Origin of the sequence: Phaeobacter sp. QD34_24 (genome assembly GCF_028890115.1) — a bacterium.
In the GTDB taxonomy this organism is placed as follows: Bacteria; Pseudomonadota; Alphaproteobacteria; order Rhodobacterales; family Rhodobacteraceae; genus Phycobacter.
In genome coordinates this window covers 111,634-166,931 of the sequence record NZ_JARCJD010000005.1, presented here as the reverse complement: position 1 = coordinate 166,931, position 55,298 = coordinate 111,634, and the positions used below count along the sequence as shown (strand labels likewise).

The following is a 55,298-nucleotide window of genomic DNA, read 5'->3' as shown; positions in this document are numbered from 1 at the left end:
GCGTGTTGGGGCGGCCATGGGCAGTGCCATGGGTGTCGATCGCATCGCCGGGCAGGTAGCCGGTGTAGGGTTCGTTGATCCCGACACAAAGGTCACCCTCGGCCTGAAGTGTCTCGATCAGCGCCGGAGAGAACCGTTCTCCTTCAGGATAGAGAATGCCGATCTCCCAGGGGCGCGGCGGACGCCCGCGCAGCTGCCGGGTGAAGGAGTGCATGGATAGGATCACGGTGCCCGGCCGCGCCGCCAGCCCGGCCACCTGCCTGTGATAGGGGCGGTGGCAGGCGTCAAGCCGTGCCTCGCGTTCGGCCGCATCGGCATGGCGGTTGGCCGGGATGATGGTGCCATCGTATAGCTTCATCAACAGGGTCGGGTCATCCTCGCCGCGGTTGGGATCGATCACCAGGCGCGAGAAATTGGAGGCCACCACCGGCGCATTCAGCATCTCGCCCAGGTGGCGCGCGACAGCATAGGCGCCCACGTCGTAGGCGATGTGACGCTCCATATCCTCATGCGGCAGACCAAGGTCGCCGCCGTTCACGAAGGGGGGGATGTGATTGGTCGCATGATCGCAGGTGATCAGCCAGCGGGCCGGGCGATCGGCCCCATGCACGAAGAAGGGAGTGTATGTCATAAGTCCGTCATCTTTTGTTGACGATACCTTTAGGGCAGTTGCGGCAAAATAGGAATTGGGTCATAAGCACCCTCAACAGTGTTTGCGGTAACACCCGCCTGTCACAGACCAGATGTCGGAAGGACACAGCCCATGAAACGTTCACGCAGCGTGAAGATTGTTGCCACCCTGGGACCCGCCTCCGAAACCTATGACATGATCCGCGCCCTGCATGAGGCCGGCGCCGATGTGTTCCGGCTGAACATGTCCCACGGCACCCATGCAGAGATCGCGGAGAAGCACCAGATCATCCGTCAGGTCGAGAAGGACCTGGACAGCTCCATCGGCATTCTGGCCGACCTGCAGGGACCGAAACTGCGGGTTGGCGTCTTTGCAAATGGCGCCGAGGATCTGGCAGAAGGGGCCGCCTTCCGCCTGGATCTGGACCCCACCGATGGCGATGCGGCGCGGGTCTGCCTGCCGCACCCGGAGATTTTCCAGGCGTTGGAACCCGGCGCGCATCTGTTGGTCAATGACGGCAAGATCCGCCTGCGGGTGGAACGCTGCGGCAGCGATTTTGCCGATTGCGTCGTCGTGACCGGAGGGACCATCTCCAATCGCAAGGGGGTGAACGTGCCAGATGTGGTCCTGCCGCTGGCGGCGCTGTCGGAAAAGGATCGCGAGGATCTGGAATTCGCCTGCACCCTGGGGGTGGACTGGATTGCTCTCTCCTTTGTGCAGCGGGCCAGGGACGTGTTCGAAGCCAAGGGGCTGGTCGATGGCCGTGCTGCGGTTCTGTCGAAGATCGAAAAACCCTCTGCCGTGGAGCAATTCGAGGATATCCTGGATGCCTCGGATGGGATCATGGTGGCGCGGGGTGATCTGGGGGTGGAGCTGCCCGTTTCAGCGGTGCCGCCGATCCAGAAGCGGCTGGTGCGCAAATGCCGTGCAGCCGCCAAGCCGGTGATCGTCGCCACGCAGATGCTGGAAAGCATGATCGAAAGCCCGATGCCGACGCGCGCCGAGGTCTCGGACGTGGCCACCGCGATCTACGAGGGGACAGATGCCATCATGCTGAGCGCGGAATCCGCTGCCGGCCACTATCCGGTAGAGGCGGTGCGCACCATGGATAATGTCGCCACCGAGGTGGAGATGGACCCGACCTACGCGCAGATCATCGCCTCGTCGCGGTCTTCCAAGGGCAGCACCATTGCCGATGCCATCGTTTCGGCCGCGCGTGAGATTGCCGAGAAGACCGATATCAAGGCGATCTGCTGTTTCACCCAAAGCGGCACCACCGCGCTGTTGACCGCGCGCGAACGCCCCGGCGTGCCGATCATCGCGCTCACCCCGTTGGAGGGAACCGCGCGGCGCCTGGCGCTTAGCTGGGGCTGCCACTGCGTGGTGACCGGCGGCCAGGAACGCTTCAAGGGCGCGGTCGTCAATGCGGCCCGTGCGGCCCGTGCGGGCGGTTTTGCAACAGAGACCGATCAGATCGTGGTCACCGCCGGTGTGCCCTTCAACGTGCCCGGCACCACCAATATCCTGCGCGTGGCGCCTTGTGATGAGCGTTTGATTTACAGCACCGACCCGGAATAGGCTGTTCCCCGACCCATGGCGGGAAGGGGGACACATGGACAGTGATCTGGCGATCGTTCTGGGGTTTTTCCTGGGGTGTCTTGCAGTTCTCTCGCTCGTTTCGGCCTATAGCGATGGAAGATGGCCGCGCCTTGGGGCTTTGTTGCTGGTCATCAGCGCCGGTTTCATCCTCTATGCGGCGCGGATGCGGCCGGGCGGATACCGGCTGGAGGAACTGCCCGAGGTGTTTTTCAACGTTCTGGGGCGCTTTTCCTGAAGAAACCGCTTGCCCTTGTCACCCTGTTTTCGTAAACGGCGACCCTGTTCACGCGGCCGGCCGGAGTGGCATGCCGAGTCGCGTATCTACCGAACCTGCATTGAAGGAGACGGAAATGCCCAAAATGAAGACGAAATCGAGCGCCAAAAAGCGCTTCAAGGTGACCGCCACCGGTAAGGTGATGGCAGGTCAGGCCGGCAAGCGCCACGGCATGATCAAACGTCACAAGAAATTCATCCGTGATGCCCGCGGCACCACGACCCTGTCCGCCCCCGACGCCAAGATCGTCAAGGGCTTCATGCCCTACGACCGCTAAGAGGAGATTTGACACATGTCCCGCGTTAAAGGTGGTACCACAACTCACGCCCGTCACAAGAAGGTCATCAAGGCAGCCAAAGGTTACTACGGCCGCCGCAAGAATACCTTCAAGGTTGCCCGTCAGGCCGTCGACAAGGCCAACCAGTACGCAACCCGCGACCGTAAGGCGCGCAAGCGTAACTTCCGCGCCCTGTGGATCCAGCGCATCAACGCCGCTGTCCGCAGCCACGACGAATCGCTGACATACTCGCGCTTCATCAACGGCCTTAACCTGGCCGGTATCGAAGTCGACCGTAAGGTCCTGGCGGATCTCGCCGTGCACGAGCCCGAAGCCTTCGGTGCGATCGTTAAGCAGGCCCAGTCCGCTCTGGCTGCCTAAGCTGGCCGCCTAAGTCAGGCGTCAAAGACATTCTGTCGAAAGACAGCCGAACCCGTCGGAGTGATCCGGCGGGTTCTTTCGTTTCTGGTGATGTCCGGGGATCAGGCCTGTTCTTCGGGTTCTGCACCAGGCTCACCTCGCCCGCCCATGACCCGACCGCCCAACACCAGTGCCGCAACAGGGAAGATCGCCCAGGGGAAGGCTGTGGTCATCAAGTTGATGCAGATCAGGAACAAAGCCAGGATCCAGATCCGAACGGGAATGGACAGGAAGGGTTTGAACCCCAATGCCCCGTTGCCGTTGATCTGCCCGTAAACCAGGGCAAGGGCGAGGACCGGCCAGGCGGGCCAGAAACGGCCTCCGGTGACCAGGTTCAGCAGCACGGCGCCGCCAACGCCAAAGAGGTATAGGCGCTGGGTCGGTGTCTTCAGCCCGCCAAAAGCCTCTTTTGCGGCCTGCAGGGCCGACTGCGCGGCAGAGCGCCCTTCAGATGGGGCTGTCGGGGCAGGCTGGGCCCCTTGGTCTGTCCGGTCGCCATCCCAGACATGCGCGACCTTCTCGGGTCGTGCCGGGCGGTCTGGTTTGTTGGCTTGGGCCGGTCTGACCTGGGGTTTCACCTTCTCAAACCGGTCCGCAGTGGCAGCTGCCGTGGTGATCCGATAGACCGAGACCTCTTCGGGGAGGTTCTTGGCGGATTTTTCGCCTAAGTACTCGAACCCGATGGTCAGCTTGTTGTGAACCTGGTCGTAGACCTGGCGCGAGATCAGGATGCCGCCGGGTTCGGCCATGGTCTGCAGCCGCGACGCCAGGTTGACGCCATCGCCCAGCAGGTCATCCCCGTCGCAGATCACATCGCCTAGGTGGATGCCGATGCGGAACCTGAGCAGGCTATGCTCGGCGGCCAGTTCCTGCTGCACCTCGATGGCGCAATGGGTGGCTTCGACAACCGAAGGGAAATCGGCGATCAGCCCGTCGCCCGCTGTATTGGCAACCCGTCCACCGTGACGGTCGATCAGTTTGAAGAATACCGCTCGCGCCGCCTTGAGCGCGGCATAGGTTGCTACCTCATCGGCCTCCATCGCTGCGCTGTAGCGCTCGGCGTCGGCGGCCAGGATCGTGGTCAGCTTGCGGGTGACGGGATTACTCATACTATCAATCTCTGAAAAAATGATCTGGGATCTTGGCGCCAAGATGGGGCGTCTGGCTCACGCTTGCAAGCTATCGAGGGGCGGGACGGCAGGTTTTGTCGCAACGGATGCAGCCCTGCTATGGGGCAGGGGGCTCAGCCGCCCTTGCGTTTGGCGGCGCGTGTGGTAGCAGAAGGCAAGCAAAATTCAGGGGACCGTCATGGACGATCTTAAGGCAAAATATCTGGGGCAGATTGCCGATGCCCAGGACGAGGACGCGCTGGAGGCGATCCGCCTCGCCGCCGTCGGCAAGAAGGGCGAGGTGGCCCTGAAGATGCGCGAATTGGGCAAGATGACGCCCGAGGAACGCCAGACCGTGGGGCCGGCGCTCAATGCGCTGAAGGATGAGATCAACTCGGCCCTTGTCGCGAAGAAGGCGGCACTCGCCGATGCCGCGCTGGATGAGCGCCTGCGCACCGAGTGGCTGGATGTGACCCTGCCGACCCGGCCCCAGCGCCAGGGCAGCCTGCATCCGATCAGCCAGGCCAGCGAAGAGCTGACCGCGATCTTTGCCGAACTCGGCTTTTCGGTCGCCGAAGGATCGCGCATCGAGACCGACTGGTACAACTTCGACGCGCTGAATATCCCCGGCCACCACCCGGCCCGCGCCGAGATGGACACGTTTTATATGCACCGCGCGGAAGGCGATGATCGCCCGCCGCATGTGCTGCGCACCCACACCTCTCCTGTGCAGATCCAGTCGATGGAAAAGATGGGCGCGCCCCTGCGGGTGATCTGCCCCGGCGGTGTCTACCGTGCCGACTACGACCAGACCCATACGCCGATGTTCCACCAGGTCGAAGGCCTGGCGCTGGACAAAGACATCTCGATGGCGAACCTCAAGTGGGTGCTGGAGGAATTCGTCAAATCTTTCTTCGAGGTGGACGACGTGGAGCTGCGCTTCCGCGCCTCGCACTTCCCCTTCACCGAACCTTCGGCCGAGGTGGATATCCGCTGTTCCTGGGACAATGGCCAGCTGAAGATCGGCGAGGGTGACGACTGGATGGAGATCCTCGGCTCCGGCATGGTGCATCCCAAGGTGATCGCCGCCGGCGGGATCGACCCCGACGTATACCAGGGCTTTGCCTTCGGCATCGGGATCGACCGTCTGGCGATGCTGAAATACGGCATCCCCGATCTGCGCGCCTTCTTTGACAGCGACCTGCGCTGGCTGCGCCACTATGGCTTCAGCTGCCTTGACGTGCCGGCCCTGCATGGCGGCCTCAGCCGTTGACACACACATAACACGCGGAATTGATAAGGGGGTGCTCGCTAAGAGTGCCCTTTTTGCTTTTTGGGGAAGGTGCTATGGATTCTGATACACTCATTACGCTGCTTAACCTCTTTGTTCCCCCGCTTTTTGCCATTATTGGATCTTTGATTGTTTTCAAAACTTCAATCCGCAAAGAACTGATTTCCGAGAAGCGTGCACGCAATGTGGATTTCTTGATTGATGCCTATCGTCGATTGGAGGCGTGTGTTGAACGAAAACCGTCAGACGACGAGCAAGCGAAGCAACTACGCGAAAACATGGAAGGGGCATTGGCAGATATTCAGCTGTTTGGTTCAGAAGATGTTTGCCGGGCGGCGCATGAGAGCATTGGTGGCTTTGTGGCGAATGCTGGTCATGCCGATATTAAGCCGGTGCTGATTGCACTACGTAATGAGCTTCGGAACGAGCTTGGTCTCGAAACACATGACGTTGATTTGAGGTTCCTTCGGTTCGAATAGTTCGACCGGGCCGCTTGCGGCTCGGCACGCGCCCGCCCGCCCCCATGGCGGGCGCGTTGCGCCCACCCGGGCGGCCTCGTGCCTTTTGTCCGGCAGACCACAACCGTTGTAATACTTCTCCTGTAGGCAGGCACTGTTTATTGGAACGCGTTCCGGCCCTTGAAACACCGGGCAATCTTTGCCATTGCCTGTTCGAACCGCATTCATCTGCCAAAAGGGCGCTGAGACATGAAATTCACCCTCTCCTGGCTGAAAGACCACCTCGACATCGATGCCTCTGTCGCGGAGATCGCCGAAACCCTCACCGATCTCGGCCTCGAGGTCGAAGAGATCGTGAACCCGGCCGATGCGCTGAAAGGCTTTACCCTGGCCAAGGTCGTGGGCGCCGAGCAGCACCCCGATGCCGACCGCCTGCGTGTCTGCCGCGTGATGACCAACGAGGGCGAAAAGCAGATCGTCTGCGGCGCCCCCAATGCGCGCGAAGGCATCACCGTGGTTCTGTGCAAACCCGGCGACTATGTGCCCGGCCTTGATATCACCCTGTCGGTGGGCAAGATCCGCGGCGTCGAAAGCCACGGCATGATGGCCTCCTGGCGCGAGCTGGAGCTGGGCGAGGATCACGACGGCATCGTGGAACTGCCTTCGGGCGAGGTGGGCGACCGGCTGATCGACTGGCTGGCGGAAAACGACCCCTCCAAGGTCGATCCGATGATCGAGATTGCCATCACCCCGAACCGCCCCGATGCGCTGGGCGTCTACGGCATTGCCCGCGATCTGGCGGCCCGTGGTCTGGGCACGCTGAAAACCCGCGAATACGAGGCGATCCCCGGCGATTTCGAAAGCCCGATCAAGGTCACCATCGACGAAGACACGCTGGACGGCTGCCCGCTGTTCACCGGCCGCCTGATCAAGGGCGTCAAGAATGGCCCCAGCCCGCAGTGGCTGCAGGATCGGCTGACCGCCATCGGCTTGCGCCCGATTTCGGCGCTGGTGGATATCACCAACTTCTTCACCTTCGACCAGAACCGCCCGCTGCACGTCTTTGACGCAGCCAAGGTGACGGGCGATCTGCGGGTTCATCGCGCCAAGGGCGGCGAGACCCTGCTGGCGCTGGATGAGAAGGAATACACCCTTGGCGCGGGCCAGATGGTGATTTCGGACGCCAATGGCCCCGAAAGCATCGCCGGCATCATGGGCGGCGAGGAAACCGGCTGCACCGAGGAGACCGTCGATGTCTTCCTCGAAAGCGCCTTCTGGGATCACGTGCAGATCGCGACCACCGGCCGCGCGCTCAAGATCAACTCGGATGCGCGCTATCGGTTCGAACGCGGCGTGGATCCGGAATTCACCCTGGAAGGGCTGCATCGCGCCACCCAGATGATCCTCGACCTCTGTGGCGGTGAGCCGTCTGAAGTGGTGATCGCAGGCGACGTGCCGGATCATTCGCGCGCCTACAAGCTGGACGCAAGCCGAGTGCAGTCGCTGGTCGGCATGGATATCCCCGAAAGCGATCAGCGCCAGACCCTGACCCGCCTTGGCTTCCGGCTTGAGGGCAACATGGCCCATGTGCCCAGCTGGCGCCCCGATGTTCAGGGCGAGGCCGATCTGGTGGAAGAGGTCGCCCGTATCGCCTCGCTGACGAAACTGGAAGGCAAGCCGCTCAAGCGTCTGACGCCGGGCATTCCGAAACCGGTTATGACCCCGCAGCAGCGCCGCCAACAGATGGCCCGGCGCACCGCGGCCAGCCTCGGCTACAATGAAATCGTCAGCTACACCTTCATCGACAAGGCCTCGGCCACGCTGTTCGGTGGCGGTGACGATGCAACCATGCTGGCCAATCCGATCTCCTCCGAGATGTCCCATATGCGTCCCGCCCTGCTGCCGGGATTGTTGCAGGCCGCCGCCCGCAACCAGGCGCGCGGCTATATGGACCTGGCTCTGTTCGAAGTCGGCCCGGCCTTTCATGGCGGGGAGCCGGGGGAGCAGCACAACCTGATCTCTGGTCTCTTGGTCGGACGCACCGGTGCCAAGGATGTGCATGGCGCCTCGCGTCCCGTGGACACATTCGATGCCAAGGCCGATATCGAGGCGGTTCTGGCCGCCATCGCTGCCCCGGCCAAGGTTCAGATCCTGCGCGGCGCGCAGGGGTGGTGGCATCCGGGCCGCCACGGCAAGATCTGCCTGGGGCCGAAAAAGGTGCTGGGCGTCTTTGGCGAGCTGCATCCCAAGGTGCTGAGCGAAATGGGCGTCAAGGGTCCGGCGGTGGGCTTCACCATCTGGCCCGACGAGGTGCCGCTGCCGCGCAATGCGGGGGCCACCCGCGCCGCATTGGCGATCAGCGACCTGCAGGCGGTCGAGCGTGACTTTGCCTTTGTGGTGGATGAGGGCGTCGAGGCGCTGACCCTGGTCAATGCCGCAGCCGGTGCCGACAAGGCCCTGATCGAGGATGTGCGCGTCTTTGACGAATTCATCGGTGGCAGCCTGGGCGAGGGCAAGAAATCCCTGGCCATCACAGTGCGCCTGCAGCCCGTGGACAAGACGCTGAAGGAAAAGGACATCGAGGCGGTGAGCGAGAAGATCATTGCCAAGGTGACCAAGGCCACTGGCGGCAGCCTGCGCGGCTGAGGCCAAAGCTACCCTATGATGCAATTCAACCGCGTCCCCTTCGGGGCGCGGTTTCATTTTGCGGAAAACACCTCTGCCAGGAGATCGAAGACCAGCCGGATCTTGCGGCTGCTGTGCAGCTCTCGGTGGGTGGTGAGCCAGACCGGAAATCGGATCGGTGCCATCTCAGGGAAGAGACGCGTGACCTCGGGCGTCTTTCCCCCGACCCGGTCGGCCATCGGCGCAATCCCGAACCCCTGTTTCACCAACTCCCAGGCCACCAGGCCGCTTTGCGATCCGTAGCGGAAGTTGCGCTCGGTCAGCGTGATCCCCAGCGGGGCGAGATGATCGATCATGTCCCGGGCGCTGCCGAAGCTGACAAAATCGTGGTTGCCCAGATCATTGAGGTGCGCCGGTTCACCCGCATGATCGAGATAGCGCGGAGCGGCATAGAAATGCGCGGTGTCTTCCCGCAGCAGTCGGGTGATCAGCTCGGGTTGCTGGGGGCGGACATGGCGAATGGCGATATCCGCCTCACGCCGCATCAGATCGCGAATGTCGTTGGCGGCGATGATCTCCACCGTCAGCTCCGGCGCCATTTCTGAGAGACGGCGCAGCACCTGCGGCATGACATGGGCAGAATAGAGATCGCTGGCGGTGATCCGCACCGTGCCCGTGATGGATTGCGACTGGCCGATGGCCGCCAGGGCAATCCTGTCAGCTGCAAACCCCATGGGGCGGGTATGTTCCAGCAACTCGACCCCGGCTTGGGTCAGCTGCAGGGACTTCCCGATACGTTCAAACAGCATCAGTCCCAGGTCCTGCTCCAATGCGGCAACCTGACGGCTGAGTGTCGGCTGCGTGAGACGCAAACGGCGGGCCGCGGCCGAGAGCGAGCCCTCTTCTGCGGTGGCCAGAAAGGCACGGATATGGTTCCAGTCAAAGCTGTCGGGTGAGCGTGTCATGCATTTATGTATATATTGCCTACGTAATTGGGCAATTCCCGTATGCAAGCGGCGCTCCTATCTTATCGGCAAAGGAGACAGGTATCATGCAGTCATCAGCACAGTTCTGGGACGGGATCGCGGACAGATACGCACGCAGGCCGGTCGGGGACCAGGCGGCCTATGACTACACCCTGGAACGGGTGCGCAGCTATCTGCGACCTGATCAGAGGGTTCTTGAACTGGGCTGCGGTACCGGCACGACGGCGCTGCATCTGCGCGATGCGGTGTCCTGCTACACGGCCACGGATCTGGCGCCTTCGATGATCGCCATCGCGCGGCAGAAGAAAGAGCAGGCGGGCGCCAGCAACCTGCGCGTTAGCGTCTGTGATATCGCCGGGGCGCCCGCGGGACCGTATGACGTTGTCATGGCCTTCAACCTGTTTCATCTGGTCGGCGGTCTGGATGGGGCACTTGCCCGCATTCATGACAGCATCCGCCCCGGCGGGCTGTTCATCTCCAAGACGCCCTGCCTGAAGGACAGCAAGAGCGGCTTCCAGCGCCTGATGATGCGGGGCATGATCCCGGTGATGCAGCTGATTGGAAAGGCGCCAAAGGTGGTGCGCTTCCTGTCGATTGCGGAGTGGCAGGCGCGGGTCGAGGCAGCGGGTTTTGAGATTATCGAGACGGGCAACTACCCCGCCGATCCTCCGAGCCGGTTTCTGGTGGCCCGTCGCAGGTGATTCGAACCGGGGCAGGTGGCTGCTCTGGCCCATGGCCGCGATCCGGTCTAAGCAAGGGAAACCAGCGAACGGAGGACGCAATGACACTCAAGGTCTATCTCTCAGGGGAAATCCACACCGATTGGCGCGAACAGATTGTGGCCGGAGCGGCGGATCTGGATGTGGCCTTCGACAGCCCGGTCACCGATCACGCGGCCAGCGACGACTGCGGCGTGGCGATCCTGGGGGCGGAAGAGAACAAATACTGGCACGATCACAAGGGGGCCATGGTCAATGCGATCCGCACCCGCAAGGGGATCGAGGATGCCGATCTGGTGGTCGTGCGCTTTGGCGAGAAATACCGCCAGTGGAATGCAGCCTTTGATGCTGGCTATGCGGCGGCCTTGGGGAAATCCATCGTGGTGCTGAGCCTGCCGGAGCATCAACACGCCCTGAAAGAGGTTCATGCCGCAGCCCTTGCCGTGGCCGAGGAGCCGCGCCAGGTGGTTGAAATCCTGACCTATGTGCTGACGGGCAAGCTGCCCGCGTGAGCGATGTGATCCTCGAGACCGAGCGGCTGATCCTGCGCCCGCACCGGGTGGAGGATTTCCCCGATGTTGCCGCGCTCTGGGCAGATCCGGTGGTGGTCAGGCACATCAGTGGCGTGCCGTCCACGCCCGAGGCCTCCTGGTCGCGTCTTCTGCGCAACATGGGTCATTGGCAGGCCATGGGCTATGGGTATTGGGCGGTAACAGAGCGTTCGACCGGCGATTTTCTCGGCGAAGTTGGGTTTTCCGATTTCAAACGTGAAATAGACCCGCCGCTTGCGGTGATCCCCGAGGCGGGCTGGGTCCTTGCGACTCATGCCCATGGCCGCGGCATCGCGGGCGAGGCGGTGACCGCAATGCATGACTGGGCCGATGCAGCCAAGGATTGGGCTGAAACTGTCTGCCTGTTTGATCCGGCGCATGCCGTGTCGCAAAAGGTGGCCTTGAAATTGGGTTACAGGGTGCGGGAACAGGCTGCCATCTATCAGGGAAAGCAGACGCTTGTGATGAGCCGGGTCACGGAGTGCTCCCGCCCCTGAACCTGCGCCTTTGGCGACAGATTACAGCCTTGGGCCGGGCGCCGCGCGGGCGCTCGGCGCGGTTGCGCCATTTCTGAACGGTTGCCATGTCCACAAGGATGCAGTGGAATGCGACAGCGCCCCGCCAATGGCGGGGCGCTGGGCCCAACGGGATGAGGGGTATCAGCCCCGAAGACGGGCGGGAGCGCTACTCGTCCTTCTTGATCTCGACGCTGTGGGGATAGGGGATGGAGATGCCTTCGGCGTCAAAGGCTTCCTTTACCGCTTGAGTCATGGCGAATTTCAGCTCCCAATAGTCCGAGGCTTTGCACCAGATCCGTGCTGTCAGGTCCACCGAACTGTCGCCAAGATTGGTGACCCGCACCCAGGGTTCGGGATCTGTCATCACGCGTGCATCGGCTGCCGCCTGTTGCAGGATGATCCCCTTGGCCTTGTCCGCACTGTCGCTGTAGTCGATCCCAAACACCAGATCCACGCGGCGGGTGTCATGCGCCGAATAGTTGGTGATGATCGACCCCCAGGCTTTGCCGTTCGGGATGATGATCTGCACGTTGTCCGCCGTCGCCAGTTCGGTCACGAAGAGGTTCAGATCCTTCACCGTGCCCGAGGTGCCGCCGATATCGACAAACTGGCCAAGCTTGTAGGGGCGAAACAGGATCAGCATGAAGCCTGCCGCCAGATCGCTGAGCGTGCCCTGCAGCGCCAGGCCGATGGCGAGGGTCGCCGCACCCAGCATGGCGACAAGGCTGGTCGCCTCGATGCCGAAGATCCCCAGAACGGCGACCAGAACCACCGCGAGCAGCGCCCAACGGACGATGCTGGCCACGAAATTCCCCAAGGTGGGATCGATCTGAGGCGTCTTGTTGATGCGGCTTCGCACAGCGGTGCTGATCATGCCGGTGGCGATCCAGCCAAGCACCAGAACAACCAGCGCCTTTGCCGAGCTGATCACCAATGGCCAATAGGCACCCGCCTGTTCGATCAAGTCTTCCATGTCACATTGTCTTTCTGTGTAGGGCAGGGCCAAGGGAGCCGTGCCTATGCCATGGGCGGCCAGCAGGAGGCTGACGGCCCATGGGCAAAAATGTTGTCCGGTACCGGAAGCCGATCCCGGACCTGCGGTTACTGTTTCTTCAGTGCGTCGCGGATTTCCAGAAGAACATCCAGCTCGCTCGGACCGGCGGGGGCCTCTTCCGCAGGCGCGGCTTCCTCTGCCCGGATTGCAGCCTCTTTCGCCTTGTTCACAAAGCGCACCAGCATGAAGACGACGAAAGCGATGATCAGGAAGTTGATGACGGCCATGATGAAGGCGCCATGGGCAAAGACGGCTGCGCCAGCCTCCCGGGCGGCCTCAAGGCTGGCACCGGTTGGCACCTCGCCCGAAAGGACAAGATAGCTGTTGGTAAAATCGACACCGCCCAGGAACAGGCCGATGATCGGGTTGATCAGATCCCCGACCATGCTCTTGACGATGGCGGTGAAGGCGGCGCCAACGATGATCCCGACGGCCATGTCCATGACATTGCCCTTGGCAATGAAGTCCTTGAATTCTTTCAGCATGTCGAATGCCCCTTGTTTCGCGCGTTGCCCCATGAAGATATTTCATTGAGGTCTGGAGTTGTATTCTACTCCGAGATGTCGCGTCTTGTATTTGATTTTCATAAAAGTCAGGGGGAATTCTGTACTCCCTGACGCAACGCCGAATGGGCATGTGGCGGATTGGGGCCTGGACCCGAAATGAAAAGCGCCGCCCCAAGGGGAGGGAGGCGGCGCAAATCATGGCGGGTTGGCGGGGTCGCGGAGATCAGGACCTCAGCGCCAGAGCGGGAGAGACGACATCGATCCCCAGCGCCTTGCCGACGGCATAGTAGGTCAACTGGCCCGCGTGGACGTTCAACCCATCCAGAAGATGCGGGTCATCCTGGCAGGCCTGTTTCCAGCCCTTGTCGGCAAGCGCCAGCAGGAAGGGGAGCGTGGCATTGCCTAGGGCCTGGGTCGAAGTGCGGGCGACGGCGCCGGGCATATTGGCGACGCAGTAATGCATGACGCCATCGACCTCGTAGATCGGATCGGCATGGGTGGTGGCTTTGGAGGTTTCAAAACATCCCCCCTGGTCGATCGCCACATCAACCAGCGCCGCGCCGGGTTTCATTTCGTTCAGCTGCGCCCGCGAGATCAGCTTGGGTGCCGCAGCACCCGGCACCAGAACCGCGCCGACCACCAGATCGGCCTCGCGCACCAGTTCTGCGGTGGCGGCGGCTGTCGAATACTGGGTGCGGAAGGTGCTGCCGAAAACGTCATCCAGGTATTTCAGGCGATGCAGGGAGCGGTCCAGAACCGTGACGTCGCCGCCCATGCCTGCCGCAATGCGGGCTGCATGGGTGCCAACCACGCCGCCACCGATCACGACGACCTTGGCGGGAGCAACACCGGGAACGCCGCCCATCAGAACGCCGCGCCCGCCGTTGGCCTTTTGCAGGGTCCAGGCGCCGACCTGCGGCGCAAGACGGCCCGCAACCTCGGACATGGGGGCCAGGAGCGGCAGGCCGCCGCGGCTGTCGGTGACGGTTTCATAGGCGATTGCGGTGCAGCCCGAAGCCAGAAGATCGCGGGTCTGCTCCGGGTCGGGAGCAAGGTGCAGGTAGGTGAACAGAAGCTGGCCCTCGCGCAGCATCTTGCGCTCACCCGCCTGGGGTTCCTTGACCTTCACGATCATCTCGGCGGTGGCGAAAATCTCTTCGGCCGTATCGACCAGCTGGGCTCCGGCGGCGGCGTAATCGGCGTCGCTAAAGCCCGCGCCCGCACCGGCGCCGGTCTGGATCAGCACCTCGTGACCGTGGGCAATGGCTTCATGGGCGGCATCGGGTGTCATGCCGACGCGAAATTCCTGGGGTTTGATTTCAGTCGGGCATCCGATTTTCATGCTGTTTCCTCCCTGATGCAGAAAGAGCCTATGTCGATACCGGGACAATGTGCTTCTTTATTGGGCAGAATAAAAAGATGCAGTTCGAAGAATATTCGACTAATAGCACAGCAAACGCAAAGGGCTTCGCAAATATGTCACTTGATTCGACGGATCGTCGTATTCTGCAGGTCTTGCAACGGCAGGGCCGGATCTCGAACGCGGACCTCAGCGAGAGGGTAAACCTGTCGGCCTCCGCCTGCCATCGCCGGGTGCAGAGGCTGGAGGCAGAGGGCTACATCAAGGATTATGTCGCCCTGCTGGATGCGCGCAAGCTGAGCGTGCCGACCACGGTCTTTGTGGAGATCACCCTGCAGGGGCAGGCGGATGAACTGCTGGACGCTTTTGAAAAGGCCGTCGCGCGGATCCCGGATGTTCTGGAATGTCACCTGATGGCGGGAACGGCGGATTACATTCTGAAGGTGGTGGCAGAGAACACCGATGACTTCGCGCGCATTCATCGCCAGCATCTGACGCGATTGCCCGGCGTTGCCCAGATGCAATCCAGCTTTGCCCTGCGCACGGTGTTCAAGACCACGGCTCTGCCTGTCTGAATCGCTGTTCGCGCTTGCCCGGTGGTACTCCCGCCCGTCGGCGGCCTTTTTTTTTGTAAAGACCACCTCCCGTTGGGCGTGGCAGCGCGCGCTGCGCGCTGCCACGCCCAAGGCCGCCAAGAGGTGGCGACGCAGTCGGCGCATCTGCGGGCGCGGGAGGGCTTGGTGATCTGGTCGGGTGCGGCAGACTTTTATTTGTCTTACAATTCCGAGTCGTATCTGCTTCAAGAGAAGGGATATTGAACGACGGGGGCTGGACCATGGAATTTGATTACATCATCGTGGGCGCCGGGAGTGCGGGCTGTGTCCTGGCCAAGCGGCTCAGCGAGGGCGGGCAGCGCGTACTGCTGTTGGAGGCCGGGGGACGTGACAATTACCATTGGGTCCATATCCCGATGGGCTATCTCTACTGCATCAACAACCCGCGCACCGACTGGATGTATCGCACCGAGGCCGATCCGGGCCTGAATGGGCGCGCCTTGATCTATCCGCGGGGCAAGGTGCTGGGCGGCTGTTCCTCGATCAACGGAATGCTGTACCTGCGTGGGCAAGCCGCCGATTATGACGGTTGGCGGCAGCGCGGCCTTGCAGGCTGGGGCTGGGACGATGTTCTGCCCTATTTCAAGAAGTCCGAGGACTATGTCGAAGGCCCCTCTGATCTGCACGGGGCAGGTGGCGAATGGCGCGTCGAGAACCAGCGTCTGCACTGGGACGTGCTGGATGACTGGATGGAGGCGGCCTCTGCCTGGGGGCTGCCCAAGGTCACGGATTTCAACACTGGCAATAACGAGGGCGTCGGCTATTTCCGGGTCAATCAACGCTCTGGCTGGCGGATGAATACGGCCAAGGCCTTCCTGCGCACGGCGACCGGGCAGGGGCTGAAGGTCGAAACTCAGGCGCATACCCGCCGCATCCTGATCGAGGAGGGGCGCGCCGTCGGGGTCGAGTATCAAAAAGGGGAAGAGATCCGCACTGCCCGTGCCCGCGGTGAGGTCATCCTGTCGGCAGGCGCTGTCAACAGCCCGCAGATCCTGCAACTGTCGGGCCTGGGTCCCGGCGCGCTGTTGCAGGCGCACGGGATCGAGGTGCTGCGGGATATGCCGCAGGTCGGCGCCAATCTGCAGGATCACCTGCAACTGCGCTGTGCCTGGCGCCTGAGCGGGGCCCATACTCTCAACACGCTGGCCAATTCCCTGGTCGGCAAGGCGAAGATCGGCCTTGAATATGCGCTGAAACGGTCTGGCCCGATGTCCATGGCGCCAAGCCAGCTGGGCGCCTTTTCCCGCTCGCGGCCCGATCTGGAGACCCCGGATCTGGAATACCACGTGCAGCCCCTGACGCTGGAGGCCTTTGGTCAGCCCCTGCATGATTTTCCGGGGCTGACGGCCAGCGTCTGCAACCTGCGTCCCGAAAGTCGGGGGCGGGTGGAGATCACCTCTGCCGACCCATTGGCGGCGCCGAGCATTCAGCCGAACTACCTGTCGACCGAAGGAGACCGGCAGGTGGCCGTAGCCGCGATCCGTCAGGCACGGGCGATCATGGCGCAGGCGCCGATGCAGGGATACGCGCCGGAAGAGATGAAGCCGGGCCTTGTGTCCGACGATGAACAGGATCTGGTGCGTGCGGCGGGGGATATCGGCACGACGATCTTCCACCCCACCTGCACGGTGCATATGGGGGCGGAGGAGAGCGCGCCTCTGGATCCCGAGCTGCGTCTACGTGGCATCGCTGGCCTGCGTGTCGTGGATGCCAGCGTCATGCCGACGATCACCAGCGGCAACACCAATGCGCCGACGATCATGATCGCGGAAAAGGCATCAGACATGATTTTGGCAGCGGCGCGCGGCTGAGACAGGCATATGGCCGCCGAAGGGCTGTTTTGCCCTTGCAGGCGGTCCTGATTTTCGATTCCCTTCTGGTCAGGCGATTTGCCGCTTGTAGAGAGGACCGTGACCGCGTGGCGGCAAAATCCCTGCGGTCCGGCAACAGATGCAGATCTGACATCAAACAATCACATCCCTGCTCTAAAGCGGCCAGAACAGAGATATTTTGAGTGAAGGAGCTCCACCGTGACCAGCGATACCACCCCTGATTCATTCGATTGGCTGGATGCCGAGCTTCAGGACACGCTGGACGAGGATTTCGAGATCGAATTTGCCGAGCCCATGCTGTCGATGGAGCTGCGCAAGATCTACCGGTCGCAACACCCCGAGATGCTGGACCGCAAAGTCTATTTCCGCAACCTGCTGCGCCTGCAGGCAGAGCTGATCAAGCTGCAGGACTGGGTGCAGCACAGCGGCGCCAAGGTCTGCATCCTGTTCGAGGGGCGTGACAGTGCCGGCAAGGGGGGCGTGATCAAGCGGATCACTCAGCGCCTGAACCCGCGGGTGGCCCGCGTCGTGGCGCTGCCGGCTCCGTCGCGGCGTGAACAAAGCCAGTGGTATTTCCAGCGTTACGTGCCGCACCTGCCCGCGGCCGGTGAAATCGTGCTGTTTGACCGCTCCTGGTACAACCGCGCCGGGGTGGAGCGGGTCATGGGCTTTGCCAGCGACGATCAGGTCGAACAATTCTTCCAGGACGTTCCGGAATTCGAGCGTATGCTGGTGCGGTCGGGGATCATCCTGCTGAAATACTGGTTCTCGATCACCGACGAAGAGCAGCAGCTGCGATTCATGATGCGCATCCACGATCCGATGAAACAGTGGAAACTGTCGCCCATGGACCTGGAAAGCCGCATCCGCTGGGAACAGTACACCAAGGCCAAGGAGGATATGCTGGAACGCACCAATATCCCCGAGGCGCCCTGGTATATCGTCGAGGGCAACGACAAGAAGCGCGAGCGGCTCAACTGTATCGAGCACCTCTTGACCAAGGTCCCCTATGAGGATGTGCCCCAGGAGAAGGTGACCCTGCCGGATCGGGAGTATAATCCCGACTATGAGCGCCGGTTCCTGCCGGACGAGCTATACGTGCCAAAGATCTACTGAACGGCTGGGACGCGGCAGGGGGCGGCTCCCGCCCGATCTGGCACAGCCCATGGGCTGTGTCGCCTCCGTTGGGCCCGGCGCCGCGCGGGCGCGCGGCGGGCGCGTTTCGCCGATGTCAGCTATTTTCATCCGGGGGAGGGGTGTCTTCGTCCGCCATGTTCTCAAGGAACCGCTGCAGGTAGCCGGTGAAGGCTTTGAGATCCTCGGTGGAAAACCCTTTGAGCAGGTCGCGTTGCCGTTCCAGCGCGCGCGGCAATATGCGGGCATGGAGCGCATGACCAGCCTCTGTCAGAAACCAGGACTTGCGGCGTTCATCGCCGCCCAGAACCTCGGCTCGTGCCAGCCCAGCCTGTGACATGCGGTGAAGCGCCCGGCTGACGGCGGCCTTGTCGATGCCCGTCACGCGCGCGGCATGGCCGACCGAGCAGCCGGGATCGCGGGTCAGCATCACCAGCATGCGCCAATCCATCACCCCGATGCCGAATTCCTGCTGGTAGGCGCGGGTGGCATTGCGGGTCAGCCGGTTGCCCGCGAATGTCACGGTAACGACCGGGCTGCGATCATAGTCCAGCGTCGGGGCTGCGGGGCTATCCTTGCTGCCGTCGGGCAGCGACAGGAACATCTCGTCGGTCAGATCACTCATGCCCGCAGGCTATGTCAGATGAGTTGACAAGACAACAGGTGCCGCGCAGTCTTCTTTCAGAGAGGTCAGCGGGGGAGGGCAGCAATGGCACGACCGGTCTATGAAATCGATCTACAGGCGTTTTGGGAGGACCCATATCCCGACCTGGCCCGTCTGCGGGTAGAGGCGCCCGTGGCCTATGTGCCGCAGCTTGACGCGGTGTTGATCTCCCGGCGTGATGACATCTTCCGGGAGGAAAAGCGCACTGATGTCTTCTCTTCGGATCAGCCGGAGGGGCTGATGACCCGGTTGATGGGGCAGAACATGATGCGCAAAGACGGCGCGGACCATATGGCCGAGCGCAAGGCGATCTTTCCGGCGGTGTCGCCCAAGACGGTGAAACAGCACTGGCTGGCGCAGTTTCGCGCGGCAACCACGCAGGTGCTGCAGGATCTGGCGCCACGGGGGCGCTGCGATCTGGTGCGCGACTTTGCCATGCCGGTTTCGGCCGAGGCGCTGAAGGCAGTGACCGGGCTGACCCGGATGCGCGCCGACGAGATGGACGCGGTCAGCCAGGGCATGATCGATGGCTGTGCAAATTACGCGGGCGATGCGGCGGTGGAGGCGCGCTGCCACGACAGTACCCGCCTGATCGACGACCATATCAGCACCATGTGGGAGGCGGGATCCGGTGCCGGTGCGTTTTCCCTTCTGCGGGAGCAGCAGAAGGCGGGGCTGCCGGAAAGCCAGATCAGGGCCAATATCAAGCTGGCGATCTCTGGCGGGCAGAACGAGCCGCGCGATGCGATCGCCGGAACGGTCTGGGCCTTGCTGCAACATCCCGAGCAACTGCAGGATGTGAGGTCCGGACGGGCCACATGGATGCGGGCCTTCGAGGAATACGCGCGCTGGATGTCACCTATCGGCATGTCGCCGCGCCGGGTGGCACAGCCCTATGTGCTCAACGGTGTGGCGCTGCAGCCAGAGGACCGCGTCTTCCTAATGTTCGGCTCTGGCAATCGGGACGAGCGGGTATTTGCCCGGCCGGATCGCTATGATCTGCATCAGGATATCAGCGCAGCTATTTCATTTGGCGCAGGCCCGCATTTCTGCGCGGGGGCCTGGATCTCTCGGGCCTTGATCGCCGAAGCGGCGCTGCCGATGTTGTTTGAGCGAATGCCAGACCTGTCGTTGGAGGGTCCGGCCCGTTTTGGCGGCTGGGCGTTCCGCGGGCCGCTGGAGGTGCCGGTGAAATGGGGGCTGGTGAACTAGGGGCCGGGTGATCGCAGACTATGACATTTGATGACGGTTTGGGTCTCATCTGTGCGGTGCAAGCGGGGCAGAGATGCAGAGGAGAATCTGCAGGGGCAATACCTGAAGACCCATAGGCTCCGATACCATTCGGCGCCAAGGCCATCTGTGTTGATTTCCCCGGAGGGGTCACGGGCCTTGGGTGCAGGAAGCAAGGCCGACGCCAGTTTGGGGGAGGGCGGTACCACCTCCGGGGATATGCCGATTGTTCCAGCTTCGGCAAAAGGACCATGAGCCAAGACGATCCGAGGTTTCAGTGGCCCTTGAGCCGACTATAGCAACTTGCCGCGCACGATACACGCATAAGTTTAGTGATTGCCTAGTGAATATCGTTATGGAGTCGTAAATTGTAGGCTCTAGAAACGACAAACCCCCGGGCAGGGCCGCGGGGGTCGTCAAAAGCATCCAGAAAAAACCGGAGGAAGATCTTAGAGGAGACCTTCGCGCTGTGCTTTCTTACGCGCCAGTTTACGGGCACGACGAATCGCTTCAGCCTTCTCGCGCGCTTTCTTCTCGGAGGGTTTCTCGAAATGTTGCTTGAGCTTCATCTCGCGGAACACACCTTCGCGCTGCAGCTTTTTCTTCAGGGCACGAAGCGCCTGATCGACATTGTTGTCACGAACACTAACCTGCATGTGGTTTTCACCACCTTTCTAAGTTGAGTTGCAAGGATTTGCAGGAGGTGGCCGTATAGCAAAACCGATCTAACATGTCTAGTACTGGGCTGGATGGCTCATTCTGGCCCGGCAGAGGTGCGCAGCCCCTGCATTCAATCGTTACGGAGAAGCAGCATGACAGAGCAGGCAACCGGCATGACATCCGACAGGACGGAAGGCACAGAGGCGCTGAACATGGATGCGCTATTGGATGCGGCACTCATGCATGTGGCCTTTGATGGCTGGACCGAGGCGACATTTGCCGCAGCCGTGGCAGACACCGGTATTGATCCGACCCTGGCGCGGGCCTTGTGCCCACGCGGGGCCGTGGATCTGGCGCTGGCCTATCACCGGCGCGGGGATCAGGTGATGCTGCAGCGGCTGGCGACAGAGGATCTGACGGGCCTTCGGTTTCGCGACAAGATTGCCGCCGCCGTCCGATTCCGCCTGGAGGCGGTCGAGGACAAGGAAGCGGTACGCCGGGGGGTGACTCTTTTTGCGCTGCCCAGCCATGCCGCCGATGGGGCCAAGGCGATCTGGGGCACGGTGGATGCGATCTGGACGGCCCTTGGCGATACCTCCGAGGATATCAACTGGTACAGCAAGCGCGCGACCCTCTCTGGCGTCTATTCGTCCACCGTGCTGTTCTGGCTGGGCGACGAGACGCCCGGTCACCAGGCGACCTGGGAGTTTCTGGACCGGCGCATCGACAATGTGATGCAATTCGAGAAACTGAAGGCGGATGTGCAGAAGAACCCGCTTTTGAAGCCGCTGCTGGCGGGGCCCGCCTGGCTGGCGGGACAGATCCGCAAGCCGAGAGAGGCCGAGCACATGCCCGGGCGTCAGGGCCGCCGATAACGGCCTGTGCCCGCGCCGGGACGCAACGAAGATTGGAACAGGACGTCAGCAGGGTTTGAGTGTGCCCGTGCCGGTGCTATCACGGGCATCAAGGATACTACGGCAGGGAAAGGACCTTTGCATGACCGATGGTTTGCCCGAAACAATGCGCGCGATCGAGATCTCACAGCCGGGAGGGCCAGAGGTTCTGACCCTCACCCAACGGCCGGTTCCCACGCCGGGTCACGGGCAAGTGCTGCTCAAGGTGGCCTATGCCGGGGTCAACCGCCCCGATGCGCTGCAACGCGCAGGGGCCTATGATCCGCCTGCAGGAGCCAGCGATCTGCCGGGGCTCGAGGCGTCGGGCGAAGTGGTGGCCATCGGCGCGGGCGTCACCGAATACGCCGTGGGCGACAAGGTTTGCGGCCTTCTGCCCGGTGGCGGCTATGCCGAATATGTGGTGACCCCGGCGGCCCATTGCCTGCCGATTCCCAAGGGGCTATCGATGAAACGCGCGGCCTGCCTGCCGGAAACCTGTTTCACCGTCTGGTCCAATGTCTTCACCCGCGGGGGGCTCAAGGCGGGAGAGCGGTTCCTGGTGCATGGTGGCTCCTCCGGTATCGGCACGACCGCGATCCAGCTGGCCTCGGCGCTGGGCGCGCGGGTCTTCACCACCGCCGGATCCGATGAGAAATGCCAGGCTTGTCTCGATCTTGGAGCCGAGCGCGCGATCAACTACCGCGACGAGGATTTCGTGAAGGTGCTGCGCGCCGAAGGTGGTGCTGACCTGATCCTGGATATGGTCGGGGGCGACTATATCCCCCGCAACATCCGGGCGCTGGCCGATGATGGCCGCCTGGTGCATATCGCGTTTCTGTCCGGTCCCAAGGCCGAGCTGAACTTTGCCCAGATCATGGCCCGCCGCCTGACGGTGACCGGATCGACCCTGCGCCCGCAAAGCGATCTTGCCAAAGCGCGCATCGCGCAGGATCTGGCCGAGGCGGTCTGGCCGCTGGTGGAGGCGGGGCGGATGAAACCGGTGATGGACAGCACCTATCCGCTGGAAGAGGCCGCAGAAGCCCACGCCCGCATGGAAAGCTCTGGCCATATCGGCAAGATCGTCCTGAAGGTCGCGGACCTTTAACCGCAGTGCCTGAACAGCAGGATCGGGGGGCGCCCTGGCGCCTCCCGGTCAGCGGACCGGCGCAAAGAGCGCATCCTTCAAGGTGCAGTCGCGGATCACATCGCGGCCGCAGGGCACCGGATCAAGGCTGCGCGACAGGCAGATGCGGGCCTCTTGGATGTGGCCATCGCGGCAGGTGATGGTGAGACTGTCGCGGCTCAGCTGCGGATTTTCCTTCAGGAAGGCCTCTTCCACCAGCGAGGCGGGCAGTTTCACGGTCTTGTCCAGCTTGCGAAAGATCGCCGGGCGGGTGACCTGCGCGTAAGCCTCTCGCGAGAGAGCGAAATACTGCGTCGACGACAGGCCCGAGCAGCTGCCGTGTTTCTTCCACTGATGCCAGGCCAGCCCCGGGCTGCCCATGATATCGGCCATCTCGGCGGTCTGACGGCGGCTGGGGGGCGCCTCAACCGTGCGGCAGAAATCCGGCCAGCCCCGGTGGTACTGCGGCCACAGCCCATGCAGGGTCCAGCCGTGATCGTGGCGGTCATCGCATTGATCCGATCCCTTGGCATCGCCTTCGATCGCACACCAGTTGGGCGACCAGCTGAGGCTCAGGACATAGTAGTCGAACTCTCCCGAAATCTCCCTGTCCCGGTCGCTTTCGGCGTGCCCGGGGATCGAAACCAACCCTGAAACCACGGTTGCAATTGCCAGCAAGAACCTGCGCATCGCCTCTTTCCTTATGAAAACAAGGCGACTATATAGGACTGAAGTTCCCCGACAACGGAAACCCGCCCCAGACCTCGGGGCAGCCTATTTCAGGCGACGGGAAAGATGTACGTGGGTGTTCGTGGGGCAAACGTGTTTTAAGGAGATACGCGCATGGCAAAACCGTTGATGACCAAGGCGACCGCCGTGTGGCTGGTGGACAATACCACGATCAGCTTCAAGCAGATCGCCGATTTCGTCGGCATGCACGAGCTGGAGATCCAGGGCATTGCCGATGGCGATGTGGCTGCCGGTGTGAAGGGCTTTGACCCGGTCGCGAACAACCAGCTGACCCAGGACGAGATCGACAAGGCCGAAGCCAATCCGCTGCACAAGCTGAAGCTCAAGTTCAACCCGGCAGCTGCCGGCGAGGAAAAGCGCCGTGGCCCGCGTTACACCCCGCTGTCCAAGCGCCAGGACCGTCCGAACTCGATCCTGTGGCTGGTGAAGTTCCACCCGGAACTGTCCGATGGCCAGATCGCCAAGCTGGTAGGTACCACCAAGCCGACCATCCAGTCGATCCGCGAGCGCACCCACTGGAACATCGCCAACATGCAGCCGATCGATCCGGTGGCGCTGGGCCTGTGCAAGCAGTCCGAACTGGACGCAGCCGTGCAGAAGGCCGCCGCCAAGAAGGCTGCCGAGGGCGGCGTGATGAGCGACGACGAGCGCCGCAAACTGGTCTCGACCGAGCAATCGCTGGAGATGGATGCTGAACCCAAGATCCCGAGCGCGATCGAAGGGCTTGAGACCTTCACTCTGGGCGGTAGCTCCGACGACGAACGCAAGGATGATGAGCCGATCCGTGATGCGGACAGCTTCTTCAACCTGCCCGCGGGCGGTGATGACGACGATGAGGATGAAGACAACGGAATCGACCCCCGTTTCTGATTTTGTGCCTGTGCACTCGTGAGTTGTGGGAGCCACGCCAATGCGGCGTGGCTCTTTCTTTTTGCGCGTCGTTACCAGGCATCCGCATAGCGGGGGCCGGGCGATGCAGGCCCGGCGCTGGCCAGGGCCCGGTGCAGGACCTCTCGTGTCTCTGCCGGATCAATCACCGCGTCGAACTCCAACAGGCTGGCGGCATTCAGCGCCTTGCCCCGCTCGTAGAGCGAGTCGACCAGCCGCTGGTATTCTGCCTCGCGTTCCTGCGGGTCGCTGATGGCCGCCAGGTGATCCCGGTGACCAAGTTTCACCGCCCCTTCCAACCCCATGGCGCCGACCTCGCCGGTGGGCCAGGCACAGCAGAAATGCGGGCGATCCAGTCCGCCTCCGGCCATGGCCATGGCGCCAAGCCCATAGGCCTTGCGCAGGATCAGCGTCACCAGAGGCTGGCTGAAATGCGCCCCCGCCAGGAACAGCCGCGAGACATGGGCGACCTGGCCTGTTTTCTCGACCTCGGGTCCGACCATGAAACCGGGGGTGTCACAGAAGGTCACCACCGGCAGGCCCCAGGCATCGCACAGCTGCAGGAACCTTGCGCCCTTGTCTCCGGCCGCCGCATCGATGGCGCCGCCCAGGTGCAGCGGGTTGTTGGCAACAATGCCGATAGCGCGGCCAGACAGGCGGGCGAACCCGGTGATCATGCCGATGCCAAAGCCGCGGCGCAGTTCCTGGAAACTGTCCTCGTCCACGATACCGTTGATCGCGTCGCGCATGTCATAGGCGCGCGTCCGGTCCACCGGGATCAGCTTGCGCAGTTCCGGGCGGTCGCCTTCTTTCGGCTGGGGCTTGTCCTGTGAAAGTCCCAATAGTTGTTTGGCCGCTTCAACCGCTTCGGCCTCGTCCTCGGCCAGGATGTCGATCAGCCCGGTCTCCACCTGCGTGGCGCTGGGGCCGATGTCCTTGGGGGCGACCGTGCCCAGGCCGCCGCCTTCGATCATCGCCGGGCCGCCCATGCCGATCCAGCTGTTCCGGGTCGCGATGCGCAGATCGCAGACCCCGAACAGGGCGGCATTCCCGGCAAAGCAATAGCCCGCAACGATGCCGATCTTTGGGCCCTTGTAGGCGGCGAAGTGGCGAAAGGAAGTGACGTTGAGCCAGCCGGCCATGATCAGGGCTGCATCGCCATCATTGGGCCGCCCGCCGCCGCCTTCGGCAAAGAGCACGATCGGCAGCTGATCGCGGCCCGCGACCTCGATCAACCGGTCCATCTTGCGGTGGTGATTGAAACCCTGGGTGCCCGCCAGAACCATATAGTCGACCGCCATCGCCGCCACCCGGCGCCCGGCAACCGTGCCGATGCCACAGATGATCCCATCGCCTTGCGTGCGGGCCTGTAGATCCTCCAGATCGCGACTGCCGCGCTGGGCTGCCACCGCCAGAGCACCGTATTCGGTGAAGCTGCCCGCATCGAACAGGTCGTCGATGTTTTCACGCGCGGTGCGCGCGCCCTGCGCATGGCGCTTTGCAACGGCATCGCGGCGCGCCTCATCCTGCAACAGCGCCATCCGCGCCTTGTAGTCCGCCATATCCGGGCGGTCTTCCGCCTTGGTGGCGGCGGTTTGGCCCGCGACCTCGGCGGGTTCCAGCGTGACCAGAGCTGCGCCGCCTTGCAGCTCGTCCCCGACCTTGATGTGCACAGTGCGGACAATGCCGCCATGAGGCGCGCGGATCTCGTGCCGCATCTTCATCAGTTCGGTGGCCAGCAGGACCGTATCGGCGGGCACCTCCTGGCCGGTCGTGACATGCACCTCAGCCACAATCGCGGCGCTCTCTGCCCTGATGATCGTCACCGGTGATCCTCCCTATTCGATGCCTGTCCGCAGTCAATCGCCGGGCCGGGGCTGCTGTCAATTTCGCCGTTGGGTCACAACATCTGCGTGCGGGGACAGAGAGCCGGGGGAGGGACCATGGATCTCACGACGAGGCGCGCCGGAGACCCTTTCTCCGATACAGGAGGAGCTAGAGGTCCTTGCGCGCCTTGAGGGCGGCGCTGATGGTGCCATCGTCGAGATAATCCAACTCGCCGCCGATGGGCACGCCCTGCGCCAGCGATGTGAGCCTGACCTGGCCGGTCAGCTGATCGGCGATGTAATGGGCGGTGGTCTGCCCGTCGATGGTGGCGTTGAGCGCCAGGATCACTTCGCTGATCGCCTCGCTGCCGACCCGGTCCACGAGGCGGGGAATGCGCAGATCCTCGGGGCCGATGGCGTCCAGCGCCGAAAGCGTGCCGCCCAGCACGTGATACCGTCCCTTGAAGGCGCCCGCGCGTTCCATCGCCCAAAGGTCAGAGACGCTTTCCACCACGCAAAGCTCTCCGTTGGCACGGTTTTCGTCGGCACAGATGTCGCAGATATCCTTGGTGCCCACATTGCCGCAGTTCAGGCATTCACGGGCGGTGCTGGCCACACGGCTCATCATGTCTGACAGCGGCGTGAGCAGAAGCCCCCGCTTGCGCACCAGGTGCAGCACCGCGCGGCGGGCCGAGCGCGGCCCCATGCCGGGCAGTTTCGCCATCAGGTCGATCAGGTTTTCGATATCGCTGGTGGAGCGGTCTTGCATTCGGGAGCGGCCTTCGCGGTTTCAGCCCATATAGGCGCATCGCAGGCGGAAAAGGCAAGGGGAGCAGGGGCAGATGTTCGGCTTTTGTTTGCGCTGTGGCAGCGGCCAGAAAAAAAGGCGACCGAAGCCGCCTTGTCTGGGTGTCTCAGGTTGCGCCCTGCTCAGAACGGCAGCTTGATGTCCTTGGGCAGGCCCATGCTTTCGGTGAGCTTGGTCATCTCGTCCTGCGCCTTTTCTGCCGCCTTGGACTGGGCGTCCTTGATGGCGGCCAGGATCAGGTCCTCGACCATTTCCTTGTCATCGCCATTGAAGATCGACGGGTCGATATCCAGCGCCTTGAGGTCGCCCTTGGCCGAGGCGGTGGCCTTCACCAGGCCCGCGCCCGCTTCGCCGGTGACCATGACGTTGTGCAGGTCTTCCTGCATCTGGGTCATCTTGGTTTGCAGTTCCTGAGCCGATTTCATCATCTTGGCCATATCGCCAAGACCGCCGAGGCCTTTGAGCATGGTATCTCTCCTGAAGTCTGGTTTGGTGCCTAGATATGGGGTGCGGGGCCCTGGCACAAGGGATTTGCATGGCGTCTGAACTCACGGGGCAGTTCCCGCCCGCCGCGCGGCACATCATGGATGTGCAGGCTCCCGTTGGCATCCCTCAATAGGTCCGGGTGCCACTATTGTGGCGCGGGACAGGCTCTGCCGTTCAACTGTCCTCGAAGGGGTCCCATTCGTCCTCCACCTCGGGCAGGGCTTCGGCTTGGACCTCGGCCTGCAGTTCTTCCGCGGTGCGGATGCGGGTGATCTTTGCCTTGGGGAAGCTTTCAAGGACTGCCTGAACCAGGGGGTGCTCCGTGGCCTTTTCGCGCAGGGCGTTCTCGGCGGCATCGCGGATCTCGGCAATGGTCGGCGCCTCGCCATTGGGGGCGATGGTGACCACCCAGCGGCTGCCGGTCCAGTTCTGCAGGGCGGTGCCAAGGCGGGCGGCCAGATCGCGGGGGGCGTCCGCATGGGGGGTGAACTCGATCCGGCCGGGCTGGTAGGAGACCAGGCGCACACCGGTCTCCACCTCCACCAGAAGTTTCACGTCCCGGTTGGTGCGGATCAGTTCCACCACGTGCTCGAAGCTCGGATAGCGGGCGAGGGCGCTTTGCGCGGCGGGAGCCAGCGCGGTGACCTGCCCCTGACCATGCGACATGGTCATGCCGCCGGAGGGGCCACCGCCCGGTGCGCCTTGCAGCGGGGACGAGGCGATAGCCGAGGCCCCGCCTCCCCCGCTCGCCGCAGGCGCGCCCATGCCGTGCATGGGCACCCCGCCCCCGCCACCGGGCGGCGGGGGCGGCATGTCCTGCAGCTTGCGGACCAATTCTTCGGGGCTGGGCAGGTCGGCCACATGGGTGAGGCGGATCACCGCCATTTCGGCGGCCATCATCGCATTGGGCGCGGCGGCAACCTCTTCCAGCGCCTTCAGCAACATCTGCCACATGCGGGTCAGCACCCGCATCGGCAGGGCCGCGGCCATCTGTTGGCCACGGGCGCGCTCATCGGGGCTGATGGTGGGGTCTTCGGCGGCATCGGGGGTGATCTTCACGACCGAGACCCAATGGGTGATCTCGGCCAGATCACGCAGCACTGCCAGCGGGTCGGCGCCCTCGGCATATTGGGAGCTGAGTTCGGTCAGGGCCGCTGCCGCATCGCCGCGCAGGATCATGTCCATCAGGTCCAACACCCGGCCCCGGTCGGCCAGACCCAGCATGGCACGCACCTGATCGGCGGTGGTTTCGCCAGCACCATGGGAAATCGCCTGGTCCAGCAGCGAGGTCGCATCGCGGGCCGAGCCTTCGGCGGCGCGGGTGATCAGCGCCAGCGCGTCCTCGGCGATCTCGGCCCCTTCGGAGGTGGCGATCCGGCGCAGCATGTCGATCATCACCTCCGGCTCGATCCGGCGCAGGTCAAAACGCTGGCAGCGCGACAGCACCGTCACCGGCACCTTGCGGATCTCGGTGGTGGCGAAGATGAACTTCACATGGGCGGGGGGTTCCTCCAGCGTCTTCAACAGCGCGTTGAAAGCGCTGGTCGACAGCATGTGAACCTCGTCGATGATGTAGATCTTGTAGCGGGCCGAGGCGGCGCGGTACTGCACCGAATCGATGATCTCGCGGATGTCGCCGACGCCGGTGCGGCTGGCGGCGTCCATCTCCATCACATCCACATGGCGCCCCTCCATGATCGCCACGCAATGTTCACAGACCCCGCAGGGTTCGGTTGTCGGGCTGCCGGTGCCATCGGGCCCGATGCAGTTCATGCCCTTGGCGATGATTCGTGCGGTGGTGGTTTTGCCGGTGCCGCGAATGCCGGTCATGATGAAGGCCTGGGCAATGCGGTTTGCCGCAAAGGCGTTCTTCAGCGTGCGCACCATGGCGTCCTGGCCGACGAGATCGGCAAAGGTTTCCGGGCGATACTTGCGCGCGAGGACCTGATACTGGACCGGGGCCTCCTGCGCGGAATCGGTGGCTGGGGTGTCCTGGTCGGGGGTCGGAGTGTCGATCATGCTGTCTCGTGCCGGATTCGGGTGGTCGTTGGGGCCGCGCTACAGGGTAGGCAAGCCAGAGGGGTTCGTCCACCGCTGTTGACCGCCTGGCGTTGCCGGTGGCACAGTTTTCCCATGCCGCGCCGGGGCGTGGCTGACGCAGATGAGGTGGTGGAAGATGTTCCATGGGTGAAACGCATTCGGATCAATCTCCTGATCAGGCCGTCGTGCCCTTTACGATCTATGCGCTATCGGCTGCCAACGCGATCCTGGCGCTTTGCCCCCTGCCGGGCGCCATGGGCGACTACAAGGGGGACATGGAGCTTATTCACGACTGGCAGCCCGGCCTGGTCATCTCCCTGACCACCGAGGCCGAACATGTGGCGGTCGGAGCGGCAACCCTGGGGGTCGATTTCCAAAGCATGGGAAGCCGCTGGGCCCATCTGCCCGTTACCGATTTCGGGGTGCCCGATCGCGAGGTGAGCAGATCCTGGCGCGCGGTCAGCGCTTCGGCCCGGCAGGCGCTGGAGGGCGGCGGCCGCGTCTTGGTGCATTGTCGTGGCGGCTGCGGGCGGTCCGGCATGGCGGTGCTGCGTCTGCTGATCGAATGCGGAGAGGTGCCAGAGAAGGCCCTTGCCCGGCTGCGCATGACACGCCCCTGTGCCATCGAGACGGAAGCGCAAATGGCCTGGGCGACAGGTGGCTGATCTTGCCTGTCTTGCGGCAACGGGACCGGGCTGAACTGACAGGCGATCCGTGCAACGAGGCTCTCCCGCCCGGCCACCGCCCCCAAGGGGGGGCATAGGCCCGTTGGGCCCGGCAGCGCGCCTTGCGCGCTGCGGTGGCGTTTCCTAGGCTTAGGTCTGAATGTTTCCCAGCTGAAGAGGAAAGGAACCCACAACCTACGCTCCCACAGTCCACGATCCCACGGTCATGGCTGGTGTGCATCGATGCTGTAGCTGGCCGTATCCGGGGCCGTCTTCTGGGGGAGGGCTTGACCCATCGCGCATGGCGGGGAGGGCAGACACCCGGCGGGCAAGGCGCTGCCTTCAGAGGTCAGGAGCATGTCGGCAAACCGCTCGAGACCGGACTGCTGGGCCGATGCCTCGGCACCGCCGAACACGCGAATGCGGTCGTGAGAGGCAAAGAACCTGGCGGCACATTGTCTGTCGCAGCCATCCAACTGGCTTTCTCCGCTGATCTCAAAATCCTCGTCGGTCAGGCCCTTTGCGCTGTTCAGCGCCTGGCACAGCGCCTTCAGCATGCGTTCTAGCGCGGGGCAGGTGGCGCCTGTGTGCCTGCAATCGCTCACCGCGATCCGATGTGTTTTGGGTCTGGGTATCATCGCGCCCTCCGCGCAAAGGGGGCAGGGCAACGGGGGGAGGCATGGAACAGACCGTGCGTGACCCAAAGGTCAGGGCGCTGCTGTCCACGCACCCGCTTCGGACGCCCCGCCCGGTTTCGAGTGTCACGATGGCAGGTCTCCTGACTTGCGGGTCATTGCTCTTTCGGTCCTTCCCGGCCTTGGGCATCTGCCCGGTGGTCAGTGGATCTTCCGACGTCGCTTTCCGCCTACAGTTGCGGGGGCAGTTGTGGATTTGATCAGGTCCTGAAACAGGTCCAAGCGCACCACATTCCCTTTTCAGTCAAGGCCCGCAAAGCGCGCCTCAAGCACCATCTGCTCAAGGGCTAGCGGGGGAAGGGGCGACACGTCAATCCTGATTTAGGCTGCCGGGACATATTGCGCGAAAGGGGGGCTGGATATATCGATGGATGGGGCCTAAGCCTTAGGCCGATTGACTGATCCTGTCTTCCGCCATCCTGGCGAAATCGGCGGCACGGGCTTTGAACTTCTTGTCGATGGACCCGCGCGCCAACTTCAGAGATTGCAGCAGCAGCCGACCGGAGAGGGTTTTGGCAGACAGATCCAGGGTGATCGACATGCGCGTGCGACTGGGCGACAGCGCCATGAGTTCGATCTTTGACGCTCCCTGAATGGCACCGCTTTCTCCGGAAAAGACCATGCCCGTCACCGGTTCGAAGGACTTCAGAACGATCCTCAGATCGCGCTTTTTGCCGCGGAAGGTAAAGGTGGCATCCCACGAAAGCCCGCTTTGCGGCGTGGCAGTATCGCCCAGGCGCTGAACCTCGACACCGCGACGAAAGGCAGAACGTTCAAAACTGTCAAAATCCGACAGGACCTCAAAGACCTCGGCGATGGGTGCGTCAATGTCCTGCTTACTCGTAAAATCCATGACTTACCGCCTGTTTGTCCTGGTGATCAATCTGCTGTGTATGGGGCGGATCATCCCCTTAATCCAACGTGTCCGCAAGCCAGTTTTGTAACAGAAAATGCGCAATTGCACCTTTCCTGGCGGGCTTGAGGATCGGGTGTTCGCCCGCGAAGGCTGTCATCATCTCCTGGCGGCTGACCCAGATCGCATCCTCGATTTCCTGCGGATCGATGGTCAATTCACGATCCAGCGCAACTCCGCTGCAGCCGAACATCAGCGACATGGGGAACGGCCAGGGCTGGCTCGACAGGTAGTTCACCCGACCGACCGTGACGCCGACTTCCTCAAGAACCTCGCGCCGCACGGCGGCCTCCAGCGTCTCTCCGGGTTCGACAAAGCCCGCCAGCAGGGAAAACATCCCTTCGGGCCAGCCGGGCGAACGGCCCATGAGCACCGCATCGCCATGGGTGATCAGCATGATCACAACCGGGTCGGTGCGCGGGAAATGCGAGGCCTTGCAGGCAGGGCAGTTTCGCTGCCATCCCGCCTGGGCGATGTCGCTGGGTTGGCCACAGCGGGCACAGAAGCGATGGGTTTCATGCCAGGAGAACAGCGCCCTGGCGGTGGCCGCCACTTCGGCCTCGAGCGGGGTAAGCCGCGTCATCACACGCCGGAGTTCGGCAAAGGCATAGCCGTCGGGCAGATCCGGATGCTGCTGTTCGCTGACATCCGCAAAGCTGGCCAGGGCCATTTCATCAATCGCGTCCGGCTGCCAACTGCTGATGTCGCAGGCAAAGACGGCTGGTCCTTCGGCAAGATGGCCCAGGAAAATCCTGGTGTCCCGATAGGTCTCGGCCACGGGATGGCTGCCCGTCAACCAGGCCAGACTGTCCGGTCCCCGCGCCGGATCGGAGCGCAGGCACAGCGGTTTGCCGCGCCACAGCAACAGCACCTTGCTTTCCGCTGCGCTCCAGACCGCATCCAGTGCCGCCGCGTCGCCGCGCAGATGGGCAGAGCGATCCAAACCGCCGCCGCCGCCAAATGTCACCTCTTCGGCCCGTTTCATCCTGTCGTCCTTCTCTTGGCTGCGGACCCGCTGCCAGATGCCGCCCTTCCTGATTGATGGCTGCAAAGACGCGGGATGACCAGCCCGCCAATCCAGATCCTCACGTCGGTTTTTGCGACGATACACGGTGGTTTGTCGGTGCCCAACCGGTCTGGCGCTGGAAATTGGCGTCATATCGGCTAAATCATCGGCATCCGTGCCACAATCGTTAACATCCTCAAAAATGGTGACTTTGCAAATCGGTGAAAGGCTGATTCAAAAGGGTTAACGCGCTCGGTTCAGGGCGGGGCCAAATATGAAGATCGGAGCAGACCGTGCACGTTGCGGCGAAAGACACATGACAGGACCGGTGCATCCCCACTCGGACAACAAAGGGGTGTTACGCCTGCTGGCGACAACCGACCTGCACAGCAATCTGCTTAGTCACGACTATTATGCTGACCGCCCCGATCCCAGCGTCGGGTTGAGCAGGGTCGCCACCTTGGCGCGGCGGGCGCGGCAGGAGGTCGAGGCCGCGGGCGGCGCCTGTCTGATGCTGGACAATGGCGACTCGTTGCAGGGGGCGCCGATTGGCGAAACCTCCTCCGAGGAGCCGATGGATCCGCACCCTTTGATGCAGGCGTTTGCGGTGCTCGGCTATGATGTGATCGGGCTTGGCAATCACGATTTCAACTTCGGTCTCGAGACCCTGACGCGGGTTCTGCAACAGGCAAGCTGTCCCGTGGTCTGCTCCAATATGACGGCGGTGGACCCCGGGCGGGACCTGCCGTTTGTCCGGGAGGTGATCGTCGAGCGTATCGTACCCGCCTGTGGCACGGCGCCGCCGGTGCGGATCGGGGTGCTGTCGGTGCTGCCGCCGCAGACGACAACCTGGGATGCGCATCTTTTGCAGGGCAAGGTGGTCGTTGCCGATATGGTGCAGACGGCGCGGGAGACGGCCCGCCGGTTGCGCCAGGACGGCTGTGATATCGTCATCGCCCTGGCCCATACCGGGATGGGCGCGCGTGACGCGGTGTTTGGCATGGAAAATGCCCTGCTGCCGATCTCGGATTGCCCCGAAATAGACGCGGTGATCGGGGGGCATACCCATAAGACGCTGCCGCATCCGGATCATGTCTTTGACAAGCCGGTGGTGATGGCGGGCGCGCATGGCTCGCATCTGGGGCAGATCGATCTGGCGGTGGAGCACGGCGCGGGCGGCTGGGAGCTGACGGGCTGGGAGGCCGCGCTGCATCCGATTTGTCACCGTCACGACGATGGTACGCTTCACTCCCTTGCCGAAGAGGATGAGGAACTGGTGCAGGTCTTGAGCCCGGCCCATGAGGCCACCCGAGACCGCATGCGCCAGCCCGTGGGCTTCAGCGATGTGCCGCTGCATTCCTTTTTCACCCTGTTCGGAAAAGATCTGGGGTTGGAACTGGCGGCGGCCGCACAGGCGGCGGCGGCGCGGCCGTTCCTGCGGGGAACGGCAGCCGGGGATCTGCCGCTTTTGTCTGCGGCGGCGCCTGGCAAATTCGGCGGGCGCTCCGGCCCCGGACATTACACCGATATCGGGCGCGGTCCCCTGTGCATGCGCAATGTGGCCGATCTGCACGTCTTCCCGAACGAGTTGCGGCTGGTGGTCGCGACCGGGGCGCAGGTGCAGGACTGGCTGGAAATGTCCGCCGGGGTGTTCAACCGGATCGCGCCCGGTTCAAGCGGGGTGGACCTGGTGGATCCCGAGCGGGCGGGCCACAACTTCGATGTGCTGTTCGGCCTGCAGTATGAGATCGATCTTTCGGCCCCCTCCCGTTTTGCCGTCTCGGGGCAGCGGATCAATCCCGAAGCCTCGCGGATTCGGGACCTGACCTGGAACGGGCGCCCGGTGGCGCCGGATCAGCAGTTCGCCGTGGTCGCCAATAGCTACCGGGTCAGCGGTGGCGGCAATTTCCAGATGGTGCAGGAGGCGGCGAACGTGCCGCTGCCGCCGGTTCGGATCAGGGATGTGATCCGCGATTACGTGGCGGGCCGCCTGCCGGAGGATCCCTTGCTGGCAGAGGATTATCCCTGGCATTTCTCCTCCCTGCCGGACACCGAAGCGGCCGTCTATACCTGCCCGGCGGCCAGGGAGTACCTGGATGAGCTGCCGGAAGGACGTGTGCGCAACCGTGGGATCACCCCCAGCGGTTTCCTGAAGCTGATGCTTGCGATCTGATCATCGCGGTTGCCTGCGCTCTGCGGGCCTTGTCTTTGCCGCTGCTGCCGCCTATATCGGGATTCGAGAGGTTGGCGCGGGCAGGCGCCTCGCCAACCTGGTCAGGTCCGGAAGGAAGCAGCCACAACGAGCCCCGCTTGGGTCGATGTCCAACCTCTCACCTTATCCCCGCAATGATGATCAGGACGCACTTGATGCTGACCGCATTATTCCCATGTGCTGGGATCAGTACCGTCCGTTGTCGGCAGGGTAGACACCCAGAATTTCCACGTTGGTGGTGAAATAGGCCAGTTCGTCCATCGCCAATTTGACATTGTCGTCTTCGGGGTGGCCTTCGATATCGGCATAGAACTGCGTTGCGGTGAAGGAGCCATCCACCATGTAGCTTTCCAGCTTGGTCATGTTGATGCCGTTCGTGGCGAAACCGCCCATCGCCTTGTAGAGGGCGGCGGGAATGTTGCGCACCTGGAAGACGAAGCTGGTGATCATCCCATGGGCGCCGCGGCGGCTGTCGTCCGGTTCGCGCGACATGATCAGGAAGCGGGTGGTATTGTCGCCATGGTCCTCGATATGGCGGGCCAGGACGTCCAGCCCGTAGATTTCCCCGGCCAACTCGCTGGCCAGGGCCGCCACGTGTTTGTCTCCTGCCTCGGCCACATCGCGGGCGGCGCGGGCGTTGTCGGGGCTGACACGTCCTTCGATATTGTGCTGGCGTAGGAACTGGCCGCATTGCGGCAGCAGGACCAGGTGCGACTTTGCCTCCCGGATATCCTCCAGCCGGGCGCCCGGCACACCAAGCAGGTTGATGTGAACCCGCACGAAGGCCTCGTCGATGATATGCAACCCGCTATGTGGCAGCAGCCGGTGAATATCGGCTACACGCCCGTAGGTGGAGTTTTCAACCGGCAGCATCGCCTGGTCCGCCTGACCGCTTTTTACGGCCTCGATGACATCCTCGAAATTGCGGCAGGGTAGCACTTCCATATCGTGACGGGCGTTGCGACAGGCCTCGTGGCTGTAGGAGCCGAGTTCCCCCTGAATGGCGATTCTTCCGGACATGAGTGCGACTTTCCTGCAAAACTTGGATAATCAGGCATTTCGTCGCGCTGTCTACACCTTGCCACTTGAGAGGGGAAGCCTTAGACACGCCTTCAGACAGCTGAAATGGACTCGCGATCATGTTTGACACGATGACCCTTACCAAAGCGACTGCAGGCGTCTGCAGCGCGTTCCTCGTGCTTCTTCTCGGCAAATGGGCCGCAGAGGAGCTGTACCACGTTGAGAGCCACGGAGAGGCCTCTTACGTGATTGAAGTGGAAGAGGCAGGTGGCGCAACCGAAGAAGCGGAAGAGGTGAGCTTCGAAGAGCTGCTGGCTTCTGCAGACGTTGGCAAAGGCGCCAAGGTCTTCAAGAAATGCGCTGCGTGCCACAAACTCGAAGACGGCGTAAATGCGACCGGTCCTTCCCTTTACGGTGTTGTGGGCCGCCCCAAGGCAGCCGCCGCCGGTTTCGGGTACTCCGGCGCCTTGGCGGGCATGTCCGGCGACTGGAGCGCGGAAAACCTCAACGCCTTCCTGGAAAAGCCCTCGGGCTACGCACCGGGCACCTCCATGTCCTTCTCGGGCCTGAAGAAGGTCTCGGATCGGGTGAACCTCATTGCCTATCTGGACAGCCTCGACGACTGAGCTGCAAGATAGCATGACATTGCAAGGGGCCGCTGTTGAACAGCGGCCTTTTTGCTGTGCCGGGATCTGTCCCTGCCGCGAAAATCGGCGTGAAATCGCCCCGGCCAAAATCGATTGTGACCGCATCACAACTTGAATGTTGCGCCCGCCTGCCATTAGCTTGAAATACGGGAAAAATCCGGATCGCTTGAACACCGGACAGCGGAGGTTAAGGCAGATGAAATCACGAACCCCCAAAGCCAAAGCAGTATCGATGGCGCAAACTGGCCTGCGCTCTCCTGCGGCATGGATCATGCAAGGGGCCGTGCTGCTTGCGGCCATGTTTCTGATGCTGGCCGCTCCGGCGCGGGCATCAGAAACCATTATCAATAGCCACGGCTTTGCGGAATTCGGGGCGTTGAAATACGCCGAAGGCTTTGCCCATTTCGACTATGTGAACCCCGCCGCGCCCAAGGGCGGCGAGATGTCCTTTTCGGCGGTCGGAACCTTCGACAGCATGAACCCCTTTACCCGCAAGGGGCGGGCAGGGGCCCTGGCCTCCTACCACCTGGAAAGTCTCATGGTCGAATCCTATGACGAACCAGGCTCCTATTACGGGCTGATCGCCGAAAGCCTGGAGTACCCCGAAAGCCAGGATTGGGTGATCTTCAATCTGCGCCCCGAAGCGCGGTTTTCCGATGGCTCGCCCGTCACGGCCGAGGATGTGGTCTTTTCCCACAACATCCTGCTGGATCAGGGGCTGAAATCCTACGCCGAAGCGGTGCGCAAGCGCATCCCCAAGGCCGAAGCCCTGGATGCCCATAGGGTGAAGTTCCATTTCTCCCCCGATTTTCCGCGCCGGGCGATGATCACCCAGGTGGGCGGAACGCCGGTGTTTTCCAAGGCCTGGTTCGAGGCGGACCCGGAAAACCGTCGCCTGGATGAACCGCGTCTGGATCCGGGTGTGGGCTCTGGCCCCTATGTGCTGGACACATTCGATGTGAACCAGCGTATCACCTATCGCCGCAATCCCGATTACTGGGGCTGGCATCTGAACGTGAACCAGGGGCGCCACAACTACGACCGCATCCGGGTGGAGTATTTTGGCGATGCCATTGCCGCCATGGAGGGCTTCAAGGCAGGCGTCTATACCCTGCGCACCGAAAACAACTCCAAGAACTGGGCCACGGCCTATGACTTTGACGCGGTCAGCCGTGGCGATGTGATCAAGGATGCCATCCCGGATGGTAATGTGCCTGCGGCCAATGGGTTCGTGATGAACCTGCTGCGCCCGGTGTTTCAGGACATCCGCGTGCGCGAGGCAGTGCAACTGGCCTATAATTTCGAATGGACCAATGAAAGCCTGCAATACGGGCTGTTCCGCCATCGCTCCTCCTTCTGGCAGGATACGGCACTTGAGGCCAAAGGCCTGCCCGAGGGGTTGGAGAAACAGGTGCTCGAAGCCCTGGGCGACCAGATTGATCCCGCGGTGCTGAACGAACCCGCGGTGATGGCGCATACATCCAAGGCAAATCGCCCGTCGGACCGCCGCAACCTGCGCCGTGCAATGATGCTATTGGATGAGGCGGGTTGGATCGTGGGCGATGACGGGATGCGGCGCAATGCGGCCGGTGAGGTGCTGAAGATGGAGTTCCTCCTCGATAGCCCGGTGCTGGAGCGGATCGTGCAGCCCTTTGTCTCGAACCTGCAGGCCATGGGGATCGACGCCATCCTGAACCGGGTGGATTTTGCGCAATATACCAGCCGCCGCCGGGAAAAGGACTTTGACATGGTCTCTTTCGCCTATCCGAAGTCGCTGGAGCCTTCGACCGGGCTCTATCAGCAGTTCGGATCCGAGGCGCATCAGTATTCCGTCTTCAATCCGGCTGGTCTTGCCGATCCGGCAGTGGATGCGCTGATCGGCAATATCGTCAAGGCGACCACGCAAGAGGATCTTTATGCCAACACCCGCGCCCTGGACCGGGTGTTGCGGGCCAAAAGGTTCATGGTTCCGACCTGGTATCTGGATGTGAACTGGATCGCCTATTGGCGCATGTATGAATACCCCAAGGCGCTGCCGCCGTTTTCGCCCGGCACCATGGATCTGTGGTGGATCAACTCCGAAACCGAGGCCGACCTGAAGGCCTCGGGCGCATTGCGGTAGGCGCGCGCCATGGCAGCCTATATCCTCAGGCGGTTCTTGCTGGTGATCCCGACCCTGTTCGGAATCATGGTCATCAACTTTGCCCTGGTGCAATTCGTGCCCGGCGGCCCGGTCGAGCAGATCATTGCCCAGATGCAGGGCAGCGGCGATGTCTTCGAAGGTTTCGCCGGCGGTGGTGGCGATGCGGGTGCGACGGAAACCTTGGGCGCCAATGACAGCTATGCAGGCCGCCAAGGTCTGCCGCCCGAGCTGATCGAGGAGCTGAAAGCGCAATTCGGTCTCGACAAGCCGCCGCTGGAGCGCTTCGTGCAGATGATCGGCAACTACCTGCGTTTTGATTTCGGCGAAAGCTACTTCCGCAAGATCGACGTGACCGATCTGGTGCTGGAAAAGATGCCGGTGTCGATCTCGCTGGGGCTCTGGTCGACATTGATCGCCTATATGATCTCGATCCCGCTGGGCATCCGCAAGGCGCTGAGCGACGGATCACGCTTTGACACCTGGACCAGCGGCCTGATCATCGCGGCCTACGCGATCCCCTCCTTCCTGTTCGCGATTCTTCTCTTGGTGCTGTTTGCCGGGGGCTCTTATTGGCAGATCTTCCCGCTGCGCGGTCTCACCTCGGACAACTGGGCCGAGCTGAGCCTGCTGGGCAAGGCGCTGGACTATTTCTGGCACATCGCCCTGCCGGTCATCGCCTCCACCATCGGGGCCTTTGCGACGCTGACGCTGCTGACCAAGAATTCCTTCCTGGACGAGATCAAGAAGCAATATGTGATGACCGCCCGCGCCAAGGGGTTGAGCGAGCGGCGGGTTCTTTATGGCCACGTCTTTCGCAACGCCATGCTGATCGTGATCGCGGGCTTTCCGGCGGTCTTCATCGGGGTGTTCTTTTCCGGCAGCCTGATCATCGAGACGATCTTCTCACTCGACGGGCTGGGGCGGCTTGGCTTCGAGGCCGCCGTCGCCCGCGATTATCCGGTGATCTTCGGCACGCTTTTCATCTTTGGCCTGATGAGCCTGGTGGTGGGGATCGTGTCGGACATCATGTATGTGCTGGTCGATCCGCGGATCGATTTTGACAAGAGGGAGGGCTGAGCCATGGCATTGTCCCCGCTCAACCAGCGTCGCTGGAACAACTTCCGCCGCAATTCCCGCGCCTATTGGTCGTTCTGGATCTTCTCGGTGCTCTTCGTGCTGTCGCTCTTTGCCGAGTTCATCGCCAACGACAAGCCGATCCTGGTCAGCTATCGTGGCGAACTCTACATGCCGATCTTTAAGTTCTACCCCGAAACGGCCTTTGGCGGCGATTTCAGGACCGAGGCGGTCTACAAGGACCCAGAGGTGGAATGCCTGATCCAGTCGGGGGGCAACCTGGACTGTTTCGATGATCCCGAAGGCATCCTGGAAGAGATCGACGCAGGGTCCTTCTCGGGCGAGGAGTTCCACAAGGGCTGGACCCTCTGGCCGCCCATTCCCTATTCCTACAACACCACCGTGGACCGGCCCGGCGCGGCGCCGCTGCCGCCCAACGGGCAGAACCTTCTGGGCACCGATGACACCAAACGCGACGTGCTGGCCCGGGTCATTCACGGCTTCCGCCTCTCCATCGTCTTCACCCTGATCGTGACCGGCGCCGCCACCGTTGTGGGGATCGCGGCGGGCGCGGTGCAGGGTTATTTTGGTGGCTGGCTCGATCTTCTTTTCCAGCGCTTCATCGAGATCTGGTCCTCCACCCCGACGCTGTACGTCATCATCATCATGTTCGCCATTCTGGGCCGCAGTTTCTGGCTGCTGGTGTTCTTGATGATCCTATTCGGCTGGACCGCCCTTGTGGGGGTTGTCAGGGCGGAGTTCCTGCGCGCGCGCAACCTGGAATATGTGCGCGCGGCCAAGGCGCTGGGCGTTGGCAACGCAACGATCATGTTCCGCCACATGCTGCCCAATGCCATGGTGGCGACCCTGACCATGATGCCCTTCATCGTGACCGGCACCATCGCCTCGCTGGCGGGGCTAGATTTCCTCGGCTTCGGTCTGCCCTCTTCGGCGCCTTCACTGGGGGAACTGACCCTGCAGGCAAAACAGAACCTAGAGGCGCCCTGGCTGGCCTTCACCGCCTTCTTCACCTTCGCCATCATGCTGTCGCTTCTGGTCTTCATCTTCGAAGGCATCCGCGATGCGTTCGACCCAAGGAAGACCTTCTCATGACTGCGATACTGGAGGTCAAAGACCTGCGCGTCGCCTTCCGGCAGGACGGCAAGACAACCGAGGCCGTGAAGGGCGTCTCCTTTGCCGTGGACCGCGGAGAGACCGTGGCCCTGGTGGGCGAATCCGGTTCCGGAAAATCCGTCTCGGCCCTGTCCACGGTTTCCTTGCTGGGGGATAGTGCCACGGTCAGCGGTTCGGTGCTTTATAATGGCGAGGAAATGGTCGGCGCCGATGAAAAGCACCTGATGCGTCTGCGCGGCAATGACATCAGCTTTATCTTCCAAGAGCCGATGACCTCGCTCAACCCGCTGCACACGATCGAAAAACAGCTGTCGGAATCGCTGGCGCTGCATCAGGGGTTGGCGGGCCAGGCGGCGCGGGCGCGGATCCTTGAACTGCTGGAAAAGGTCGGCATTCGCGATCCAGAAACGCGGCTTGGTGCCTATCCGCATGAGCTGTCCGGCGGGCAGCGGCAGCGGGTGATGATCGCCATGGCGCTGGCCAACAAGCCCGAGATCCTGATCGCGGATGAGCCGACCACGGCGCTGGATGTGACGATCCAGGCGCAGATCCTTGATCTGCTGGCCGAGCTGAAGCAAAGCGAAGGCATGGGCCTGTTGTTCATCACCCACGACCTCGCCATCGTGCGCCGCATTGCCGACCGTGTCTGCGTGATGAAGGGCGGCGAGATTGTCGAAAGCGGCCCGGCAGAGGAGATCTTTGCCAACCCGCAGCATCCCTATACGCAGAAACTGCTGGCGGCCGAACCCTCGGGGCAACCCGCGCCGGTGCCCGACGGGGCGGAGGAACTGGCGCGGACCTCGAACCTCAAGGTCTGGTTCCCGATCCAGAAGGGATTGCTGAAGCGCACGGTAGGCCATGTGAAGGCGGTGAACCCGACCTCGATTTCGGTGCGTGCCGGAGAGACCCTGGGGATCGTTGGCGAAAGCGGATCCGGCAAGACGACATTGGCCCTGGCGATCATGCGGTTGATCGCCTCCGAAGGGGAGGTGCGGTTTTGCGGCGATGATCTGCGGCAATGGTCCACCCGCGATTTGCGGCGCTTGCGCAAGGATATGCAGATCGTGTTCCAGGATCCCTTCGGATCGCTCAGCCCGCGGATGACCTGCGCCCAGATCATCTCCGAAGGGCTGGCGATCCACAAGGTGGATCAGCATCGCGACAGCCGCGATCTGGTGGCCGAGGTCATGGCCGAGGTGGGGCTGGACCCCGCCGCCATGGATCGCTACCCGCATGAGTTTTCCGGCGGGCAACGCCAGCGGATCGCCATCGCCCGCGTCATGGTGCTGCGCCCGCGTCTGGTGGTTCTGGATGAGCCGACCTCGGCGCTGGACATGACCGTGCAGGTGCAGATCGTCGATCTCCTGCGCGATCTGCAGGCGCGCTATGGCCTTGCCTATCTGTTCATTTCCCACGACCTGCACGTGGTGCGGGCGATGTCGCACAAGATGATCGTCATGAAACAGGGCGATGTGGTGGAGGCCGGAGAGGCCAGGTCTCTGTTCGAGGCACCGCGCCAGGAGTATACCCGTCAGTTGCTCGCCGCGACCCGCTGAGAGTGTCGGAAGGGAAGGGGATGCTCCCGCGCCCGCAGGTGCCCCGGCCGTTGGCCGGAACCCCTTGGCGGTCTTGGGCCAGGCTCGGCGCCAAAGGCGCCGAGCCTGGCCCAACGGGAGCGGTGCATGTCATGCACCAGCGACGGGCGGGAGCGCGACCGGTCGGGACGCATGACAGGTCAGATCACGGAACAGATCAGATGGCTGAGCTGTGGCCTGCTTTGCTCAAGGTATAGGCATCCAGACTGCGCGCGATCATCCGGGTCAGCGGTCTGGCGCGCTCGGGGATGTACAGGCCCTCGGGTGACAGGTCGACCATGCCGGGAAAGGCGCGCAGGGTTCCTTTCAGCATCTCCTGAAGCTGTTCCATGGAAATGGAAAACCGGCGCAGGATCTCTGTCGCATCGATTCGAAAATCGCACATCAGCGCTTCGATCAGCCGCCCGCGCAGCCTGTCCTCTCCCTGAAATGCATGTCCGCGGCGGGTGGAAAACCGCCCAGTGCCGATCGCCTTGGCATGATCCGCGGTGCCAATGGCGTTTTGGGCATAGCCTTGCGGAAAGCGAGAGATGGCGGAGGCTCCGATCCCGATCAGGACCTCGGCGGTATCGTCTGTGTAGCCCTGGAAGTTCCGGCGCAAACGGCCCTGATTTTGGGCTGTCACCAAGCGGTCCTCTGGTCTTGCGAAATGATCGATGCCGATGCCACGATAGCCGTCCCACAGGAACAGGCGGCGGGCGGTGTCAAACAGCTCCAGGCGTGCTTCGGGCGTGGGCAGCGTCTTTGACGGAATCATGGTCTGGCGTCGTGCCATCCACGGTACATGGGCATATCCGTAGAGCGAGATCCGAGCCGGGGAGAGCGACAGCAGTTTCTGCACGGATTCGGTCATCTGCTCCGGTGTCTGATGCGGCAGGCCAAACAGGATATCGGCATTGATGCTGTGGATACCCCGGGCAGAGAGCATCTCGAAACAGCTATGGGTCGCTTCAAAACTCTGGTGACGACCGATGGCTGCTTGCACCTCGGCATCAAAGTCTTGCACCCCGACCGAGGCCCGGTTCATGCCGACGTCAGCCAATGCATCCAATCGTTCTTCATCGCATTCGTTGGGGTCAATCTCGACCGAGAACTCGCCCCCGGGGATCAGCGGCGCGAGGTCGAATTGCGCCTCGGCAAGGGCGCGGATCATATCCGCCGACAAGAGCGTCGGCGTGCCGCCGCCCCAATGGATCTGCGACAGGCGCACCCCCTGCGGCAGTCTGGATTTCACCAGGGCGAGTTCGGTTTTGAGCGTTTCCACATAGGCCTGGACCGGCGCATCCGATTGGCTGCCCTGGGTGCGGCAGGCGCAGAACCAGCACAGTCTGCGGCAGAATGGCACATGGATGTAGAGGGAGATCTCACTGTTCGGGGCAATCCCGCCGATCCAGTCAGCAAACACAGGGGCATCGATCCCCCCGTTGAAATGGGGCGCAGTCGGGTAGCTGGTATAGCGTGGCACCTTGGCATCGAATAATCCCAAGCTTGCCAATTGTGATTTCTGTCCCATCGCTTTAACCTAGCTGTCAGTAGCGAACAGAAACTTTGACCCAGATCAATCGAGATCCGCCATGAATGCTCCGACGATTTCAGCAGTTACTTGCGGTGATTGCCCTATCCGCCATCGCGCCGTGTGTGCGCGTTGCGATACGGATGAGCTGAACGAATTGGACGCGATCAAGTATTACCGGACCTATGAGGCGGGCCAGCCGATCATCTGGTCGGGCGATGTGATGAACTTTGTCGGTTCTGTCGTGTCAGGCATTGCGACGCTGACCCAGACGATGGAAGATGGCCGTACGCAGATGGTCGGCCTGCTGCTGCCCAGCGATTTCGTGGGGCGCCCGGGGCGCGATGGTGCTGCCTATAATGTGGTGGCCACCACCGAGGTGGTCATGTGCTGTTTCCGCAAGAAACCTTTCGAGGATCTGATGGTGCGCACGCCGCATATTGCCCATCGTCTTCTTGAAATGACCCTGGATGAACTGGACGCCGCACGGGAATGGATGCTGGTCCTGGGGCGCAAGACCGCCCGCGAAAAGATCGCCAGCCTGTTGTCGATCATCGCCCGTCGCGATGCATCGCTGACCCCCAAGGGTGCGACCAACAACATGTCCTTCGATCTGCCGCTGACGCGGGAGGCGATGGCGGATTACTTGGGTCTGACCCTGGAAACCGTGAGCCGCCAGATGTCGGCCTTGAAGAAGGACGGCGTGATCGAGCTGGAAGGTAAGCGGCGGGTGACGATTCCCGACATGGGCCGCCTGATGGAAGAGGCGGGCGATGACAGCGACGGTGGCCTGATCGGCTAAGCGCCTCGATTCGCGGCGTTGGGTCTTTCTACGACGGTGCCTCATCGCGTGCGCTGTGCCTCAGCCAGTTCGCAACCTCTTTGACCGCCGCTGACGTGCGCCCCGGCAGGTGCCACAGGCGCAAAGGCACCGGCAGTGTGACCTGCGCTTCAAAGGGGGCAACAAGACGGCCGGAGCGCAGCAATGGTGCCAAAAGCGCCTCATGCCCGATCAAGACCCCCGCGCCATTCAGCGCCTCTTCCACTGCCAGCGCGTAAAGGGAGTAGACCGGCCCACCTGGTGTGACCCGCCCGGTCAGACCGGCCGCAGCAAGCCAATGTGACCAGTCCCTGTCCCAGGTGCTGTCGCTGAGACAGGAAATTGTATTCAGGTCTTCGGGGCAAGTCAGCCGTTTCGCCAGCTCCGGGGCGCAGACCGGGAATATCACGTCCTGCTGCACGGGCTGCCCGTGTATGTCAGCAAAGAAGAGGCATAGATCGTAGGGTGCCCGCTTCAGGTTCGGCGGTGTTTCCAGCGCGGTGATCGATATGGCCGTATTGGGCATCGCCTTGCGCAGCTGCGGCAGGCGCGGCGAGAGCCAGAATTGCGCGATGGCGGGCAGGGTGGCGATATGCACCACGCGCGGGGCGGCCTCGTCCCGCAGTGTCTGGACCGCGGCGCCAAGCTGGTCAAAGGCCCTGGTGAACTGGGGCAGGGCACGGGCGCCGGGGGCGGTCAGCTCCACCGCCTTGGGGCGGCGATGAAAGAGCGGTGCGCCGATGGCCTCTTCCAGGGTTTTCACATGCGCCGAGACGGCACCGGGACTGAAGCCTAGCTCTTCAGCAGCGGCGGAAAAACTGCCCAGCCGGGCGGCGGCTTCAAAGGCGCGCAGGCTCGTGAGCGGAAGAGACTTGGGGCGAGGTGGTGCAACGGGCATGTCAAAGGCTCAGATTTTCTAACCCTAGTTTTTCGAAAATCTGGTTTGCACGCAAGCAGAGCCTTGGGCTTTGGTTGCAGGGACAGACATTTGCACAAGGATCCCTGCCATGACCGACAGAGCCACCGCCGCCCTTGCACCGCGCCCCTGGGTGCCAGCCGCCTGTGAAACCCTTGTACAGCAGATCGCCGGTCAGACGGTCGGCACCGCCACGGATACCCTGGCAAGCCGGATCGATATGCTGGTCCGGCGCAACACCGAGATCCACGATGCGGAGTGCTTCAACCTCAACCCGGCGACCAATGTGATGAACCCGGCGGCAGAGGCGCTCCTGTCCTCGGGGCTCGGCAGCCGCCCATCGCTGGGCTACCCCGGCGACAAGTATGAGATGGGCCTGGAGGCGATTGAAGAGATCGAGGTGATCGCCGCCGAACTGGCTGCAGAGGTGTTTCAGGCGTCCTATGCCGAAGTCCGGGTGGGGTCCGGGGCGCTGGCCAACCTCTATGGATTCATGGCGTTGACGCAGCCGGGGGATGCGATCATTGCGCCGCCCGCTGCGGTGGGCGGCCATGTGACCCATCACCAGGCAGGCTGTGCCGGGCTCTATGGGCTTGTTACCCATCCGGCACCGGTGCACGGCGATGGTTATACGGTTGACCTTGATGCCCTACGCGCCCTGGCGCAGGAGGTGAGGCCCAAGCTGATCACCATTGGCGGCAGCCTCAATCTGTTCCCGCACCCGGTCGCCGACATCCGTGCCATCGCGGATGAGGTGGGCGCCAAGGTGCTGTTCGACGCGGCCCATCAATGCGGAATCATCGCGGGGGGCGTCTGGGCGAACCCGCTGCAGGAAGGCGCGCATCTGATGACCATGAGCACCTACAAAAGCCTCGGTGGCCCCGCAGGTGGGTTGATCGTCAGCAATGATGCCGAGATCGCCGAGCGGCTGGATGCCATCGCCTTTCCGGGGATGACAGCCAATTTCGACGCGGCCAAGACGGCGGCCCTGGCGATGAGCCTGCTCGATTGGGTGGACTATGGCCGGGATTATGCCACGGCGATGATTGACCTGTCGCAGAGCCTTTCGGTTGAGCTGGAGCGGTTGGGGTTGCCGGTTTTCAAGGGCGCGGCAGGGGCCACGCAATCGCATCAGTTCGCGCTGGAAGCGGCGCGTTTCGGTGGCGGTCAGGCGGCCTCCAAGACCCTGCGCAAGGCGGGATTCCTGGCCTGCGGCATCGGCCTTCCGATTGCAGAGGTTCCAGGCGATCTCAATGGGTTGCGCATCGGGACGCCGGAACTGGTGCGCCGTGGTGTGACCCCCGCCGATGCACCGGAGCTGGCGGCGTTGATCGCACAAGGATTGACCGGCAACGACCCCGAGGCGGTGGCCACTCGAACCCGTGCCATGCGCGCCCGGTTCCAGGGGATGCACTATGTGCGCGCCTGAGAACCGGTAGGGTGACGGCACGCGCTTTGCCCGCTAGGCTGCACTGAGCAAGAGAGGGAATGCGATGCAGTTCGAAAGCGTGATGGGAATGCTGATCATCGGCGCCCTGGCGGGGTGGTTGTCGGGAAAGATCATGCAGGGGCGCGGATTCGGTCTGATCGGCAATGTCATCATCGGGATCGTCGGCGCTTTTCTGGCCGGGCTGATCTTCCCGGCGCTTGGCTTCTCTGTCGGTGGCGGCGCCTTGGCGTCCATCCTGCATGCCACCATCGGAGCCGTGATCCTGCTGTTCCTGATCGGCTTGATCCGCAAGGCGGGCTAAGCCGTTTCCATCAAATGAAAAAGGCGCCCACATATGGGGCGCCTTTTGTCATGGAAATGGGCAATGCACTCAGTGCGCCATGAAGACGGGTACGGTTGCCTTTTCCAGCATATTGCGGGTGGCGCCGCCCAGGATCGCCTCGCGGAAGCGCGAATGGCCATAGGCGCCCATCACGATCATGTCAGCAGCGGTGTCCGTGGCATGACGATTGAGGATGTCCGACACGCGCGGCATGGTCTTGCTCAGAACGTCAATTTCGCATTTGACGCCATGGCGGGCCAGCATCTGCGCCAGCATGCCGCCGGGATCCGAGCGTTCGGGGCCGTGCTGTGGTGGGTCGATGACAATGATCCGCGCGGTGTCGGCCTTGGTCAGGAAAGGCAGGGCCTTGCGGATTGCGGTCATCGCCTCGATGCTTTCGTTCCAGGCCAGAAGAACGGTCTTGGGCTGGGTGATCGGCTCGGCCTTTTCCGGGACGACGAGAACCGGCGTGCGGCCTTCGAACAGGGCGGCCTCGACCACCGGCTCGGCTTCGGCCCCGATGCCTTCGCCATAGGGTTTGCCCAGCACCACCAGATCCGAGAACCGCGCGTGGCGGGCCACATGGCGGCCCAGATCGGCGATCGGGGCAATCGCGACATCGGTGGAAAACGGCGCGCCCAGTTGCTGCAGGACGCCGGTGGCATGGGACTGAAGCTCGGCGGCTTCTTCCTGTGCCCGCACCATGGCCTCCTGGATGATCATGGCATTGGCGCCGGCATAGTAATAGCCGGTCTGGGTCCGGTCGACGCCAAGACAGAGGGCTTCGGTATGGCCGGAGAAATGATCGGCCAGCGCCGCGGCCTGGGCCAGCGGCGCGGCGGCGGTGTTCTTGTCGGTCAGAACGGTCAATAGCGTTTTATAGGTCATGCTTCGCCCCTTTTCGCCGCTTGGTGGAAATAGCGCAAAAACTCCAAGCGGACGCGCGTTTCATTGGTTGTGCTAAAAATGATGTGTCACAGTTGTTTCGCGATTGTCTTGATGCAGATCAATGCGTGGATCAGGCACGTTTTGCATCACAAACCCGGTCTAAAAAGGTCCCGCGTGGCGGAAGAATCGCGCGGTACATGTTAAAGGGACGCAAGATGTCTAATTATATCAAGCTGATAGCGCTTGGTCTCGTCACGCTCTTTGCGATGATGGGGATCAATTTCGCGCGGGATCTAGCTTACCAGGTGCATGCCATCATTGTCATGCTCGTGGCGGGCGGTCTTTTCCTCTACACCCTTCGCCGCACCGACGAGCCAGCACTGGCCGCGGGCGGTCTGGAACACGAGTATTTTGACAGCGTCGTGCGCGCCGGTGTCATTGCCACCGCCTTCTGGGGTGTCGTGGGCTTTCTGGCGGGCACGTTCATTGCCTTCCAGCTGGCCTTCCCGGTGCTGAACTTCGACTGGGCGCAGGGCTTTGCCAACTTCGGTCGCCTGCGTCCGCTGCACACCTCGGCGGTGATCTTCGCCTTTGGCGGCAACGCGCTGCTGGCGACATCCTTCTACGTGGTGCAGCGTACCTCGGCGGCGCGGCTGTGGGGTGGAAACCTCGCCTGGTTCGTGTTCTGGGGCTATCAGCTGTTCATCGTTCTGGCCGCGACCGGCTACCTGCTGGGCGGGACCCAGTCCAAGGAATACGCCGAGCCGGAATGGTACGTCGACCTGTGGCTGACCATCGTTTGGGTCGCTTATCTTGCCGTCTTCCTCGGCACGCTGATCAAGCGTAAGGAGCCGCATATCTACGTGGCGAACTGGTTCTACCTGGCCTTCATCGTCACCGTTGCCATGCTGCATGTGGTCAACAACCTGACCATCCCGGTTTCCATCTGGGGTTCCAAGTCGGTCATCGTCTGGCCGGGTGTGCAGGATGCGATGGTGCAATGGTGGTATGGCCACAATGCCGTGGGCTTCTTCCTGACCGCGGGCTTCCTCGGCATGATGTACTACTTCATCCCAAAACAGGCCGAACGCCCGGTGTTCTCCTACAAGCTGTCGATCATCCACTTCTGGGCGCTGATCTTCATCTACATCTGGGCCGGTCCGCACCACCTGCACTACACCGCGCTGCCTGACTGGGCCTCGACCCTTGGCATGGTGTTCTCGATCGTGCTGTGGATGCCCTCCTGGGGTGGTATGATCAACGGTCTGATGACGCTTTCGGGCGCCTGGGACAAGCTGCGCACGGACCCTGTGATCCGCATGATGGTGATCTCGGTCGGTTTCTACGGCATGTCCACCTTCGAAGGTCCGATGATGTCGATCCGCGCCGTGAACTCCCTGTCGCACTACACCGACTGGACCATTGGTCACGTGCACTCCGGTGCGCTGGGCTGGAACGGTATGATCACCTTCGGTGCGCTCTACTTCCTGGTTCCGGTACTGTGGAAGCGCGAGCGTCTCTACTCGCTGCAGATGGTCAGCTGGCACTTCTGGCTCGCCACCATCGGTATCGTGCTCTACGCCGCGTCCATGTGGGTGACCGGTATCATGGAAGGCCTGATGTGGCGTGAAGTGGATGCGAACGGGTTCCTGGTGAACTCCTTTGCCGACACCGTTGCCGCCAAGCTTCCGATGTATGTGGTGCGTGGTCTGGGTGGTGTGCTCTACGTCACCGGTGCCGTCATCATGTGCTACAACCTTTGGATGACCGTCCGTCGGGCCCCGGCTAAAGAAGCCAGCCTGTCGGTCTCGGTCCCGGCTGAATAAGGAGGGCCGGACAAATGGCAATTCTCGACAAACATAAGATCCTCGAGACCAACGCGACCCTCCTTCTGGTGTGTAGTTTCCTGGTTGTGACCATCGGTGGTCTGGTGCAGATCGCACCGCTGTTCTGGCTGGAAAACACCATCGAAGAGGTGGAGGGCATGCGCCCCTACACCCCGCTGGAGATGGCCGGACGCGAGATCTACATCCGTGAAGGCTGCTATGTGTGCCACAGCCAGATGATCCGCCCCATGCGGGACGAGGTCGAACGCTATGGTCACTACTCGCTGGCGGCAGAGTCCATGTATGACCACCCGTTCCAGTGGGGGTCCAAACGCACCGGGCCGGATCTGGCCCGTGTGGGTGGCCGCTACTCGGACGAGTGGCACGTGGATCACCTGCGTGACCCGCAGTCGGTGGTGCCGGAATCGGTGATGCCCAAATATGGCTTCCTCGAGCGGACCATGCTGGATGGCAAATACATCGGCGATATCATGGCCACCAACGCCATTCTGGGTGTGCCCTACACCGACGAGATGGTCGAAGCGGCCCAGGCAGACTTTGCCGCACAGGCGGATCCTGACAGCGATTACGACGGTCTGCTGGAGCGCTACGGCGAGGACATCAACGTGCGCAACTTTGATGGTCAGCCGGGTGTTTCCGAAGCGGATGCCCTGATCGCCTACCTGCAGATGCTGGGGACCTTGGTCGACTTCTCGACCTTCACCCCGGATGCAAGCCGCTAAGGTCGGAGGAGGATATGGAAGAATATACTTTCCTGCGGCAGTTCGCAGACAGCTGGATGCTGCTGATGCTGTTCGCCTTCTTCATTGGGGTTGTTGTCTGGGTGTTTCGCCCGGGCAGCAGCCGGGTCTACCGCGACACGGCCGATATCCCTTTCCGTCACGATGACAAACCCGCCCCTGCACAGGGTCAAGCCAAGGAGGCGCGGACATGAGTAAGAAATCGCAGAAGTTCGACAGCGATCCGAACACCACCGGCCACGAGTGGGACGGGATCGAGGAATTCGACAACCCGATGCCGCGCTGGTGGCTCTGGACCTTCTACCTGACCATCATCTGGGGCATCGGCTATACCATCGCCTATCCGGCCTGGCCGATGATCAACTCGGCCACCGCCGGGGTTCTGGGCTGGTCGACCCGCGCCGATGTCGCGGCGGAAATCGCAGCCGTTGACGAGGCAAACGCCCCGGTCAACGCCAAGCTGGTCGAGACCGAGCTGACCGAGATTTCGGCAGATGCGGACCTGAACTCCTATGCCGTGTCGGCGGGCTCCGCCGTGTTCAAGACCTGGTGCGCCCAGTGTCACGGTTCGGGTGCGGCGGGTGCCAAGGGATATCCCAACCTCTTGGACGATGACTGGCTTTGGGGTGGTTCGGTGGAGGACATCCACGCAACCGTCGCCCATGGTATCCGCAACGAGGACAGCGACGAAGCGCGCTACTCCGAGATGCCTGCCTTTGGCCGGGACGAGCTGCTGGAAGCCGAAGAGATCGACCAGGTCGTGAACTTCGTCATGTCGCTCTCGGGTGAGGCGCAGGATGCCTCCAAGGTCGAAGCCGGTGCCGTGTTGTTCGAGGACAACTGCTCCTCCTGCCACATGGAAGACGGCACGGGTGATCGCGCCCAGGGCGCTCCGAACCTGGCCGATGCGATCTGGCTCTATGGTGGTGACTACGCAGCACTGACCGAGACGGTCACCAATTCGCGCTATGGCGTGATGCCTGCCTGGAACACCCGGTTGAGCGAAGCGGAAATCCGCGCCGTCTCCGCCTATGTGCACCAGCTGGGTGGCGGTGAGTAAATCACCTCTGGCCACTTTATGATTGCCAATGAGGGCTGCCCGCTGGGCGGCCCTCTTTCTATTTGGGGCAGCTAACGGGGGCTACGGCACCTTTGTTGCTCAGAAGGATGGCCGTGAGGATCAGCGCACAAGCGACGCCTTGCGGCAGAGTGATCCGTTCCTCGAAGGCAAGGACACCGACCGCGAACATGGTGGGCAGCTCAATGCTGCCGATCACCGCAGTGCGGGCAGCGCCAACGAGTGGAGCGCAGGTTGCATAGATCAGTTGCGGCACCAGGGCGGTTCCAATGGCAATGCCTAGCAACAGCATCCAGCCAGCCCCGTCCTGTGGGAACAGTCGGGCGCTCTCGGTGCCGAGAACCAAGGGCAGCAGCCCGAGAACGGATCCAAGGGACACCGCCGCGATTCGTGCCAGCGGAGGCAGGGCGGTCAGGCGATAGACCAGAACCGTGATGCCCAGACCAAACCCCAAAGGTGCGGCAAGGGACAGGATCAGGAGCGGTATCACCGCAACGGGAACTGCGCCGGGGCGGCTGGCCAAGACCGCCGCCGCAACGATCAGGGCAGCAGCACCCACCGCCCGCAAGGAGGGGCGATCGCGAAACAGCAGCCAGGCAATGAGCAGGGTGAACACCGGGTAGGTCATATATAGCACCCCGACCACCGATACCGGCGCGCTGCGCAGGGCGGTGACATATCCGATCCAGCCCAGACCCATCGCGGCGCCAGCCCCCATCCCCCACAGGATTGCCCGCATCTTCGCCCGTTGCGCGATCAGCAGCGGGGACAGGATCAGGGCCGCAAGCGTGAATCGGTGAAAGGCGATGACATGGGAGGGCATGCCCTGATCGCTGAGGCTGCGCGCGAAATAGGGCAGCAGGCCAAAGCAAAAGGAGGCAAAGAACACGCCGAGTCCGGCAAGAAAAACCGGAGGTGTCCCGGCACGATGATCGGAAAACGGGGAGCCCATGTCTTGGCGATATCACCGCATGGCTCAGCGGACAAGAAATCGGGGGCACAGCCCCGGTGGCAGGGGCGGCGGATCGCATGAAAATCACGCAAACCCATGGTCGAAGGCGCGCATTTTTCGTGCCGATTTGATCCGTGTCAAATCCATCTGCGGCAGCCTGTGCTTATATGATCTCAACACAGAGATAGATCCGGCAGGCCTCTGAAACACCTCGTTCCTGCTCTTCTGCCGGGTCTTTTTCATCCCGTTCGCGCCGACGTGCTGGCAAGACGGGTTCAAGCGTCGGCTTTTCGATCTGTTCGCGCGTTTCCTGAAAAGCCGACGCTTCTTTTTTCAAATGTTTTGCGGATCGATGCAGCGGATCTGCCCGGCAGGGCGGCGGCTCAGGCGTTTGAGCCGGGCTTTCAGCCTGCCCAGGCCTGTCTTTGGCACCGGCAGCGGGCGTGCCGCCGCAGGCATCTCCCGCAGGCAGATGGTGTTTTGGCGGGTCGCAGTGATCATGGCGCGGGCGTAGATATCGGTCAGCATGGCGATGTCTCCTGGGTTTGGTACTGGCGTCCATGTTGCGCCAAACCGGGATTCATGCGAGTCAGGAAAAAAGCCATTATGTAAGGTGAGATTACAAATGGAGTGGATCTCTCTGCCACCATTGGCCGCGCTCAGGGCCTTTTCAGCCTTTGCCGAAACCGGAAATGTGGTGAAGGCGGGGGCGGCGCTCAATGTTAGCCATGCTGCCATTAGCCAGCAGTTGCGCGCGCTCGAACGCCACATGGGCGTGGCGCTTCTGGAACGCAATGGGCGTGGCCTCAGCTTGACGCAGGACGGGGCCCATCTGGCTCGCGGGCTGCAGCTGGGCTTCAGCACGATCCAGACCGCGGTTCAGGATCTCACCACCTCTGGCGCGGCGCGGCCGCTTCATATCACCTGCACGCCGATGTTTGCGGCGCAATGGCTGATGCCGCGCCTGGCCGAGTTCCGCGCCCTGCATCCGGATGTGGATCTGGTTCTGGATCCGGTGGGTGAGCTGGTCGAACTGACACCGGGCGGGATCGATATCGCGGTGCGATACGGGGCAGGGCAGTGGGCCGGGCTTGAGACCGAGCCCCTGCTGCAGTCGCCCATGACCGTGGTTGCGGCTCCGCATCTGCTGGAAGGGCAGCGGGTTTCATCGCCTCAGGATCTGCTGGATTTTCCCTGGCTGGAGGAGCTTGGCACCACGGAAGCCACCAAATGGCTGACCTCGCGCGGCGTGGACGACGCTCTGCGCGGATCCCGGATCCGCCTGCCTGGAAACCTGTTGATGGAGGCGGTGCGCGACGGGCAGGGCATTGCGGTCAGCGTGCAGGCCTTCGTCGCGGAAGACCTGCGCGCCGGGCGGCTGGAAGCTCTGTTCACCGAAGAGGATTCGCGCGGCTATCATATTGCGACCGTGCCAGGCGTCCTGCGTCCGCAGGCGCGCAAGTTCATTTCCTGGCTCAGACGGCATCGTCAGCTGCCCGAGGGCGGCGGGCTTTGAGTTTTCACAGATGTGTGAACGGGGGACTTCCGTTGGGTTAGGTCTGCAAAACAAGGGAAATTGCGCATTCAAAAGATATTTGCTCGATACGCTTTTTGATCCACGTCAAGGCTGTGGCATGCTGCTTCTGTGAGAACCCCAAGGATAAGATCCAAGTTAGTGGAGTGAGTCCGTGAGCGATTCCGATCCCGCCCCAAGCCTTTACGCCGCCAGGGAGCCGATTTTTCCAAGGCGCGTCTCCGGTTTTTTCCGAAATCTCAAATGGTATCTGATGGCCGTGATGCTCGGCATCTATTACCTGACGCCCTGGATCCGCTGGGACCGGGGGCCATCGCTGCCGGATCAGGCGGTCCTGCTGGATCTGGCCAACCGTCGGTTCTACTTCTTCTGGATCGAGATCTGGCCTCATGAATTCTATTTTGTGGCTGGCCTTCTGATCATGGCCGGCCTTGGGCTGTTTCTGTTTACCTCGGCTCTGGGCCGGGTCTGGTGCGGCTATGCCTGTCCGCAGACGGTCTGGACCGACCTGTTCATCCTGGTCGAGCGCTGGATCGAAGGCGACCGCAACGCGCGCCTGCGCCTGCATCGCCAGAAGAAGATGGATTTCCGCAAGGCCCGGCTGCGGGTCACCAAATGGGTCTCCTGGTTCCTGATCGGTCTGGCCACGGGCGGTGCCTGGATTTTCTACTTTGCCGATGCGCCGACTCTGCTGGTTGACCTGGTGACGCTGAACGCCCATCCGATCGCCTATACCACCATGCTGGTGCTGACGCTGACCACCTTCTTCTTCGGCGGGTTCGCGCGCGAGCAGATCTGCATCTATGCC

56 protein-coding genes, 1 other RNA gene and 1 riboswitch (2 of these 58 only partly in view) are annotated in these 55,298 nt (G+C 62.5%); of the genes, 34 read left to right on the top strand and 23 right to left on the bottom strand.

The window, feature by feature from the left end:
* Positions 1–631 carry the 5' portion of an N-formylglutamate amidohydrolase gene (locus PXK07_RS05825; RefSeq protein WP_274847257.1) on the bottom strand. 107 nt of this gene lie to the left of the window's left edge, so the window shows 631 of its 738 coding nt (coding positions 1–631); the start codon lies at positions 629–631; the stop codon falls past the left edge of the window.
* Positions 632–763: 132 nt separating this feature from the next.
* On the opposite strand from PXK07_RS05825, the gene pyk reads away from it, so the two are divergent.
* The 4 genes from pyk to rplT all read left to right on the top strand — a co-directional run bounded on the left by pyk (position 764) and on the right by rplT (position 3,162).
* Positions 764–2,209 carry a pyruvate kinase gene (pyk, locus tag PXK07_RS05820; protein WP_274847256.1) on the top strand — a complete coding sequence of 482 codons (1,446 nt, stop codon included), beginning with the start codon at positions 764–766 and terminating at the stop codon, positions 2,207–2,209.
* Positions 2,210–2,243: 34 nt separating this feature from the next.
* Positions 2,244–2,465, top strand: coding sequence for a hypothetical protein (locus tag PXK07_RS05815; protein ID WP_274847255.1), 222 nt, complete (start codon positions 2,244–2,246; stop codon positions 2,463–2,465).
* A gap of 115 nt (positions 2,466–2,580) precedes the next feature.
* Positions 2,581–2,781, top strand: coding sequence for a 50S ribosomal protein L35 (gene rpmI / locus PXK07_RS05810; protein WP_009178285.1), 201 nt, complete (start codon positions 2,581–2,583; stop codon positions 2,779–2,781).
* Between the two features lie 15 nt (positions 2,782–2,796).
* The gene (gene rplT / locus PXK07_RS05805) at positions 2,797–3,162 is read left to right on the top strand and encodes a 50S ribosomal protein L20 (RefSeq protein WP_065271322.1); all 366 of its coding nucleotides are present in this window, start codon (positions 2,797–2,799) and stop codon (positions 3,160–3,162) included.
* Between the two features lie 101 nt (positions 3,163–3,263).
* Here the strand turns inward: rplT and PXK07_RS05800 are convergent, their stop codons facing one another.
* Positions 3,264–4,310, bottom strand: a complete 1,047-nt coding sequence (locus PXK07_RS05800; protein WP_274847254.1) for an adenylate/guanylate cyclase domain-containing protein — start codon at positions 4,308–4,310, stop codon at positions 3,264–3,266.
* Positions 4,311–4,509: 199 nt separating this feature from the next.
* Here PXK07_RS05800 and pheS point away from each other — a divergent pair, with 199 nt between their 5' ends.
* The 3 genes from pheS (at position 4,510) to pheT (ending at position 8,705) form a co-directional block, all read left to right on the top strand.
* Positions 4,510–5,583: a phenylalanine--tRNA ligase subunit alpha gene (gene pheS, locus PXK07_RS05795; protein ID WP_274847253.1), complete on the top strand. Its 1,074-nt coding sequence runs from the start codon at positions 4,510–4,512 to the stop codon at positions 5,581–5,583.
* A gap of 74 nt (positions 5,584–5,657) precedes the next feature.
* The gene (locus PXK07_RS05790; RefSeq protein ID WP_274847252.1) at positions 5,658–6,080 is read left to right on the top strand and encodes a hypothetical protein; all 423 of its coding nucleotides are present in this window, start codon (positions 5,658–5,660) and stop codon (positions 6,078–6,080) included.
* 228 nt (positions 6,081–6,308) lie between these two features.
* Positions 6,309–8,705, top strand: coding sequence for a phenylalanine--tRNA ligase subunit beta (gene pheT / locus PXK07_RS05785; protein ID WP_274847251.1), 2,397 nt, complete (start codon positions 6,309–6,311; stop codon positions 8,703–8,705).
* 53 nt (positions 8,706–8,758) lie between these two features.
* On the opposite strand, the gene PXK07_RS05780 is transcribed toward pheT, so the two are convergent.
* Positions 8,759–9,649 carry a LysR family transcriptional regulator gene (locus PXK07_RS05780; protein WP_274847250.1) on the bottom strand — a complete coding sequence of 297 codons (891 nt, stop codon included), beginning with the start codon at positions 9,647–9,649 and terminating at the stop codon, positions 8,759–8,761.
* Between the two features lie 86 nt (positions 9,650–9,735).
* Between PXK07_RS05780 and PXK07_RS05775 the strand changes: the two genes are divergently transcribed.
* From PXK07_RS05775 to PXK07_RS05765, 3 genes are all read left to right on the top strand, one after another.
* Positions 9,736–10,371 (top strand): class I SAM-dependent DNA methyltransferase, encoded by a 636-nt coding sequence (locus PXK07_RS05775; RefSeq protein ID WP_274847249.1) that lies wholly within the window; start codon positions 9,736–9,738, stop codon positions 10,369–10,371.
* An 80-nt stretch (positions 10,372–10,451) separates the two neighbouring features.
* Positions 10,452–10,901: a YtoQ family protein gene (locus tag PXK07_RS05770; RefSeq protein ID WP_274847248.1), complete on the top strand. Its 450-nt coding sequence runs from the start codon at positions 10,452–10,454 to the stop codon at positions 10,899–10,901.
* A complete protein-coding gene (locus PXK07_RS05765) occupies positions 10,898–11,437 on the top strand; it encodes a GNAT family N-acetyltransferase (RefSeq protein ID WP_274847247.1) in 540 nt (179 codons plus the stop codon). Before PXK07_RS05770 ends, PXK07_RS05765 begins: the two co-directional genes overlap by 4 nt.
* Positions 11,438–11,624: 187 nt before the next feature.
* Here PXK07_RS05765 and PXK07_RS05760 read toward each other — a convergent pair whose 3' ends face one another.
* From PXK07_RS05760 to ald, 3 genes are all read right to left on the bottom strand, one after another.
* On the bottom strand, positions 11,625–12,431 hold the full coding sequence (locus tag PXK07_RS05760; RefSeq protein WP_274847246.1) for a mechanosensitive ion channel family protein: 807 nt from the start codon (positions 12,429–12,431) through the stop codon (positions 11,625–11,627).
* A gap of 128 nt (positions 12,432–12,559) precedes the next feature.
* Complete coding sequence (gene mscL / locus PXK07_RS05755) at positions 12,560–12,997, bottom strand: large conductance mechanosensitive channel protein MscL (protein ID WP_274847245.1); 438 nt, start codon at positions 12,995–12,997, stop codon at positions 12,560–12,562.
* A 244-nt stretch (positions 12,998–13,241) separates the two neighbouring features.
* The gene (gene ald, locus PXK07_RS05750) at positions 13,242–14,360 is read right to left on the bottom strand and encodes an alanine dehydrogenase (protein ID WP_274847244.1); all 1,119 of its coding nucleotides are present in this window, start codon (positions 14,358–14,360) and stop codon (positions 13,242–13,244) included.
* A 134-nt stretch (positions 14,361–14,494) separates the two neighbouring features.
* Between ald and PXK07_RS05745 the strand changes: the two genes are divergently transcribed.
* The 3 genes from PXK07_RS05745 (at position 14,495) to ppk2 (ending at position 17,940) form a co-directional block, all read left to right on the top strand.
* Positions 14,495–14,953, top strand: coding sequence for an Lrp/AsnC family transcriptional regulator (locus PXK07_RS05745; RefSeq protein WP_274847243.1), 459 nt, complete (start codon positions 14,495–14,497; stop codon positions 14,951–14,953).
* A 260-nt stretch (positions 14,954–15,213) separates the two neighbouring features.
* Positions 15,214–16,803 (top strand): GMC family oxidoreductase, encoded by a 1,590-nt coding sequence (locus PXK07_RS05740; protein ID WP_274847242.1) that lies wholly within the window; start codon positions 15,214–15,216, stop codon positions 16,801–16,803.
* 219 nt (positions 16,804–17,022) lie between these two features.
* Entirely contained in the window at positions 17,023–17,940 is a 918-nt protein-coding gene (gene ppk2, locus PXK07_RS05735; protein WP_274847241.1) for a polyphosphate kinase 2, read from the top strand.
* Positions 17,941–18,055: 115 nt separating this feature from the next.
* Here the strand turns inward: ppk2 and PXK07_RS05730 are convergent, their stop codons facing one another.
* The gene (locus PXK07_RS05730; protein ID WP_274847240.1) at positions 18,056–18,583 is read right to left on the bottom strand and encodes a MarR family winged helix-turn-helix transcriptional regulator; all 528 of its coding nucleotides are present in this window, start codon (positions 18,581–18,583) and stop codon (positions 18,056–18,058) included.
* 84 nt (positions 18,584–18,667) lie between these two features.
* On the opposite strand from PXK07_RS05730, the gene PXK07_RS05725 reads away from it, so the two are divergent.
* The gene (locus tag PXK07_RS05725) at positions 18,668–19,834 is read left to right on the top strand and encodes a cytochrome P450 (protein ID WP_274847239.1); all 1,167 of its coding nucleotides are present in this window, start codon (positions 18,668–18,670) and stop codon (positions 19,832–19,834) included.
* Between the two features lie 467 nt (positions 19,835–20,301).
* On the opposite strand, the gene rpsU is transcribed toward PXK07_RS05725, so the two are convergent.
* Positions 20,302–20,508: a 30S ribosomal protein S21 gene (gene rpsU / locus PXK07_RS05720; RefSeq protein ID WP_005614280.1), complete on the bottom strand. Its 207-nt coding sequence runs from the start codon at positions 20,506–20,508 to the stop codon at positions 20,302–20,304.
* Between the two features lie 177 nt (positions 20,509–20,685).
* Between rpsU and PXK07_RS05715 the strand changes: the two genes are divergently transcribed.
* Both PXK07_RS05715 and PXK07_RS05710 read left to right on the top strand, forming a co-directional pair.
* Positions 20,686–21,387: a COQ9 family protein gene (locus PXK07_RS05715; RefSeq protein ID WP_274847325.1), complete on the top strand. Its 702-nt coding sequence runs from the start codon at positions 20,686–20,688 to the stop codon at positions 21,385–21,387.
* 133 nt (positions 21,388–21,520) lie between these two features.
* Positions 21,521–22,510 (top strand): NAD(P)H-quinone oxidoreductase, encoded by a 990-nt coding sequence (locus PXK07_RS05710; RefSeq protein ID WP_274847324.1) that lies wholly within the window; start codon positions 21,521–21,523, stop codon positions 22,508–22,510.
* Between the two features lie 48 nt (positions 22,511–22,558).
* Here the strand turns inward: PXK07_RS05710 and PXK07_RS05705 are convergent, their stop codons facing one another.
* A complete protein-coding gene (locus tag PXK07_RS05705) occupies positions 22,559–23,218 on the bottom strand; it encodes a ribonuclease T2 (RefSeq protein ID WP_274847238.1) in 660 nt (219 codons plus the stop codon).
* Between the two features lie 153 nt (positions 23,219–23,371).
* On the opposite strand from PXK07_RS05705, the gene PXK07_RS05700 reads away from it, so the two are divergent.
* Positions 23,372–24,148 (top strand): DUF1013 domain-containing protein, encoded by a 777-nt coding sequence (locus PXK07_RS05700; RefSeq protein ID WP_274847237.1) that lies wholly within the window; start codon positions 23,372–23,374, stop codon positions 24,146–24,148.
* Between the two features lie 71 nt (positions 24,149–24,219).
* Here the strand turns inward: PXK07_RS05700 and PXK07_RS05695 are convergent, their stop codons facing one another.
* The 4 genes from PXK07_RS05695 to PXK07_RS05680 form a co-directional block, all read right to left on the bottom strand.
* Positions 24,220–25,992, bottom strand: a complete 1,773-nt coding sequence (locus PXK07_RS05695) for a carboxyl transferase domain-containing protein (RefSeq protein WP_274847236.1) — start codon at positions 25,990–25,992, stop codon at positions 24,220–24,222.
* Between the two features lie 169 nt (positions 25,993–26,161).
* A complete protein-coding gene (gene recR, locus PXK07_RS05690) occupies positions 26,162–26,761 on the bottom strand; it encodes a recombination mediator RecR (protein WP_274847235.1) in 600 nt (199 codons plus the stop codon).
* 161 nt (positions 26,762–26,922) lie between these two features.
* The gene (locus PXK07_RS05685; protein ID WP_274847234.1) at positions 26,923–27,267 is read right to left on the bottom strand and encodes a YbaB/EbfC family nucleoid-associated protein; all 345 of its coding nucleotides are present in this window, start codon (positions 27,265–27,267) and stop codon (positions 26,923–26,925) included.
* Between the two features lie 193 nt (positions 27,268–27,460).
* Positions 27,461–29,305, bottom strand: a complete 1,845-nt coding sequence (locus PXK07_RS05680) for a DNA polymerase III subunit gamma/tau (protein WP_274847233.1) — start codon at positions 29,303–29,305, stop codon at positions 27,461–27,463.
* A 164-nt stretch (positions 29,306–29,469) separates the two neighbouring features.
* Here PXK07_RS05680 and PXK07_RS05675 point away from each other — a divergent pair, with 164 nt between their 5' ends.
* Entirely contained in the window at positions 29,470–29,991 is a 522-nt protein-coding gene (locus tag PXK07_RS05675; protein ID WP_274847232.1) for a protein-tyrosine phosphatase family protein, read from the top strand.
* A gap of 224 nt (positions 29,992–30,215) precedes the next feature.
* Here the strand turns inward: PXK07_RS05675 and PXK07_RS05670 are convergent, their stop codons facing one another.
* The 3 genes from PXK07_RS05670 to nudC all read right to left on the bottom strand — a co-directional run bounded on the left by PXK07_RS05670 (position 30,216) and on the right by nudC (position 32,584).
* The gene (locus PXK07_RS05670; protein WP_274847231.1) at positions 30,216–30,548 is read right to left on the bottom strand and encodes a hypothetical protein; all 333 of its coding nucleotides are present in this window, start codon (positions 30,546–30,548) and stop codon (positions 30,216–30,218) included.
* Between the two features lie 194 nt (positions 30,549–30,742).
* Positions 30,743–30,978: riboswitch (cobalamin riboswitch) on the bottom strand.
* 93 nt (positions 30,979–31,071) lie between these two features.
* Positions 31,072–31,539, bottom strand: coding sequence for an SRPBCC family protein (locus PXK07_RS05665; RefSeq protein WP_274847230.1), 468 nt, complete (start codon positions 31,537–31,539; stop codon positions 31,072–31,074).
* A gap of 58 nt (positions 31,540–31,597) precedes the next feature.
* Positions 31,598–32,584: an NAD(+) diphosphatase gene (gene nudC, locus PXK07_RS05660; RefSeq protein ID WP_274847229.1), complete on the bottom strand. Its 987-nt coding sequence runs from the start codon at positions 32,582–32,584 to the stop codon at positions 31,598–31,600.
* 337 nt (positions 32,585–32,921) lie between these two features.
* Here nudC and PXK07_RS05655 point away from each other — a divergent pair, with 337 nt between their 5' ends.
* Both PXK07_RS05655 and ffs read left to right on the top strand, forming a co-directional pair.
* Positions 32,922–34,778 carry a bifunctional 2',3'-cyclic-nucleotide 2'-phosphodiesterase/3'-nucleotidase gene (locus tag PXK07_RS05655; protein WP_274847228.1) on the top strand — a complete coding sequence of 619 codons (1,857 nt, stop codon included), beginning with the start codon at positions 32,922–32,924 and terminating at the stop codon, positions 34,776–34,778.
* A gap of 64 nt (positions 34,779–34,842) precedes the next feature.
* An RNA gene (gene ffs / locus PXK07_RS05650) (signal recognition particle sRNA small type) lies at positions 34,843–34,941 on the top strand.
* A gap of 62 nt (positions 34,942–35,003) precedes the next feature.
* Here the strand turns inward: ffs and PXK07_RS05645 are convergent.
* On the bottom strand, positions 35,004–35,837 hold the full coding sequence (locus PXK07_RS05645; protein WP_274847227.1) for a prephenate dehydratase: 834 nt from the start codon (positions 35,835–35,837) through the stop codon (positions 35,004–35,006).
* A 119-nt stretch (positions 35,838–35,956) separates the two neighbouring features.
* On the opposite strand from PXK07_RS05645, the gene PXK07_RS05640 reads away from it, so the two are divergent.
* The 5 genes from PXK07_RS05640 (at position 35,957) to PXK07_RS05620 (ending at position 42,391) form a co-directional block, all read left to right on the top strand.
* Entirely contained in the window at positions 35,957–36,463 is a 507-nt protein-coding gene (locus PXK07_RS05640; RefSeq protein ID WP_274847226.1) for a c-type cytochrome, read from the top strand.
* A gap of 292 nt (positions 36,464–36,755) precedes the next feature.
* Entirely contained in the window at positions 36,756–38,606 is a 1,851-nt protein-coding gene (locus PXK07_RS05635; RefSeq protein ID WP_274847323.1) for an extracellular solute-binding protein, read from the top strand.
* Positions 38,607–38,615: 9 nt separating this feature from the next.
* Positions 38,616–39,704, top strand: a complete 1,089-nt coding sequence (locus PXK07_RS05630) for a microcin C ABC transporter permease YejB (RefSeq protein ID WP_274847225.1) — start codon at positions 38,616–38,618, stop codon at positions 39,702–39,704.
* A 3-nt stretch (positions 39,705–39,707) separates the two neighbouring features.
* Complete coding sequence (locus PXK07_RS05625) at positions 39,708–40,814, top strand: ABC transporter permease (RefSeq protein WP_274847224.1); 1,107 nt, start codon at positions 39,708–39,710, stop codon at positions 40,812–40,814.
* Complete coding sequence (locus tag PXK07_RS05620) at positions 40,811–42,391, top strand: ABC transporter ATP-binding protein (RefSeq protein ID WP_274847223.1); 1,581 nt, start codon at positions 40,811–40,813, stop codon at positions 42,389–42,391. The genes PXK07_RS05625 and PXK07_RS05620 overlap by 4 nt, the downstream gene beginning before the upstream one ends.
* A 196-nt stretch (positions 42,392–42,587) precedes the next feature.
* Here the strand turns inward: PXK07_RS05620 and hemN are convergent, their stop codons facing one another.
* A complete protein-coding gene (gene hemN / locus PXK07_RS05615) occupies positions 42,588–43,943 on the bottom strand; it encodes an oxygen-independent coproporphyrinogen III oxidase (RefSeq protein ID WP_274847222.1) in 1,356 nt (451 codons plus the stop codon).
* A gap of 61 nt (positions 43,944–44,004) precedes the next feature.
* On the opposite strand from hemN, the gene fnrL reads away from it, so the two are divergent.
* Positions 44,005–44,745, top strand: coding sequence for a transcriptional regulator FnrL (gene fnrL / locus PXK07_RS05610; protein ID WP_274847221.1), 741 nt, complete (start codon positions 44,005–44,007; stop codon positions 44,743–44,745).
* A gap of 28 nt (positions 44,746–44,773) precedes the next feature.
* Here the strand turns inward: fnrL and PXK07_RS05605 are convergent, their stop codons facing one another.
* Positions 44,774–45,661, bottom strand: coding sequence for a LysR family transcriptional regulator (locus PXK07_RS05605; RefSeq protein ID WP_274847220.1), 888 nt, complete (start codon positions 45,659–45,661; stop codon positions 44,774–44,776).
* 109 nt (positions 45,662–45,770) lie between these two features.
* Between PXK07_RS05605 and PXK07_RS05600 the strand changes: the two genes are divergently transcribed.
* Together PXK07_RS05600 and PXK07_RS05595 are read left to right on the top strand one after the other, a co-directional pair.
* On the top strand, positions 45,771–47,108 hold the full coding sequence (locus tag PXK07_RS05600) for a serine hydroxymethyltransferase (RefSeq protein ID WP_274847219.1): 1,338 nt from the start codon (positions 45,771–45,773) through the stop codon (positions 47,106–47,108).
* A 64-nt stretch (positions 47,109–47,172) separates the two neighbouring features.
* Positions 47,173–47,430, top strand: coding sequence for a GlsB/YeaQ/YmgE family stress response membrane protein (locus tag PXK07_RS05595; RefSeq protein ID WP_274847218.1), 258 nt, complete (start codon positions 47,173–47,175; stop codon positions 47,428–47,430).
* Positions 47,431–47,499: 69 nt separating this feature from the next.
* Here PXK07_RS05595 and PXK07_RS05590 read toward each other — a convergent pair whose 3' ends face one another.
* Positions 47,500–48,339 carry a universal stress protein gene (locus tag PXK07_RS05590; protein WP_274847217.1) on the bottom strand — a complete coding sequence of 280 codons (840 nt, stop codon included), beginning with the start codon at positions 48,337–48,339 and terminating at the stop codon, positions 47,500–47,502.
* 215 nt (positions 48,340–48,554) lie between these two features.
* On the opposite strand from PXK07_RS05590, the gene ccoN reads away from it, so the two are divergent.
* From ccoN to ccoP, 4 genes are read left to right on the top strand one after another with little or no spacing between them, the layout of a single operon-like run.
* Positions 48,555–50,165, top strand: a complete 1,611-nt coding sequence (ccoN, locus tag PXK07_RS05585) for a cytochrome-c oxidase, cbb3-type subunit I (RefSeq protein ID WP_274847216.1) — start codon at positions 48,555–48,557, stop codon at positions 50,163–50,165.
* Between the two features lie 14 nt (positions 50,166–50,179).
* Positions 50,180–50,908 carry a cytochrome-c oxidase, cbb3-type subunit II gene (gene ccoO, locus PXK07_RS05580; protein ID WP_274847215.1) on the top strand — a complete coding sequence of 243 codons (729 nt, stop codon included), beginning with the start codon at positions 50,180–50,182 and terminating at the stop codon, positions 50,906–50,908.
* Positions 50,909–50,922: 14 nt separating this feature from the next.
* Complete coding sequence (locus PXK07_RS05575; protein ID WP_274847214.1) at positions 50,923–51,120, top strand: cbb3-type cytochrome oxidase subunit 3; 198 nt, start codon at positions 50,923–50,925, stop codon at positions 51,118–51,120.
* Positions 51,117–51,986 (top strand): cytochrome-c oxidase, cbb3-type subunit III, encoded by an 870-nt coding sequence (ccoP, locus tag PXK07_RS05570; RefSeq protein WP_274847213.1) that lies wholly within the window; start codon positions 51,117–51,119, stop codon positions 51,984–51,986. The genes PXK07_RS05575 and ccoP overlap by 4 nt, the downstream gene beginning before the upstream one ends.
* Positions 51,987–52,044: 58 nt before the next feature.
* Here the strand turns inward: ccoP and PXK07_RS05565 are convergent, their stop codons facing one another.
* The 3 genes from PXK07_RS05565 to PXK07_RS05555 all read right to left on the bottom strand — a co-directional run bounded on the left by PXK07_RS05565 (position 52,045) and on the right by PXK07_RS05555 (position 53,484).
* The gene (locus PXK07_RS05565; protein ID WP_274847212.1) at positions 52,045–52,893 is read right to left on the bottom strand and encodes a DMT family transporter; all 849 of its coding nucleotides are present in this window, start codon (positions 52,891–52,893) and stop codon (positions 52,045–52,047) included.
* A 226-nt stretch (positions 52,894–53,119) separates the two neighbouring features.
* Positions 53,120–53,293 carry a hypothetical protein gene (locus tag PXK07_RS05560; RefSeq protein ID WP_274847211.1) on the bottom strand — a complete coding sequence of 58 codons (174 nt, stop codon included), beginning with the start codon at positions 53,291–53,293 and terminating at the stop codon, positions 53,120–53,122.
* Positions 53,290–53,484, bottom strand: a complete 195-nt coding sequence (locus PXK07_RS05555; RefSeq protein ID WP_274847210.1) for a hypothetical protein — start codon at positions 53,482–53,484, stop codon at positions 53,290–53,292. The genes PXK07_RS05560 and PXK07_RS05555 overlap by 4 nt, the downstream gene beginning before the upstream one ends.
* A 97-nt stretch (positions 53,485–53,581) precedes the next feature.
* On the opposite strand from PXK07_RS05555, the gene PXK07_RS05550 reads away from it, so the two are divergent.
* Both PXK07_RS05550 and ccoG read left to right on the top strand, forming a co-directional pair.
* A complete protein-coding gene (locus PXK07_RS05550) occupies positions 53,582–54,472 on the top strand; it encodes a LysR family transcriptional regulator (RefSeq protein ID WP_274847209.1) in 891 nt (296 codons plus the stop codon).
* Between the two features lie 172 nt (positions 54,473–54,644).
* Positions 54,645–55,298, top strand: partial view of a cytochrome c oxidase accessory protein CcoG gene (gene ccoG / locus PXK07_RS05545; RefSeq protein ID WP_274847208.1) — the 5' portion only. 777 nt of this gene lie beyond the right edge of the window; only the first 654 of its 1,431 coding nucleotides appear in the window; its start codon is at positions 54,645–54,647; its stop codon lies beyond the right edge, outside the window.

Coding starts and splice junctions, on each gene's coding strand:
- pyk (WP_274847256.1), top strand. CDS start 764: ATGAAACGTTCACGCAGCGTGAAGATTGTTGCCACCCTGGGACCCGCC.
- PXK07_RS05815 (WP_274847255.1), top strand. CDS start 2,244: ATGGACAGTGATCTGGCGATCGTTCTGGGGTTTTTCCTGGGGTGTCTT.
- rpmI (WP_009178285.1), top strand. CDS start 2,581: ATGCCCAAAATGAAGACGAAATCGAGCGCCAAAAAGCGCTTCAAGGTG.
- rplT (WP_065271322.1), top strand. CDS start 2,797: ATGTCCCGCGTTAAAGGTGGTACCACAACTCACGCCCGTCACAAGAAG.
- PXK07_RS05800 (WP_274847254.1), bottom strand. CDS start 4,310: ATGAGTAATCCCGTCACCCGCAAGCTGACCACGATCCTGGCCGCCGAC.
- pheS (WP_274847253.1), top strand. CDS start 4,510: ATGGACGATCTTAAGGCAAAATATCTGGGGCAGATTGCCGATGCCCAG.
- PXK07_RS05790 (WP_274847252.1), top strand. CDS start 5,658: ATGGATTCTGATACACTCATTACGCTGCTTAACCTCTTTGTTCCCCCG.
- pheT (WP_274847251.1), top strand. CDS start 6,309: ATGAAATTCACCCTCTCCTGGCTGAAAGACCACCTCGACATCGATGCC.
- PXK07_RS05780 (WP_274847250.1), bottom strand. CDS start 9,649: ATGACACGCTCACCCGACAGCTTTGACTGGAACCATATCCGTGCCTTT.
- PXK07_RS05775 (WP_274847249.1), top strand. CDS start 9,736: ATGCAGTCATCAGCACAGTTCTGGGACGGGATCGCGGACAGATACGCA.
- PXK07_RS05770 (WP_274847248.1), top strand. CDS start 10,452: ATGACACTCAAGGTCTATCTCTCAGGGGAAATCCACACCGATTGGCGC.
- PXK07_RS05760 (WP_274847246.1), bottom strand. CDS start 12,431: ATGGAAGACTTGATCGAACAGGCGGGTGCCTATTGGCCATTGGTGATC.
- mscL (WP_274847245.1), bottom strand. CDS start 12,997: ATGCTGAAAGAATTCAAGGACTTCATTGCCAAGGGCAATGTCATGGAC.
- ald (WP_274847244.1), bottom strand. CDS start 14,360: ATGAAAATCGGATGCCCGACTGAAATCAAACCCCAGGAATTTCGCGTC.
- PXK07_RS05745 (WP_274847243.1), top strand. CDS start 14,495: ATGTCACTTGATTCGACGGATCGTCGTATTCTGCAGGTCTTGCAACGG.
- PXK07_RS05740 (WP_274847242.1), top strand. CDS start 15,214: ATGGAATTTGATTACATCATCGTGGGCGCCGGGAGTGCGGGCTGTGTC.
- PXK07_RS05730 (WP_274847240.1), bottom strand. CDS start 18,583: ATGAGTGATCTGACCGACGAGATGTTCCTGTCGCTGCCCGACGGCAGC.
- PXK07_RS05725 (WP_274847239.1), top strand. CDS start 18,668: ATGGCACGACCGGTCTATGAAATCGATCTACAGGCGTTTTGGGAGGAC.
- rpsU (WP_005614280.1), bottom strand. CDS start 20,508: ATGCAGGTTAGTGTTCGTGACAACAATGTCGATCAGGCGCTTCGTGCC.
- PXK07_RS05715 (WP_274847325.1), top strand. CDS start 20,686: ATGACATCCGACAGGACGGAAGGCACAGAGGCGCTGAACATGGATGCG.
- PXK07_RS05705 (WP_274847238.1), bottom strand. CDS start 23,218: ATGCGCAGGTTCTTGCTGGCAATTGCAACCGTGGTTTCAGGGTTGGTT.
- PXK07_RS05700 (WP_274847237.1), top strand. CDS start 23,372: ATGGCAAAACCGTTGATGACCAAGGCGACCGCCGTGTGGCTGGTGGAC.
- recR (WP_274847235.1), bottom strand. CDS start 26,761: ATGCAAGACCGCTCCACCAGCGATATCGAAAACCTGATCGACCTGATG.
- PXK07_RS05685 (WP_274847234.1), bottom strand. CDS start 27,267: ATGCTCAAAGGCCTCGGCGGTCTTGGCGATATGGCCAAGATGATGAAA.
- PXK07_RS05680 (WP_274847233.1), bottom strand. CDS start 29,305: ATGATCGACACTCCGACCCCCGACCAGGACACCCCAGCCACCGATTCC.
- PXK07_RS05675 (WP_274847232.1), top strand. CDS start 29,470: ATGGGTGAAACGCATTCGGATCAATCTCCTGATCAGGCCGTCGTGCCC.
- PXK07_RS05670 (WP_274847231.1), bottom strand. CDS start 30,548: ATGCTGAAGGCGCTGTGCCAGGCGCTGAACAGCGCAAAGGGCCTGACC.
- PXK07_RS05665 (WP_274847230.1), bottom strand. CDS start 31,539: ATGGATTTTACGAGTAAGCAGGACATTGACGCACCCATCGCCGAGGTC.
- nudC (WP_274847229.1), bottom strand. CDS start 32,584: ATGAAACGGGCCGAAGAGGTGACATTTGGCGGCGGCGGCGGTTTGGAT.
- PXK07_RS05655 (WP_274847228.1), top strand. CDS start 32,922: ATGACAGGACCGGTGCATCCCCACTCGGACAACAAAGGGGTGTTACGC.
- PXK07_RS05645 (WP_274847227.1), bottom strand. CDS start 35,837: ATGTCCGGAAGAATCGCCATTCAGGGGGAACTCGGCTCCTACAGCCAC.
- PXK07_RS05640 (WP_274847226.1), top strand. CDS start 35,957: ATGTTTGACACGATGACCCTTACCAAAGCGACTGCAGGCGTCTGCAGC.
- PXK07_RS05635 (WP_274847323.1), top strand. CDS start 36,756: ATGCAAGGGGCCGTGCTGCTTGCGGCCATGTTTCTGATGCTGGCCGCT.
- PXK07_RS05630 (WP_274847225.1), top strand. CDS start 38,616: ATGGCAGCCTATATCCTCAGGCGGTTCTTGCTGGTGATCCCGACCCTG.
- PXK07_RS05625 (WP_274847224.1), top strand. CDS start 39,708: ATGGCATTGTCCCCGCTCAACCAGCGTCGCTGGAACAACTTCCGCCGC.
- PXK07_RS05620 (WP_274847223.1), top strand. CDS start 40,811: ATGACTGCGATACTGGAGGTCAAAGACCTGCGCGTCGCCTTCCGGCAG.
- hemN (WP_274847222.1), bottom strand. CDS start 43,943: ATGGGACAGAAATCACAATTGGCAAGCTTGGGATTATTCGATGCCAAG.
- fnrL (WP_274847221.1), top strand. CDS start 44,005: ATGAATGCTCCGACGATTTCAGCAGTTACTTGCGGTGATTGCCCTATC.
- PXK07_RS05605 (WP_274847220.1), bottom strand. CDS start 45,661: ATGCCCGTTGCACCACCTCGCCCCAAGTCTCTTCCGCTCACGAGCCTG.
- PXK07_RS05600 (WP_274847219.1), top strand. CDS start 45,771: ATGACCGACAGAGCCACCGCCGCCCTTGCACCGCGCCCCTGGGTGCCA.
- PXK07_RS05595 (WP_274847218.1), top strand. CDS start 47,173: ATGCAGTTCGAAAGCGTGATGGGAATGCTGATCATCGGCGCCCTGGCG.
- PXK07_RS05590 (WP_274847217.1), bottom strand. CDS start 48,339: ATGACCTATAAAACGCTATTGACCGTTCTGACCGACAAGAACACCGCC.
- ccoN (WP_274847216.1), top strand. CDS start 48,555: ATGTCTAATTATATCAAGCTGATAGCGCTTGGTCTCGTCACGCTCTTT.
- ccoO (WP_274847215.1), top strand. CDS start 50,180: ATGGCAATTCTCGACAAACATAAGATCCTCGAGACCAACGCGACCCTC.
- PXK07_RS05575 (WP_274847214.1), top strand. CDS start 50,923: ATGGAAGAATATACTTTCCTGCGGCAGTTCGCAGACAGCTGGATGCTG.
- ccoP (WP_274847213.1), top strand. CDS start 51,117: ATGAGTAAGAAATCGCAGAAGTTCGACAGCGATCCGAACACCACCGGC.
- PXK07_RS05555 (WP_274847210.1), bottom strand. CDS start 53,484: ATGCTGACCGATATCTACGCCCGCGCCATGATCACTGCGACCCGCCAA.
- PXK07_RS05550 (WP_274847209.1), top strand. CDS start 53,582: ATGGAGTGGATCTCTCTGCCACCATTGGCCGCGCTCAGGGCCTTTTCA.